Here is a 57671-nt window from a genome sequence, read left to right on the forward strand (position 1 = left end):
GAATGCCCGACAGCTGCAGTCGCGATTGCGGCGACAGCAGCGCCGTCTCGTACACTGCGTGGGCCAGCGCGGCCAGGTCTTCCGCGGTGCTGAACACGGTGCCGCTGGCGGCGACGAAATCGACCGTTGGCGACATCTTCGGCTTGTGATCGGCGCCGCTGGCGTAAGCGAGCGCGCCGCCGGGCAAGGTCTCGAACGGCCGATCCGGCACGCCGGTCGCCTTGACCCCGGCCGGGCGCAGCACCTGTTCGTCGAGCACCAGGGCGAACGGTTTGCCGGTGACGCTTTCCAGCACCGCGGCGACAACCACCCAGTTGGTGGGCGAATAATCGAACCGGCTGCCTGGCGCGAACGCAGGCGCACCGCTGGCAAAGCGCAGCGTCGCCTCCAGTTTCGTCAGCTTCAAGACGGCGATCGAGGGATCCTTGCGAAATTCCTGCACAACGCCGTTGGGAATGCCGCTGGTGTTCGACAACAGGTGGCGCAAGGTAACGGTGCCGGCGGCCGGCGCCGGCATCTGCGGCAGGTAGGCGCCGACCGGCGTATCGATGGACAGCTTGGCCTGGTCGACCAGCCGCAGTACTGCCACCGAAGTGAGCCACTTGGTGATCGAACCGATCTGGAAACGGGTGGCGGCGAGGTTGGGTGTGGCTTTGTCGAAATCGGCAAACCCGTAGGCGCGCATTTGCGGCGCCGCGCCGGGGGCGCGCACCAGCACCACGCCGTTAAAGTCGGCGCCAAGGGCGTCCTTGACGGCGTTGTCCAACGTGGCGGCCGATTGGGCGAAAACGAAGGGCGCCGACAGCGCAAGCAGTGGCAGCGACAGCGAAAAACGGAGGACGAGGCGGCGCATGGAAGACCTGTTCGGTTTTGGCGATGCCAGATCATAGCCGGAGTTCTAAGGCGCGCCAACCATATTTGCGCGAACGGGAATCACCGCCGGCATCGAGGGCTCCCACCAACAAGCACGGCTAGGCTTCGGCCGAGCGATCGCGGATCTCGAGTACGGCCGGCAGCTGCTCGAGGAACAGGTCGACCAGCCGGCCTTCGAAGTGTGCAGCACGTGGATACTTGGCACCCCGCCGAACCCGGTGGTCGCCTATTTGCGCTGCACCAGCGCCGCGCCGGTGTACTTCATCAGCAGCCCCTTGGGGCCGACCGCCCAGCCGGCGCTGGCCGACGCGAAGCCGACCGTGTTGATCGGGATGCGGTCAAGTACCGTCCAGGTCCGGCCGCCATCGAGCGAGTAGCCCGAGCCGGCCAGGCCGGCGGCGACGAAACTGGCCGGCGCGCCCGGCACCGGCATCACCACCGACATGTAGCCGGCCGGCAGGATCGTCGCCGCGGCCCAGCTGGCGCCGCCGTCGTCGGTGCGCGCGCCATTGACGGCGGCCAGCGCAGGCTCCTTGTAGTCGCCGCCGGCGGCCATGCCGACCCGCGGGTTGGCAAAGCCGACCGAAAAGGCGCCGCGCGCGGCGGCGCCGGCCGGAATCGGCAAGGTACTTGCCCGCCAGCTGGCGCCGCGGTCGGCCGAGTGAAACACGCGCGAGGACTGCGCCCCGCCGGTGACGATCCAGGCGTCGCGCGATCCGGCCACCGACAGGCACGTGCCGCTGGCGGCAAACGCGCCCTCCTTGTCGAGCGCCTCGAGTCCCTTGCCATCGCCCAGGCGGCAGCTGGCGCCGCCGTCGGCGGTGACGTACACCTGGAATTTGCCGTTGACCGGGTCGCCGAACACGATGCCGTTGTCGGCATCCCAGAAGGCCATCGCATCCCAGAAGCCTTCGGCGAACTGGTTGGTCGCCAGCAGTCGCCACGACGCGCCGCCGTCATCGGTGCGGTAAATGCGCGACAGCGCGCCCGGGCCCGCGCTCATCACCAGCGCCGACCTGGCGTCGATGGCGTGGATATCGCGAAAGTCGAGCTGCTCGGCGCCCGCCACTTGCAGCACCTGCCAACGCGCGCCGTCGATGGTTCGCAATACGGTGCCCTTGGCGCCGCTGGCCCACACAACGGTGTCGCTCACAACGGACAGGCCACGCAGTTCGGCGGTGGCGCCGCTCGCTTCGGCGCGCCAGGCAGTCGACGCTTGCGCTTCGGCGGCGGCGGCAAAACCGTATGGGGAGAGCATGACGGCGAGGACGACGGAAACGCGGGCAAGCGAGGTGCGCATGGCAGACTTTTCGACAGGTTCAGGATTGTCAGATGATACACGGCGCGGCCGGCGCGGCGCTACCGGATAGCGTGGGATATTCTGGGGCGCGAGACCAGCCAATTTAGTCGAACTTGATGTGATTGACAAGCACGTCGGTGGTGCGACGATGCGGGTCGACGCGCCGCTCGTATTTCGGTATCGACTGCGAGTTGCTGTGCTCGACCAGTGCGAGCGCCGTGCGCAGTGCCTCGGCCATCGCGTCCGCCGCGGCAGCGATAGTTTCCGCAGGCGAGCCGCGGCGGCTTGCCTCTGCGCCGCGCATTCCCCCTTCCGCAAGCTGCGCTTCGACGCGCACTCTGATGTCGGCTTGTGCCCTGCGCCGCAATAAGCCGGCCGGCAGGAACTGCTTCTCACCAGGCAGCCGCAGCGACAGGTCGCGCCACGCGTTGCGGCCCTCACCCGCGACGGCCAACGTGAACTGGCGCGGCGATACCTGCCGCCCCTGGTAGAAAATCGCAGCACCGGTCACACGGGCGCGATGCACCGCATCATGCGAGTACATGCGAAGTTCGGTACCGTCAGGCAGAAACAACTCCTTCCATTGATACCCGTCCGGAGCGCAGTTCGCGTCGGCGCGTACTCTCGTTCTTGCTTTGGTTCTTGCTTTGGTTTTTGCGTTGGCGTTGGCGTTGGCGTCGGCGTCGGCGTTAGCGACGGTCCTGGTAGTTACTTCGTCTACCGCGCGTACATCGGCCGCAACCGATTGGGCATCCCCGTTGACCGCTTCTCGGTACGTAGCCCTCGTCCGCGCTGTCGACTGGGATTGGGACTGGGACTGAAGCAACGCGCCCGCAGCCATCATGTCACGGACATTCTCAGCTTGCAGCCAGGCCCCGATAGCCACTGTCGCTGCGTCGGAGACTGAAAGCGCGCTGCCGCTGTCTCGCAAATAGTCTTGCAGGGCGGTGAGGGTGTCCGGGGTCACCGAAAGAAGGCATACGGCATCCATACTCTTTTCCTCTGCGCGTTTTGTCTAATTCTGTCGAATCCTAAAATTAGACAGTGCATTTACGGCAGCGTTCAGAAACAGACAGAATTCGACAAAATTCGACAAGATGCGCACGTCGAATTCGACAGCTTGCCGTATGGGCTCTGTCGGGTAACCCTCCCTCGCCCATCCCGGCCTTTCTCGCGCGCAGCGGCCTGATGCGCATCATCGGCGGATCAGGGCGTCGTTTGCCAGCCGCCGCCGAGCGACTGGATCAGCGCTACCGCCGTTGCCTGGCGATCGGCCTGCACCTGCACCAGCGCCCGCCGTGCCGACAGCGCCGTCGCCTGTGCCTGGACGACTTCGGTGTAGCTCACCTGCCCGGCCTTGTAGCGGTTGAGGATCTGCTCTTCGACCTGGTTGGCCGCATCCGACGCCTGGCGCCGCAAGACGGTCTGCTGGGCCAGCACGCGGGTGGCGGCCAGCTGGTCTTCGACGTCGCCGAAGGCATCGAGCACGGTCTGGCGATAGCGCGCGGTCGCCAGCTGCTGGCCCGCTTCGGCACTTGCCACGCCGGCGCGGGTGGCGCCGGCGTTGAAGACGGTCTGGGCGGCCGACAAGCCGAACGACCAGACCAGGTTCGACACGCTGAACAAGTCGGCCACGCGGCTGCCGCCGGTGGCGCCGGAGCCGGTCAGGCCGATGTTCGGATAGTAGGCGGCGCGGGCGATGCCGATCTCCTCGTTGGCGGCGGCGACGCGGCGCTCGGCGGCGGCGATGTCGGGGCGGCGCTGCAGCAGTGCCGACGGCACGCCGGCCGGAATATCGGGCACGTTGACCTGCCATGGCGCGGCGGCGAGCGTGAAGTCGGCCGGCGCCTTGCCGAGCAAGATGGCGATGGCATGTTCGAGTTGCGCGCGCTGGCGCGCCAGCGACAGGTCGTCGCTCTGCGCGTTGGCAAGCTGGGTCTGCGCCTGCAGCACGTCCGACTTGGCGGCGATGCCGGCGTTGAAGCGGTTCTGCGTAATCTGCAGCACCCGCTTGTAGCCGTCGATGGTCTGCGCCAGCAGCTCGCGCTGGGCGTCGGTCTGGCGCAGCGCGAAGTAGTTGGCCGCCAGTTCGCCCTGCGCCGACAGGCGCGCCGCCGCCAGGTCCGCCGCGCTGGCCTGCGCGTTGGCGTTGGCGCCATTGACGCCGGCGCGCAGGCGGCCCCAGATGTCCGGCTCCCAGCTGCCACCGATGCCGAGCCGGTAATCCTGGCCGGACAAGGCGGCGCCGCGCCCGCCCGACTTGTCGCCGCTGACGTTGAGCGACACGGTGGGAAACAGCGAGGAGCGCTGCTGCTGCACCAGCGCGCGCGCCTGGGCGTACGAGGCGACTGCGGCGGCGACGTTCTGGTTCGATACTTCGACGCTGCTGGCCAATTCGCCCAGCAGCGGGTCGCCGAACAAGGTCCACCACGGGCCGCGCTCGAGCGTGTCGGCTGGTGTCGCCAGCATCCACGGGCCGGCTTCCTTGAACGCCACCGGCTGCGGCGTGTCCGGCACCCGGTAGGCCGGGCCGACCGCGCAGCCGCCCAACATGGCGATGGCGAGCAGGCAGGCGGCCGCGCCGGCGGTTCGGCGCGGCGACGGCAAGAGCGCATAAACGATAGGCATGGTCATATTGTTGTTCTCATCAAGTGGATGGCGCAACGGCGTCGCCCGGCAGGCGCCCGAGGGTGCGCTCCGCGGGGCTGCGCCGGCGCAGTTTGTCGAGCAGGATGTAGACCACCGGGGTGGTCAGCAAGGTCAGCAGCTGGCTGGCGATCAGGCCGCCTATGATGGCGATGCCGAGCGGGCGGCGCAGCTCGGAGCCTTCGCCAAAGCCGATCGCCAGCGGCAAGGCGCCGAGCGCGGCGGCCAGGGTCGTCATCAGGATCGGCCGGAAGCGCAGCAGGCACGCTTCGCGCACCGCCTCGAGCGGCGTCAAGCCGCGCGAGCGCTCCGCCTCGAGCGCGAAGTCGATGATCAGGATGGCATTCTTCTTGACGATGCCGATCAACAGGAACACACCGATCAGCGCGATGATCGAAAACTCCATCTTAAACAGCAGCAGCGCCAACACCGCGCCGACGCCGGCCGACGGCAAGGTCGACAGCACCGTGATCGGGTGCACCAGGCTCTCGTACAGGATGCCGAGCACGAGGTAGATGACGACGATGGCGGCGGCGATCAGCAAGGGCTGCTGCTGGCTCGACTCCTGCGCCGCGCGCGCCGCGCCCTGGAAGCTGCCGCGCACGTTGGTCGGCATGCCGATGTCCGCTTCTGCCTGGCGCAGCGCCGCCTGGCCGTCGGCCAGGTTGCTGCCTTCGGCCAGGTTGTACGACACGGTGGTGGCCAGTTCGCCGTCCTGGTGGTTGACGGAGGTAGGCGTCGAACTCTCGGCGAAGCTGGCGATCGCCGACAGCGGCACCATCGGCGTCGCCGCGCCAGACAGCGCCTGGCCGCTGGCCGGATCGCGCGCGGCGGTCAGATTGGCCGGCGGCGCCGGCGCCCCGGTCGATGCGGCAGTCGCCTTCGACGGCACGTACACGTCGCGCAGCGCTTCGGGCGTCTGCGCGTACTGCTTGCCAACGCCCATGATCACCTTGTACTGATTGAGCTCATCGTAGATGGTGGCCACCTGGCGCTGGCCGAAGCCGTTATACAGCGCGTTGTTGACGTCGCGCGTGCTGATGCCGAGCCGCGCGGCCGAATCCTTGTCGACATTGACGAACATCTCGACGCCGTTTTCGGCCTGGTCGGTGTCGACGTCGACCAGGGCCGGCTGGCGCTTCATGGCGTCGGCCAGCTTGCCGGCCCACAGCTTGAGGTCATCGCTGCTGTCGCTCTTGAGCGTGTACTGGTAGGTCGAGTTCGACGAGCGCCCGCCGATCCGCAAGTCCTGCACCGGGTTCAGAAACAGCGACACGCCGGTCACCCGCGCCAGCTGCGGGCGCAGGCGGGCGATGACGGCCTGGCCGCCGTCGCCTTCGGCCCGTTCCGACACCGGTTTCAGATTAATGAACATGAAGCCGCCGCCGGCGCGCCCGCCGCCGGTAAAGCCGACCACGGTGGCCACCGCCGGGTCGCGCCGGATGATGTTGACCAGCTGGCGCAGCTTGCCCTGCATCGCCTGGAACGAGATCGACTGGTCGGCGCGGATGCCGCCGTTGATCTGGCCAGTGTCCTGCCGCGGGAAGAAGCCCTTCGGCGCGGCCGAGAACAGGTAGACGTTCAGGCCCACCGTGAACAACAGAATCAGCATCACCAGCAGCTTGCTGCCGAGCGCCCAGTCGAGCGAGTGCTCGTACATCTTGTGCACCTTGTCGAAGCCTTTCTCGGCCCACTGCGCCAGCTTGCCAGGGCTGCGTTCGAGCCCGCCCGGCTTGAGCAGCCAGGCGCACATCATCGGCGTGGTGGTCAGCGAAATGACCAGCGAAATCATCACCGCCGCCGACAGCGTGACGGCAAACTCGCGAAACAGCCGACCGACCTGGCCGCCCATGAACAGCAGCGGGATGAACACCGCCACCAGTGACACGCTGATCGACAGCACGGTGAAGCCGACTTCGCGCGCGCCCAGCAGCGCCGCCTGCATGCGGTCCATGCCCTGCTCGATGTGGCGGCTGGTATTTTCCAGCACCACGATGGCGTCGTCGACGACGAAGCCGGCGGCCACCGTGAGCGCCATCAAGGACAGGTTGTTGAGTGAAAAGCCGAGCAGGTACATGACGCCGAAGGTGCCCAGCAGGGACACCACGGTGGCCACCGCCGGGATGATGGTGGCGCGCACGCTGCGCAAGAAGACGCTGACGACGAGCACCACCAGCACGATCGAAATGAGCAGCGTCACTTCGATCTCGTGCAGTGAGGCGCGGATCGAGTTGGTGCTATCGGAGGCGACTTCGAGTTTCACGTCCTGCGGCAGCTGCGCCTGCAAGGTCGGCAGCAGCGCGCGCACGCCGTCGACCGTCTCGATGACGTTGGCGCCCGGCTGGCGGGTGACCAGCACGACGACTGCCGGTTCGCCGTTGAACAGGCCCAGCGTGTTGACGTTCTCGACGCCGTCGCTCACTTCGGCGACGTCCTGCAAGCGGATGGCGGCGCCGTCGCGCCAGGCCACCACCAGGGTGCGGTAGTCGCCGGCGCTGCGACCGCCGGAGGCGGTGGCGGCCTGCGAATAGATCTGCAAGCGCATGCCGTTGCCTTCGATCGCCCCTTTCGGGCGGCTGGCGTTGGCCGCCTGAATGGCGGCGCGCACGTCCTCGGTCGAGACGCCGTATTTGTTCAGCGCGTACGGCAGCAGGTCGACCCGCACGGCCGGCAGCGAGCCGCCGCCGATCTCGACATCGCCGACGCCTTTTACTTGCGCCAGCTTTTGCTGCACCACGTTCGACACCGACTCGTAGACCTGGCCGGGCGAGCGCGTTTTCGACGTCAATGCCAGGATGATCACCGGTGCATCCGACGGGTTGGCCTTGCGGTAGGTCGGGTTGCTGCGCAAGGTCGACGGCAGGTCGGCGCGCGAGGCGTTGATAGCCGCCTGCACTTCGCGCGCGGCCGAATCGATCTTGCGGTTCAAATCGAACTGCAGGCTGACGCGGGTCGAGCCGTTGCCGCTGTTGGAGGTCATCTCGTTGACGCCGGCGATGACGCCGAGGCGCCGCTCGAGCGGGGTGGCGACGCTGCTGGCCATGGTGTCCGGACTGGCGCCGGGCAGCTGCGCCGACACCGAGATGGTCGGAAAATCGACCTGCGGCAGCGGCGACACCGGCAGCACGAAGAAGGCGCCGATGCCGGCCAGCGCGATGCCCAGGGTTAGCAGCACGGTGGCGATCGGGCGCCGGACGAAGGGCTCCGACAGGTTCATGCGCGCGCCTCTTCAGGGGCCGGCGCCGGCGCCCTGGCCTCTTTCGGCCGGAAGCGCTGAGCCAGGCGGTCGAAGCCGAGGTAGATCACCGGCGTGGTGAACAAGGTGAGCAGCTGGCTGACGATCAGGCCGCCGAAGATGGACAGGCCCAGCGGGCGGCGCAGTTCGGCGCCCTCGCCCCAGCCGAGCATCAGCGGCACCGCGGCGAACAGCGCCGCCAGCGTCGTCATCAGGATCGGCCGGAAGCGCAGCAGCGCGGCCTGGTGGATCGCCTCGCGCGGGCTCTTGCCGTCGCGCTCGGCCTCGATGGCAAAGTCGATCATCATGATGGCGTTCTTCTTGACGATGCCGATCAGGAGGATGATGCCGATGATGCCGATCACGCCGAGGTCCTGGCCGCTGATCATCAGCGCCAGCAGCGCGCCGACGCCGGCCGACGGCAAGGTCGACAGGATCGTCAGCGGGTGGACGTAGCTCTCGTAGAGCACGCCGAGCACGATGTAGACGCAGATCACCGCCGCCAGGATCAGCCACAGCTGGTTCGACAGCGACGCCTGGTAGGCGCCGGCGGCGCCGAGGAAGGTCATGCTGACGGCGGCCGGCAGCTTGATCTCGGCGGCGGCGGCGCGGATCGAATCGACCGCGGTGCCAAGCGAGACGCCGGCGGCGGTGTCGAAGCCGATGGTGGTGGCCGGGTACTGCGCCACGTGGGTGATCTGCAGCGGCGCCGGCTGCTCGGTGATGGTGGCCACCGCCCCCAGCGGGGTCGACTTGCCCGAGCCGGTGCGCAGCGGCAGGCGCCTGAGCGCCTCGATCGACATCGCCGCGTCGCGGTTGGCCTCGAGGATGACGCGGTACTGGTTCGTTTCGGTGAAGATGGTCGAGACGATGCGCTGGCCGAAGGCGCTGTAGAGCGCGTCGTCGATCGAGGCGGCCGTGATCGACAGGCGCGAGGCGCTGTCGCGGTCGATGCTGACAAACGCGGCCACGCCGGTGGCGCCGGCATCGGTGACGACGTTGCGCACCTTGGCGTCGGTCTGCAGGCGCGCCACCAGCTTGCCGGCCCACTCGGTCACGGTGGCGTTGTCGGCGCCCTCGATCGAGACGCGGTACTGGGTGGGACCTGTCTCGGCGTCGATCGTCAGGTCCTGGGTCGGCTGCAGGTAGATCGTCACGCCGGCGATGCGCGCGACATTCTCGCGCAGGCGGCCCATGATGGTTTCCTGGTCGTCGTCGCGGTCCGGTTTCAGGTTGATAAGCATGCGCCCGGTGTTGAGCATGGCGTTGTTGGCGCCGTCGACGCCGACGTTCGACGACAGCGACAGCACCGCCGGGTCATCGAGCACCACCTTGGCGGCGGCCTGCTGCAGCTGCGCCATCGCGTCGTACGAGATGGCCTGGCGCGCTTCGACGCGCGCCTGCAGCTGGCCGGTGTCCTGGGTCGGGAACAGCCCTTTCGGGATCCACATGTACAGCAGCACCGTCAGCACCAGCGTCGCCAGCGCGACAATCAGCGTCAGCCCCTGGCGCGCCAGCACCCAGGTCAGGGCGCCGTCATAGCGGTCGATCACGCGGTCCAGGTATGCCTGCGACTTCTGCGCGAACCGGTTGGGCTTTTCCTCGGCCCGGCTGCGCAGCCAGCGCGCCGACATCATCGGCACCAGGGTCAGCGACACCACGCCGGAGATCAGGATCGTGATCGACAGGGTGACGGCGAATTCGCGGAACAGGCGGCCGACGACGTCGCCCATGAACAGCAGCGGGATCAGCACGGCGATCAGGGAGACGGTCAGCGAGATGATGGTAAAGCCGATCTGCGCGGCGCCCTTGATGGCGGCGGCCATCGGCTCCTCGCCCTCTTCGATGTAGCGGGCGATGTTCTCGATCATGACGATGGCGTCGTCGACGACGAAGCCGGTGGCGATCGTCAGCGCCATCAGTGACAGGTTGTTCAGGCTGTAGCCGAGCAGGTACATCGCGCCGAAGGTGCCGATCAGCGAAATCGGCACGGCCAGACTGGCGATGACGGTGGCGCGCACGCTGTGCAGGAAAGCGAAGATCACCAGCACCACCAGCAGCACGGCGAGCAGCAGTTCGAATTCGACGTGGGTGACGGAGGCGCGGATGCCGGTGGTGCGGTCGGTCAGCACGTCGAGCTTGATCGCGGCCGGCATGCCCGATTGCAGCTCGGGCAGGCGCTGCTTGATGGCGTCAACGGTGGCGATGACGTTGGCGCCGGGCTGGCGCTGCACGTTCAGGATGATCGCCGGTTTCAGGCCCGACCAGGCGCCGAGCCGGACGTTTTCGGCGCTGTCGACCACCTGCGCGACGTTCGACAGGCGCACCGGCGCGCCGTTCTTGTAGGCGACGATCAGGTTCTGGTAGTCCTTCACTGCCAGCAGCTGGTCGTTGGCGTTGATGGTGTAGGAGCGGGTCGGGCCGTCGAAGCTGCCCTTGGCGCTGTTGGCGTTGGCGGCGGTGATGGCGCTCCTGAGCGTGTCGAGGCCAAGGCCGTAGGACGCGAGCGCCTCGGTGTCGGCCTGGATCCGCACCGCCGGGCGCTGGCCGCCCGACAAGGTGACCAGGCCGACGCCGCTGACCTGGCTGATTTTTAACGCCAGGCGCGTGTTGACCAGGTTCTGCACCTCGGTCAGCGGCAAGCTGTCGGAGGTGATCGCCAGCGTCAGCACGGGCGCGTCGGCCGGGTTGACCTTGGCGTAGACGGGCGGCGCCGGCAGGTCGGTCGGCAGCAGCGAGCCGCCGGCGTTGATCGCCGCCTGCACTTCCTGCTCGGCGACGTCGAGCGTCTGGCCGAGGCCGAACTGCAAGGTCACCACCGAGACGCCGGCGGCGCTGGTCGAACTCATGCGCGTCAGGCCGGACATCTGGCCGAACTGGCGCTCGAGCGGCGCGGTGACGGTGCGCGCCATCACTTCCGGGCTGGCGCCCGGGTACAGCGTCTGCACCTGGATGGTGGGGAAATCGACTTGCGGCAGCGCCGACAGCGGCAGGAACTTGAAGCCGACCAGGCCGGCCAGCACGATCGCCACCATCAGCAGCGCGGTGGCGACCGGCCGCTGGATGAACGGGCCCGACGGATTCATGACATCACCTCGCCTGTGCCGCCAGCGCTCGCGCCGTCGGTTTTGCCGGCAGCGATTGTCATTGCGCCGCTCCTTCCGGCTGGCGGCGACGGCGCTCGCCGGCCGGCGGCGCCGTGGCATCGGCCGGCGCACCGGCAGCCGGTGCAACCGGCGCTGCGCCTTCGCTCTGCGCTGCACCGGCTGCAGGCGCACCGGCGCGGCCAGCGCGGCGCCCTGCCGCGCCGACTGCAGGCTTGTCGCCCGGCAGCGTGACCTTGGCGCCATCCTTCAGGCGGTCCGCGCCCTCGGTGATGACCTGCTCGCCGACCTGCAAACCGGTGACGACCTGCACCTTGTCGACGGTGGCCTGGCCGCGCGTGACCGGCCGCAGCGCCACGGTCCGGTCGGCGGCGTTGAGGACGTAGACGAATTCGCCCGTCGAGCCGTGGCGCAGCGCCGTCACCGGCACCATCACCGCATCCTTGATATTGCGAATCTCGAGGCGCAGGTTGACGAACTGGCTCGGGAACAGCGCCTGGTTGGCGTTGGCGAAGCGCGCCTTGGCGCGCACCGTGCCGGTCTGCACGTCGACCTGGTTGTCGAGGGCGGCGAACTTGCCGGTGGCCAGGCTGGCGGTGCGGGTGCGGTCGAACGCCACCGCCGGCAGCGCGGCCCCTTCGTTCACGCGCCCCTGCAGGTCAGGCACCTGGTCCTGCGGCACGGCGAATTCGACGTCGATTGGCGAGAGCTGGGTGATGACGGCGATGCCGTTGGCGTCGCCGCTGCCAACCAGGTTGCCCATGTCGACGACGCGCAGGCCGACCCGCCCGCCGATCGGCGCCTTGACCTGGGTGTAGCTCAGATTGAGCTTGGCCACGCCCTCGGCGGCGCGGTCGGTCATCACGGTGCCCTCTAACTGCTTGACCAATGCGGCCTGGGTGTCAACTTCCTGGCGGGCGATCGAATCCTGGGTCAGCAAGGTGCGAAAGCGCGCCAGCGTGACCTTCGCGCTGTCGAGCTGCGCCTCGTTGCGCTGGCGGTTGCCCGACGCCTGCAGCAGCGCCATCTCGAACGCGCGCGGGTCGATGATGGCGAGCACCTGGCCGGCCTTGACCAGCTGGCCCTCGCTGAACAGGATCTTTTGCAGCACCCCCGATACCTGCGGCCGGACGGTGGCGGTGGCCGCCGCAGTGACGGTGCCGAGCGCGTCGAGTACCACCGGGATGTCGGCCTTTTCGGCCGTTGCCACGCCCACCGTGGTGGCCGGCGCGCCGCGCCCGCCGCCGCCGCCACCGCCAGGACCGCCGCCGGCGCGCTGTCCCTGCGCCGCGCCGGCCGGTGCATCCGGATGGGTCAGGTGCCAGGCCAGGTAGCCCAGGCCGGCCATGGCGAGCACCGCGATGACGCCACCGACGATCTTGTTGCGCCAGCTACGCGGCGGCGGGAGGGTCTTTTCGGTGATGAGCGGGGGCCGGTCCATGAGTTTCCTTGGTCAAAAACATAACAATTTGCTGTCAAACTGTAGCATGGGGAGTCCGGGCAGTATGTTTCGAACCGTGCATATGCGGCGACAAAGGTGACACCAATGGGCAGAGGGAAATAATACAAAAGACGAAAAAAAGCGGCGCCTACTAGGGAGGGCGCCGCTTTCGCCGGCCAGGGCTGAACGCTACATGACGTTACAAACCTGCTACAACTCTGTTGGCAGCACCTGCCGGGTGACGGCACATTTACGGCATCGTGCACATGCAGTGCGTAACGGCGCTGAACGGCTTGCGGCCGTCGGCCATCTCGGACAGCCAGCTCAGTTCGCGCGTCACTTCGGTGACGGCGGCCGCCGGCAGGCCCGATGGCATCAGCCCGAGCTTGACCTGGAACGTCATCGCCTGCGCCGCCGACACGCCCATCAAGCCGAGGAAGCGCTCGATGCGCGAGGTGTCGCGCTCGATGTAGGTGACCCGGTAGTCCGCCGGCAGCTTGGCGCGCGCCGCGGCCGACGCCAGCGCGTCGTTGTAGCTGCCGAGGCGGTCGACCAGGCCGTGCGCCTTGGCCTGGGCGCCGGTCCACACGCGGCCCTGGCCGACGGCGTCGATGGCGGCCGGCGTGGTCTTGCGCGCAGCCGCCGCCTTGGTGGTGAACTCGCTGTAGATATGGTTGATGCTGCTCTGGACCAGCTGGCCGAAGCGTGGATCGAGCGGGCGCAGCGGATTGTAGGCGTCGGCCAGCCACGTGGTGGTGGTGCCGGCGGTGTGGATGCCCAGCTTGTCGACGACTTTTTCGGCGGTCGGCAAAATGGCGAACACGCCGATCGAGCCGGTGATGGTGGACGGATCGGCGATCACCTCGTCGGCCGCCAGCGCAATCCAGTAGCCGCCGGAAGCGGCGACGTTGCCCATCGAGACGACCACCGGCTTGCCGGCGGCGCGCGTCAGTTCCAGTTCGCGCCGGATCAGCTCCGAGCCGAACGCGCTGCCGCCTGGCGAATCGACGCGCAGCACCACCGCCTTGACGGCGTCGTCCTCGCGCGCGCGGCGGATCAGGTTCGACGTCGACAGACCGCCGATGGCGCCCGGCGCCGCGATGCCGTCGGTGATGTCGCCCGACGCCACCACCACGGCGACGGCGTCGCCGAAGGCCTTCGGCCGGTTGCGCGCCAGGTAGTCGTCGAAGCTGACCTGGCGGAACGACTTGCCCTCGAGGTCAGGGGCACCGCGCTTGATCATCATGGCGCGCAGTTCGTCGCGCGTTTTCAGGCCGTCGACCCACTTGGCGCCCAGCGCCAGCTTGGCGGTGTCGCCGCCGGCCGCTTCCATCAGGCGCGGCAAGTCGTCGATGGCGGCGGTGACGGCGCCGGCGGCCAGCTTGCGGTTCTTCTCGACGTCGGCCGTGTAGGCGCCCCACAGCGCGCCATACAGCGTCGCCTCGGCTTCGCGCGCGGCGTCGGACGGGCCGTTGCCGATGTACGGCTCGGCAAAGCTCTTGTAGGTGCCGACCTTCATCAGGTTGACCGTCACGCCGATCTTGTCGAGCGCGTCGCGGTAGTAATTGCGGTAGCGGCCAAAGCCCTTGAGCTCGACCATGCCCATCGGGTGCAGGTAGACCTCGCTGGCGTGCGAGGCGAGCAGGTACTGGCGCTGGTCGTAGCCGCCGCCCCACGCGATGACGGGCTTGCCGGCCGCCTTGACGCGATCGACCGCGTGGCCGACATCGTTGAGCATGGCCATGCCGGCGCCGTCCATCTCTTCGAGCAGCAGCACCACGCTGCCGATGCTGGCGTCCTTGGCGGCGGCGTCGAGCACCGTCAGCACGTCGCGCAACTGGACGGTGCGCTTGACGTCGCCGCGCACGCTGGCCATCACCGAATCGCGCAGGCCGCCGGCGCTTTGCTCGACGAGCATGCCCTTCAGGTCGACCACCAGCGCCGTCTTCGGCCCGAGCGGCTTGACGCCGCCGCCGAACATGCCCCACAGGATGACAATGATGAAGGCCAAAAACAGCAGGTTGAACAGGGTGCGGCGGGTGGCGTCGAGCGCGCGCCAGAACGCGCCAAAACCGCGGCGCAGCGAGGACAGGGGTTTGAAGGACATCGGCACTCCGGCGGAAAAAGTTGTTGGGACCTAGCGCACACTGTAAGCGAAAACGGCAAACGCTGGTCGGATTGTCATGCGGTGGCGGCGACTACGTCGAGTTTTTGCGGCTGGGAAATTGCCCATAATCCGGCAAACACCAATATGCCATTGACCATCAGCAATTCAAGGCCCAGGCGATAACTTCCCAACAGGTGCGCCTGATTTAGCTCAAGCACGGCGCAGATCAGCGGCGCGCCGATGGTTACCACCGGCACCAGGCGGTCGGTCAGGGCGCGGCTGGTCAGGATGCCGAAGGCGAACAGGCCCAGCAAGGGACCATACGTGTAGGCGGCGATCTTCAGGATGACGCCGATCATGCTGGCGTTGTCGATCATCTTAAATACCAGCACCAGCGCCAGGAACAGCGCGGCAAAACCGAGGTGGACGCGCTGGCGCAGCTTGACCTGCTGCGCTTCGGACAGGTCGGCGCGGCGCTGGATGCCGAGGATGTCGATGCAGAAGGTCGACGTCAGCGCGGTGATGGCGCCGTCGGCGCTGGGGAACAGCGCCGACACCAGCGCGATCAGGAAGATGATCTGCACCGACGGCGGCAGATGGCCGGTGACGATGGCCGGAAACAGCTTGTCGCCGGTGGCGGTGACGCCGGCGATCGGCGCATACAGGTGCAGCAACCCGCCGAGGAACAGGAACAGCGACAGCACGATGACCAGGATCACGGTCAGGCTCAGCAGGTTCTTCTGGGAGTCGGCCAGCGTCTTGACGGAGATCGTCTTCTGCATCATTTCCTGGTCCATGCCGGTCATGGTCAGCACGATGAAGGCGCCGGCGATGATCTGCTTGAGGTAGAAGTTGGGGCTGTCGACGGCGGTGGTGAAGACGGTCGACAGGCCGCGCGCGTCCATCTGCGCCAGGCTCTCGGCCACTGACAGGTCGAGCCGGTTGAGCAAAAATACGACGCAGGCGACCAGGCCGATCAGCATGCAGGTCGTTTGCAAGGTGTCGGTCCAGACGATGGTCTTGACGCCGCCCTGGTAGGTGTAGACCAGGATCATGCCGAGAATCACCAGGGTGGTCAGCCAGAACGGGATGCCGAGGCTGTCGAGAATGATGACTTGCAAGATGTTGACCACCAGGTACAGCCGCGCGGTGGCCCCGAGCAGGCGCGACAGGATGAAGAAACCGGCGCCGCTCTGGTAGGCGCGGCGGCCGAGGCGCACGTCGAGGTAGTGGTAGATCGATGTCAGTTTCAGGCGGTAGTACAGCGGCAGCAGGATGTAGGCGACGGCGATGTAGCCGAACACGTAGCCGATCAGGATCTGGGCGTAGCCGAAGCCGTCGTGGCCGACCGCGCCCGGCACGCTGATGAAGGTGGCGCCGGACAAGGTGGTGCCGACCATGCCGAAGGCGACCAGCATCCAGTTGCTGCTCTTGTTGCCGATGAAGAAGCTGTCGTTGGTGGCGTTGCGCGAGGTGGCCCAGGCGACGCCGAGCAGCAGCAGGAAATAGGCGATCAGGATGGCGAAGAGCAAGGCTGGCGACATGGGGGTCCGGGGGAGTGACGGTTCAGGTCGGCAGCATACACCGAACCCTTGCCGAGGGCTACGGCCCTGTCCTCACGGCCATGCGGAAGTCGTGTGGATGCGGCTCAGATGTCTTCGCCGCGGACGCGCTCGAACGGGCCGATGCAGGCGTCGGTCGATTCGGACGCACACATCAGGAAGATTTCGCCGGACGGGTGGAACAACACGAAATTGGTCACCTTGGCGCCCACCTTCATGATCTCGCCGGAACAGTCCTGTTTGCCGTTGTCCTTGACGATCTTGTCTTCGAGCTTGTAGAAACCCTTCGCGCTCGGCGTGGCCGGGATGATGAACTCGCTCTCGGACACCTCGCGCGCGCTGGTGACAAGCGTGGTGCCGTCACTGCGGAAGCGGTACGTTTCGGCGCAGCGGCCGCCGGCGACGAGCAACTGCCAGACGCCGATGATTGGATGGTTGGCGGCCGGCGGCGCGGCGCCCGCTCCGTGGCCAAGCAGCAGCAACAGTGACCAACCCAGCCCAGGAAGCAAACGCATGGCGTACTCCTTCATCAGATCTGCAGGTCCGGAAGCTGTTAGACAGCGGCGCGTACCTGCAGTTTGCACTGATTTTGGAACGCGCGTCGCGTTCTGCTGAGCGGCAATCGTCAGCCGTTGTCGGGCGCCGCTTTCGGCTTGGCTGGACGGCGGCTGCGGGCGGCCGGCTTGCGCGCGGCATTCGGCGCCGGTTCGGCGTCCTCGACGTCGACCGCCACCGGTTGCGGCGGAGCAATGATGTCGGCGAGCTTCTTGGGCGGATTCTTGGCCGGCGTCTTGGCCGGCGTCTTTCGGGCGGCGCGCGGCTTGCTGCGCTTTTCCGCTGCTGGCGGAGGGAACGGCGACTCGTCGTTCCATTCAGCGCTGTTGCCATCGGCTTCCACCTCAGCAATGACCGGCGTCGGCTCATCCCACCAAGGCGTCTCGGCTGGCGCTGCCGGCTCGCCCTGCTCCTCGGCCTGCTCCTCGGCCTGCTGCTCGGCCTGCTGCTCCACCACCGGCGCGCGGAAATCGGTGCGTCCGCCGCGGCCACGGCCGCGGCGCGGCTCCTGCGGCACCACGATCTCGGCGGCCGGCGCCGCCTGGGCGTCGTCCGCCGTCGGCACTTCTGCTTCCTGCGCCTCGTCGTCCATCTCGGGCGCTGCTGCCGCCGGCGCGCGGAAGTCGGTGCGACCGCCACGGCCACGGCCGCGGCGAGGTTCCTGCTCCTGGCGGGCCGGCGTTTCTTCGTCGGCCGCTGCGTCGTCGCCGTCGCCGTCGTAGGTGATGGCGGCGGCGGCGTTGGCCATCTGCTCGACCTGGGCGCTCAGTGAAGAGGCGGCCGGGCGCTCGCTGCGGTAGACGTAGGCGCCGGACTTTTCATCGCGGCCGAATTCGAGCAGCCCGCGCGCCTGCGCTTCTTCGAGCAGGTTGCCGAAGGTGCGAAAGCCAAAGTAGGTCTCGTTGAAATCGGGACGGCGGCGTTTCAGCGTGTCCTTCAGCAGCGACGCCCAGATCTTGCCGCTGTCGCCGCGCTCGGAGACGAGCGCGTCGAACATCTCGACGACCATCTCGATGGCCTTGGCCTTGCGCTCCTCGAGTTCTTCCTTGCGCTTGTTGTTCTCGTCCGGTGCGCGCTTCGACTGCGATGCCGCCTGCGCGGTTGGCTGCGCCTTGCGCTCGTCGCGCTTGGCGGCGGCGCGCTTTACTTCGCGCACCAGATCATCGTAGAAAATGAATTCATCGCAGTTCGCCACCAGCAGGTCCGAAGTCGACTGTTTGACGCCGACGCCGATCACCTGCTTGTTATTTTCGCGCAGCTTCGACACGAGGGGCGAAAAGTCCGAGTCGCCCGAGATGATGACGAAGGTATTGACGTGCGACTTGGTGTAGCACAGATCGAGGGCGTCGACGACCAGGCGGATGTCGGCCGAGTTCTTGCCGGACTGGCGCACGTGCGGGATTTCGATCAGCTCGAAGTTCGCTTCATGCATGGTGGCCTTGAACCCCTTGTAGCGGTCCCAGTCGCAATAGGCCTTCTTGACCACGATGCTGCCCTTCAGGAGCAGGCGCTCGAGCACGGGCTTGATGTCGAATTTTTCGTAGTTTGCGTCACGGACGCCGAGTGCGACGTTTTCGAAATCGCAGAACACCGCCATGCTGATGTTATCGGGAGTAGAAGCCATAAATGTGTTTTTCTGAGGAAGGTGAGACTGACAATCCGCAGATTATACGCAACAACATTCATTTGTCGCTGACATGCGCAAGTCGCCCCACGCGCCCACCGAGAAAGGAGGAGTCATTTGTATTTCGTGACCCGCTACAGCCGCTCGAGCGTCGCCTCGTCGGGCACACCGTCGAAGAACTTGTTGATGCAGTCCTGGAACACCGCCTCGTCCGGCGCGATCTCGGCGAACAGCGTCATCGACGAATGAAATTTCAGGTCGTCGGGGGCGCCGAAGATGTCGCCGATCTCCCTGTCGTCGATGGCGGCGACCAGCGCGCTGCACTCGCGCAGGCGCGCGCCGAGCACAGGGTGGGCCAGGTACGCGGCGGCCTCGTCGGCCGAGGCGATGGCGAACTTGTGCGCCTTGTCACTGGCGCCGAGGCCGGCGATCTGCGGAAAGATGAACCACATCCAGTGGCCCGTCTTGCGGCCCGCCTTCAGTTCGGCGACGACTTCCTTGTAGACGGGTGCTTGCGCCTCGACGAAGCGCTCGAGGTTGAATTCGGTATCCATGCTGCCCTCCTTTACGTGGAATTTTAGCGCGCCCGCATGCTAGAGTGGCGCGCATGAAACCCGAACACCTGCAATTGCTGCTGACGCACGACATGCCATATGGAAAATACAAAGGGCGCAAGCTGGCGGCGCTGCCTGGCCACTACCTTGGCTGGTTCGCGCGCGAAGGTTTTCCGCGCGGCCAACTGGGCGAATTGCTGGCGCTGATGTACGAGCTCGACCACAACGACCTGCGTAGCCTGCTCGACCCGCTGCGCCGTTAGCAATATTGCTGGGGTCAGGTCTGACATTCGGACAAAATGCTGGGGTCAGGTCTGACATTCGGACAAAATGCTGGGGTCAGGTCTGACATTCGGACATTTTGCGACGGATTATTGCCGCATGAGGCCCAGTCAGTGAGCGTTTCTTGCAGCTAAGACAGTGAATTGCGGAGGACATCGCCTAGAAATGCCCGAATGTCAGACCTGACCCCAGCCAAATGTCCGAATGTCAGACCTGACCCCGGCAAGATGTCCGATTGTCAGACCTGACCCCAGCGATTGTTAGGCGGTGGCGGTGGCGCGGCCGACCATCAGGCGCTCGCCGTCGCGCAGCATGCGGGCAAATTCGACTGCCGTCACCGCCGGACTGAACAAGTAGCCCTGCAGCTGGTCGCAGCCAAGGTCGCGCAGGAACGCCATCTGCTCGGGCGTCTCGACACCCTCGGCAACAATCTCCTGGCGCAGCTGCTGCGCCATCGTGACGATCGCGCGCGCGATGGCGCAGTCGTTCTCTTCGTCGGGCAAGCCGATGACGAACGAACGGTCGATCTTGAGCGTACTGATCGGAAATTTTTTCAGGTAGGCCAGGCTCGAATAACCGGTGCCGAAGTCGTCCAGCGCCAGCGCCAGGCCCATTGCCACCAGCTCGTTCATGATGGCGATGACGTTGTCGGCGCCGCCCACCAACAGGCTCTCGGTGATCTCGAGCATGATCTGCTGGGGCAGCACGCCATGGCGGTCCAGCACGGCCAGAATGCGCGACGGCAGGCGCCGGTCAAACTGGCGCGCCGACAGGTTCACCGCCACCGGCGGCATCGCCAGGCCGGCATCCTTCCACGCGCGGATCTGGCGGCACGCTTCTTCCAGCACCCAGCCGCCGATCTCGAAGATCAGGCCGGTTTCTTCGGCCAGCGGGATGAATTCGGCCGGCGACACCATGCCGCGCTCTGGATGGCGCCAGCGCACCAGCGCTTCGCAGCCGACGATGCGCCCGCTGCGCAGGCTCACCTTCGGCTGGTAGTGCAGCTCGAGCTGGTTGTCCGCCAGCGCAGCGCGCAGCTCGGTTTCGAGGCGCAGGTGGTCCTTCGCGCGCTGGTCCATCTCTTCGCTGTAGAACAGGAAGCGGTCGTCCGAGCCCGGCTCCACCTTGGCCATCGCCACTTCGGCAAAGCGCATCAGCGAGGCAGTGTCGGTGCTGTCTTCGAGGTACACGCCGATGCCGATGTGGGCGCCGACGCGCAGGCTGTGCGCGCCGACCACGATCGGCTGCGCCAGCGTGGCCAGCAGCTTCTGGGCGACGATGCCGGCGTGTTCGCGCTTTTCGATGCGCGGCAGCGCGACGGCGAACTTGCTGCCGTCAATGCGGGCGAGGATGTCGGCGTCGCGCAAGGCGAGACGGAACACGCGGCCGATCTCCGACAGCAGCTGGCTGGCGATGTCGTGGCCGAGCGTGTCGCTGACGGCGCCGATGCGGTCCACTTCAATGACCAGCAGCGCGCCGTATTCGTTGTCGCGCCGCGCTTCGCTGAGCATCTGGTCGACCAGGTGGTTGAACAGGCTGCGGTTCGGCAGCCCGGTCAGGCTGTCGTAGTTGGCCATGCGCTGCATGCGCGCTTCGGCGTCCTTGTGGACGGTAATGTCGGAAAATAGCGAGAACGTGTGGGTGATCTCGCCGCCGGCATCGCGCACCACGCTGATCGTCACCGATTGCGGGAACAATTCGCCGTTCTTGCGCTTGCCGACGATCTCGCCGCGCCACGGGCCGTGCCCCTGCATCGCGGCGCGCACCTTGGTTTGCAGCTCGGCGTCGTGCACGCCGGAGCGCAGCAGGTCGGGCGTCTGGCCGATCGACTCGGCCTGGGTGTAGCCGGTAATGCGGGTGAAAGCGCCGTTGATCGAGACGATGCGCTCGCGCGCGTCGGTGATCAGCACGCCCTGGTCGCTGTCCTCGATGATGCGCGCGTGCAGATGCACCTTGTCCTGCTCGCTGAGCGGCTGGGCCAGCGGCGCCATCTGCACGCGCATGCCGGCCGCTTCGCCGCCGTCGTCGAAGATCATCGACAGCGACATCGCCACCCGGATCACGTCGCCGCTCTTCTTGCGGCGGCTCACTTCGACGAGCGCGCCGCCCTGCTCCATGCAGAGCAAGGCCAGGTCCGGATCGTCGCCGCTGTCGGACTCGAGAAACAGCGCGTGGCGGCCGAGCGCTTCCTCGCACGTGTAGCCAAACAGTTCCTCGGCGGCGCTGTTCCAGCCGGTCAGGTAGCCGGCCAGGTCGAGTGCCAGCTCCGCGGCGCCGGCCCTGGCGACGGCCGGCGCCACGTCCGCCGCTTTCTGGGCGATGGCCAGCACCGCTTCCAGTTCGGCCAGGGTGGCCGCCAGCGCCGTGCCCTGCAAGGAGCGCGCAGCACGCGCCAGTGCCACGCAGCGGTCGAGCGCCGATTCAGCCATTCGACGGGCCCTGGCTCTCGCGCAGCGCGCCTTGCATCCAGCTGGCCGCGTCGACGATCGCCTGGTTGAATTCTTCGTGCGGAATCTGCAGCGCTTCGAGCTGGGCGGCGACGCCATCGAGGTCGCCCCGTTCGGCCGTCTCGAACAGCATCAGCAAGGCGCCAAGCTCGCCCTCGCGGCGCAGCAGCGCCACGTGCACCGCTTCGCCCAGCGCCAGCGGCGCCAGCACGTCGGTCAGCGGCATGCCGAACAACACGCCGAGCAGCGAGAACATGCCGGTCATGAAGCCCTGCTCCTGGGTGTTCTTGTCGAGCCCTCTCGACTTGGCCAGCAGCTCGAGCGCGCGCGAACGCATCGCCACGCGCGCGAGCAGCATCGCCGAGCGCTCGTCGTTCTGGCGCGCCGCGAACAGCATCAAGTTGAGCCAGCGGCGCAGCTGCTGGCGTCCGAGGATCAGCAGCGCCTGCGAAAAGCTGGTGATGCGCCGGCCAGTGCCCATGCCGAGCGAATTGACCAGCCTTAGCAGGTTGTACGACAGAGTCGGGTCGCGCCGCAGCAGCGCTTCGATTTCGTGAGTGTCGGCGTCGGCGGCGACCAGCTGCACCATCTGCAGCGCGTGCGCGCGCGAGGCCGCCTGTGCACCGGTGGGCTTGGCCGGCGGCGCCATGCACCAGTTGCCCTCGACCCACTGGGCGGCGGGCGGCTGGAAGTCGCTGGCAAGGCGGTCGTCGGCGCGGCACAAGGCGCCGGCCGGCATCTCGCGCCAGCCGGCCTGCTGCCAGGCGGCGGCGAGCTGCGCGTCGACGAGCGGGCGGTAAAAGCACGCCAGGCTGCCGGCCATGCCGCGCAACGGCTCGCCCTCAGCCTGCACCATTACGGACGCGAGCTGGCCGGCGCCCACTTCGATCAGCAGGCCCGATGGCTTACCGTTTCGCTCTGCCAGTACATGGAGAAACAGCAACGCCGCGGAGGTCGAAGAAGTCATTATTTGCTTGCCAAATCAGTACAGTCGAAAGCTATGTTACCTCGAAAGTATTGGTTTAAGCCAACATTCTGACTGCTTTGTGCACATCTTGTCAGTTCGATACGATTGTTTCCGCGCTCGCCGCGCCCGGTAACGATTGGCACAGCGTGGCGAACAGGCCGGCGCGTTGCATGCGCTCGCGCCACCAGCGCAGCGCGGCGCCGTCGTCGCCGCTGCGCCAGGCGACGTAAAACGTTTCGGCCGCGCGCGCCTCCTCGACCGGCTTTTCGACCAGCAGCCCGCTGGCGATGGCCGCGCGCGCGCACGGCTCGGGCAGAAAGCCGAAACCGAGGCCGGCCAGCTGGAACTGGTACTTTAGTTGCATGGTCGGCACCGTCAGCGCATCCTGGCCGAGCAGCAGGCCGACAGTGCGCGGCGCCATGTTGCGCGCCGAGTCGGCCACGACGATGGCGCGCTGGTCCTGCAGGTCGGCGCGCCCGAGCGGCCGCTCCCACCCCGCCAGCGGGTGCGCCGGCGCCACCGCGAACACGAAACGCATCTGGCCGATCGGGCGCACCACATAGCCGCCGCCTGCCGGTCCTTCGCCGGCCACGCCGACCAGCAGGTCGACCCGGCGGTCGAGCAGCGCTTCCCACGGGCCCGACAGCGTCTCCTGCACCAGGCGCAGGCGTGTGCGCGGCGCCGCCTGGTAGAACGCGGCGATGTCGCCTGAGAGCGCCAGCGGCGAAAACATCGAATCCATGCAGATCGCCAGTTCGGTCTCCCAGCCGGAGGCCACTCGCTTGACGCGCTGCTCCAGGTCGAGCGCGGCCTTGAGCAGGTAGCGCCCTTCCTTGAGCAGTTCGCGCCCGGCGGCGCTCAGGACGATGCGCGGCCCGTTGCGCTCGAACACGCGCAGCCCGAGATCGTCTTCGAGCTTGCCGACGGTGTAGGAAATGGTCGACGGCACCTTGTGCAGTTCCTGCGCCGCCTTGGCGAACGAACCGCGGCGGTCGATGGCGTCGACGATCTGCAGGGCATCCAAGCTCAATTTAAGCATTCGATATTTTCGATCATAGAGTGCGATATTTTCCGTTTTTCAAATCACCAACAGGGGAATATACTGGCTTTATCGGTGCAGCAGATACATCGAAATTATCGCACACTCACCATATCGAAACGGAGTCCATCATGTTAGAAGTTCGTAAAAGCCATCACCGCGGCGACGCCAACCACGGCTGGCTGCAATCGAAGCACACGTTCTCGTTTGGCGACTATCGCGATCCGCAGCACACCGGCTTCGGGCCGCTGCTGGTCATCAATGAAGACCGGGTGGCGCCAGGCCAGGGGTTCGGCACCCACGGCCACCGCGACATGGAAATCATTTCGTACGTGCTCGATGGCGCGCTCGAACACAAGGACAGCATCGGCACCGGGTCGGTGCTGCATTACGGCGACGTCCAGCGCATGAGTGCCGGCAATGGCGTGCGCCACAGCGAGTTCAACGGTTCGAAAACCGAGCCGGTGCATTTCCTGCAGATCTGGATCCAGCCGAACGTCACCGGCATCGCTCCCGGCTACGAGGAGAAGCACTTCGCGCCGGAAACGAAGCACGGCCAGCTGCGCCTGGTGGCCTCGAGCGACGGACGCGACGGCTCGGTGCTGATCCACCAGGATGCGGCGATCTATGCCGCCATCCCCGGCCCGGGCGACGTGCTCGAGCATGCCTTGAGCACCGGCCGCACCGGCTACGTGCACGTGATCCGCGGCCAGGTGAGCGTCAACGGCGTCTCGCTCGATTCCGGCGACGCGCTGAAGATCAGCGGTGAGAACCTGATCCGCCTGGAAGAGGCGCTCGGCGCCGAAGTGCTGGTGTTCGACCTGCCGTACTAATTGTTGACATGGAGTCAGACCCAGGCCCTGACTCCGGTTTTCGGCCGCGGCGCCCCGCCCCTCCCCCAACGGGTGAGGCCGATTTCCGCTACACTTGCGGCTACAGCAATTGATCGAGAAACTGCCATGCCCGTCACACCGTACGAAGACCTGTTGGACTACGCCACCTCGTGCGTGCTGCCGACGCCGTGGGCGCAGTTCACGCTGCATGCCTTCATCGAACACGCGACCGGCAAGGAGCACCTGGCGATGACGCTGGGCGACATCGGCGACGGCGAGCCGGTGCTGGCGCGCGTGCATTCCGAATGCCTGACCGGCGACGTGCTGTTCTCGCAGCGCTGCGACTGCGGCGCCCAGCTCGAAGGCGCGCTGCAAAAGATCGCCGCCGAGGGACGCGGCATTTTGCTGTACCTGCGCCAGGAAGGACGCGGCATCGGCCTGGTCAACAAGATCCGCGCCTACCGCCTGCAGGAAGCCGGCGCCGACACGGTCGAAGCGAACCTGGCGCTCGGCTTTCACGCCGACGCCCGCAACTACGAGCTGTGCCAGCCGATGTTCGCCCAGTTCGGCATCAAGAGCGTGCGCCTGATGACCAACAACCCGCGCAAGATCGACGCCATGGAGAAGATGGGCGTGTCGGTGGCCGAGCGCGTGCCGCTGCTGGTGAACCGCAACGCGTTCAACAACAGCTACCTGAACACCAAGCAGGCCAAGCTCGGCCACATGATGACGCCGCTGCACGAAGTGGTCGCCGAAGACGGCGAGTTGTAGTCCGACGCCGCGCCGGACGCCGCGACAGGTGCCGATCCTCGCCAAATAAGTTATGCTGGCGGCAAGAGTATCAACCGCATCGCGTTATGAAGGATTGCATGAAATTCATCCAGGCCGCCGCCCTGTTCTGCTGCATCAGCGTTGGCGCCAGCGCCGCGCCCGCTGCCCAGCCGCGTGGGCCGATCGCGCCGAATGCGCCGACGCTGACGCCGCCGTTACCGCCGTCGACCCTGCCGCCGGCCGCCACGCCGCCGGCGCCGCTGCCGGGCGAAGTCGATAACAACGCGGCGCTGCCGCCGCCGTCGTCGGCGGCGCAAAAGGTGTATTCCGCCGCCAAGGCCGACCTGCTGCAGATCCGCATGTTGCTGCGCAATGGCCGCAGCCAGTCGACAGTCGGCTCCGGCTTCATGGTCGGCACCAGCAACCTGGTGCTGACGAACTACCACGTGGTGTCGCAGATGGCGCTCGACCCGGACGTGTATGCCGGCGAATACGTCGACACCGACGGCAGGCGCGGCCCGGTCGAACTGCTGGCCGTCGACGTGCTGCACGACCTGGCGGTGGTGCGCATCAATCGCAACGGCACCGGCTTTTTCAACGTGCCCGACAAACTGGCCAGGCTGACCCAGGGCCAGTACCTGTACTCGCTGGGCAATCCGCTCGACCTCGGCTTCGCCATTTCGGAAGGCTCGTACAACGGCGTCATCACGCGCAGCTTTTACGACCAGCTGATGTTTACCGGCCCGATCAACTCGGGCATGAGCGGCGGGCCGAGCGTGACGGTGTCGGGCGACGTCGCCGGCGTCAACGTGTCGAAACGGCGCGACGGTGAACTGGTCAGCTTCCTGGTGCCGGTGCGCTACGCGCAGGAACTGCTGAAGAAGGTGGCCGCGCAGGCGGCGCCGCCGAAAGACTTCAATCCCTTGATCGGCCAGCAGCTGCTGGCGCACCAGAAGGCGATGATCGACCGCCTGCTCGATTCGCCGCTGTCGGTGAAGATGATGGGCCCTTACCTGGTGCCGGTGCGCGAATCGGAGCAGGTGCGTTGCTGGGGGCGCTCGAACGTGAAGGCCGAAGCGTCGTTCACCGCCGACACCATCAGCTGCTCGATGGAGTCGGCGATCTACGTGTCGGACACGCAGCAGACCGGCCACATGGCGATGGCGCACCAGTACGTGCGCTCGGCAAGCCTGGACAAGCTGCGCTTCTCGGTCCTGGCCAGCACCCTGTTCAAGGTCGACAACCTGGGCTCAAGCAAGGACACACGCCTGACCGGGCCGTCGTGCACCGAACAATTTATCACCACCAAGACGGTGCCGCTGCGCGCCGTGACCTGCGTGCGCGCCTACCGCAAGTTCGCGGGACTGTACAACTTCACCTTGATGACGGCCACCACGGACGACCCGAAAGCGATCTTGCAAAGCCGCGTCGACGTCTCCGGCGTGTCGTATGAAAACGGCATGCGCACCACCCGCGCCTTCCTCGAAGCGCTCGGCCGCGGAAGCCGCCTGTGAGCGCGCCCTACTTCGTCGAGACGCTGGCGCGCAACGGCGACGTGCTGCACCGGCACAAGGTCGATGCGCTGCCGATCCGCCTCGGGCGCGGCTACGACAACGACTTCATCGTCGACGACGCCCACTGCGCAGCGCGCCACGCGATCGTCGAGGCCGACGAGGATGGCCAGCTGGTGATGCGCGACCTCGGCTCGAAAAACGGCATGGTCCATCGCGGCAAGCGCACTTCGCGCCTGGTGGTCGGCGGCGACACCGTGGTGCGGCTCGGCCACACCACCTTGCGGGTGCGCCCGGCCGACTTTCCCGTGGCGCCCGAGCAGCTCGATCGCACGCGCCACTCGTGGGAAGGCGGCATGCCCGGCCTGGTCGGCCTGTTCCTGATCGGCGTGGTGTCGGTGTTGACCGTGTGGCTGAACGACACGCAGACGTTCCAGCTGATCCGCTACCTGCAGGCGCTCGCCTACGGCATTGGCGCCAGCGTGGTCTGGAGCGGCGCGTGGGCGTTCGCCAACCGCCTGTTCGGCCGCCACGCGCGGCTCGGGCGCCACCTGTTCATCATCGGCTGCGGGCTGGCCGCCATCACCATCTTCAAGCTCGTCTCGAGCGCGCTGGCGTATGCGTTCTCGTTCGAGGTGCTGACCCGCTACGGCTCGCACGTGGCGATCATGCTGGCGGCGGGCATGCTGTACTTTCACCTGTCGACGGTCAAGCCGAACACGTCGCACCAGTTTGCCATCGTCTGCGTGGTGCTGGCCCTGCTCGGCTCCGGCCTGACCCTGATCAGCAACGAGCAGCGCAGCGGGCGCCTCGGCGATGAGCTGTACATGTCGGTGCTGATGCCGCCGGCGATGCGGATGGCGAAGGACCATAGCGTCGACGAGTTCATGGGCAACGTCAGCGCGATGAAGGCCAAGCTAGACGCCGAGCGTATCAAGAAGGTCAAGGACCAGGCCGCGGCCGACGACGACTAGGCCGGCGTGACGCCCAACCGCACCCACCTGACCTACGCCTTTGCCTGGATCCTGTTCTGGACGCTGATGGCATCGGTGAGCGTGCAGGATTATTACCGCGACCACCAGGGCAAGGCCGTGTGGCAGCCGCTCCTGTGGGAAGGCTCGTCGATGGCGGTGGCCACCTTGCTGCTGCTGGTGCAGCGCCATTTCACCGCGCGCCACCGCCACCTGCTGGCCAGCCCGTGGCGCTGGTTCGGCCTGAACGCCTTGTGGCTGCCGCTGTACTGGATCTGCTTCACGCCGCTCGTGTTCGGCATGCGGCATGCGGTGTATGCGCTCGCCGGCCTCGAATACAGCCACCGCGCGTGGCCGGAGCTGTTTTTCTACGAGTCGCTGAAGATCTCCATTCTCGTCACCGTGTTTACCGTGATCCGCTTCGGCATCCTGTCGTACCAGGAGCTGACCGAAGCGAAGCTGCGCGCGCAGCAGGCCAATGCGCTGCTGCGCCAGGCGCAGTTGCAGCGGCTGACGCAGCAGATGCAGCCGCACTTCCTGTTCAACGCGCTCAATACCGTCTCTTCGCTGATGCACACCGACGTCGCGCGCGCCGACGCCACCCTGATCCGCCTGGCCGACGTGCTGCGTGCCACGCTCGACGTCAGCGAACTGCATGAAGCGCCGCTGGCGACCGAACTGCGGCTGGTGCGCGGCTACGCCCAGGTGATGCAGGAGCGCTACAGCGATCGGGTCGACATCGCCTGGTGCATCGACGACGGCGCGCTCGACTGCATGGTGCCGTTGATGAGCATCCAGCCGCTGCTGGAAAATATCTTCAAGCATACCGTCGAGCGGCGGCGCGATTTGACGCGCATCGTGGTGACGGTCGCGCGCGAGGAAGGCCGGCTGCAGGTCACGCTCGACGACGACAGCGGCGCGCTGGCCGTCGGCGGCGCGCCCGGCATCGGCCTGAAGAACCTGCGCGAGCGCCTGGCGGTGCTGTACGGCGAGCGCGCCAGCGTGGCACTCGTCGCGCTGGCGCCGGCCGGCGTGCGGGCGCGGATGGAGCTGCCGTGCGCGTGCTGATCGTCGACGACGAGCGCCCGGCGCGCGACAAGCTGCGCCGCATGCTCGAGCAGGAAGGCGGCATCGAGGCGATCGACGAGGCGCGCGACGGCGTCGACGCGCTCGAGCGCATCGCCCAATTCCGCCCGGACGCGCTGTTTTTGGACATCCAGATGCCGGAAGTGAGCGGGCTCGAACTGGCAGCGTCGCTGCCGCCGCCGGCGCCGCCGATCGTATTCGTCACCGCCTACGACCAGTACGCGATTGCGGCGTTCGACGCCAGCGCGATCGACTACCTGCTCAAGCCGTACGACCAGGCGCGATTGCAGCGCGCGCTGCAGCGCCTGCGCGAGCGGCTGCGGGCGCCGGCGGCCGATGGCATGCCGGCGTCGCTGGGCGCGATCCATCCGCTGCGCCAGCTGCTGGTGAGCGAGCGCGGGGTCACGCGCGTGGTGCGCGTCGAGCAGATCGGCTGGATCGAGACGGCCGATAACTACGTGGTGCTGCACTGCGCCGCCGAGCAGCCGCTGATGCGCCAGACCCTGGCCGGCCTGCTCGACCAGCTTGGCGCCGGCTTCGCGCGCTGCCACCGGCGCGCCGGCGTGCAGCTGGCATGGATCGAGCGTGTCGTCGCGCTCGACAAGGGCGACTGCGAGCTGGTGCTGCGCGGCGGCGCGCGGGTGCCGTGCAGCCGGCAGTACCGGGCGGCGTTGATGGAGCAGCTGGCGGCCCACTCACATCGCCGTCATTCCTGACCGAAGAAACGATGTCCGCCCCGCCGGCATCCCGCTTCGCCCCATTTTGCTGGCGCCCGCCGCTACCGCCCGGCTACTGTGACACTCGTCGTCCACTACCGAGAACGCGTCATGTCGCCTGCTTCTGCTAACAATAACGCCCGCCTGTATTTCCTCGACTGGGTGCGCATCGCCGCCTTCTTCGTGCTGATTTTTTACCACGTCGGCATGTACTACGTGACTTGGGGCTGGCACGTCAAGAGCGAGTTCGCCAGCGACACGGCCGAGTCGTACATGATGCTGTCGTCGCCCTGGCGGCTCGGCCTGCTGTTCCTGATTGCGGGCGTGGCCTCGCGCTGCATGCTGGCCGCCACCAGGCCTGGCGCCTTCCTGCGCCAGCGCAGCTGGCGGCTGCTGCTGCCACTGGTGTTCGGGATGCTGGTGATCGTGCCGCCGCAGCCGTACTTCGAGGTCATCGAGAAGTACGCCTACCAGGGCAGCTATGCGGATTTCATGCAGCTTTACCTGCAGCGCTACCGCGGCTTCGTCAGCGGCGCCGGCCAGCACCTGATCCTGCCGACCTGGAACCACCTGTGGTTCGTCGCCTACCTGTGGGTCTACACGATGCTGATTGGCGCGGTGACGATGGTGGCGGGACGCCACCTGGATGCGCTCTCGCAACGCGCGGCGCAGTTGCTGGTCGGCTGGAAGACGCTGGTGCTGCCGGCGGCGGTGCTGGCCCTGGCAAGGATCGTGCTGCAAGCGCACTACCCGCAGACCCATGACCTGGTCCACGACTGGTACAACCACGCGGTGTATCTGTTCCTGTTCCTGGCAGGCGCCCTGCTGGCCCGCCAGGGTGCATTCTGGGCCCAGCTCGACGACCTGCGCTGGACCGCTCTGGCGATCGCGCTGGCTTGCTGGGCGCTGCTGAAGATCTGCTTTTCGCTGCCCGACGGCCTGGTGTCGGCGGCCCAGTGGGAATGGCTGAACCCGCTTCATCGCGCCGGCTGGGGGCTGTGCCAGTGGAGTGCGATCGTCGCCGTGTGCGGCTTCGCGCACCGCCACCTTCAGTTCGACAGCGTCGCACGGCGCTACCTCGGCCAGGCCGTGTTCCCGGTGTATATCGTGCACCAGACGCTGATCGTGTCGATGGCGCACGCGCTCAAGCCGCTGCGGCTGGCGCCCGGCATCGAGGCGATCTTGCTGGCAGTGCTGACCTTGACGGCAAGCTTCGCCGTGTTCGAAGTGGTGCGCCGCTATGCACCGCTGCGCCCGCTGTTCGGGCTCGGCGCGGCGGCGCGCCCGGTCGCGCCGGCTCTGGCGAGGATGCCCGCGCACGCTTGAAACGGGCAGCGATCCGGTGTCAGGTCTGACATTCGGACATTTCGCGTTTGAAATGTCCGAATGTCAGACCTGACACCAGTTTTTTGGCGGCGCAAAAAAGCCGCATTCGAGATATCGGATGCGGCTTTCTTGTTTCGACGCCCAAGCGGTCAGCTCAGGCGCGTGCCGACGCGGCGATTACGCGCCCTTGCCGGTAGAGCCTGGGCTGGTGCCCTTGCCGGCCTGAGTCTGGGACGAAGCGGACTGATCGGAGCTGCCGCCCATCTGGCTGCCGCTCTGGCTGCCGCTCTGCATGCTGGCCGCGCCGCCGTTGCCGCGGCTGCTGGCGCCGGTCTGGAATGGATCGCTGAACTTGCGCATGGTTTCCTGCTGGGTGCGGATGCCGCGCTCGGTCTCTTCCGATGCCGCTTTCTGCACTTCCTGGGCCAGCGCCTGGGCAGTGCGCGACGTTTCCTGGACGTGCTGCTCGGTCACGCGTGCCAGTTCGACCTGGGCATCGGCCGCCACGCGGGAAATGTGCTGCTGGTAGGCACGCAGCTTTTCGGCGGCAGGCTGGGCACGACCGCTGGCAGCGCTCAGCGCTTCGGTCGGACGCTGGGTGGTCATCACTTGCTGGCCTGCAATGGTGGTCTCTTCCAGCAGGGTCTGGGCCAGCTGGATATTTAGGTCGCACATCTGTTGGAACGAATTGAACATTGACTTGGTAACGTCGTTCATGAACGACACTTGCGCATCCATGTGGGTACGGACGGCCGGGGTAACTGATTGAGCGAATGGATACATTAGTGAACCTCTAAGAAGGAATTGGTGATTTGATAGCAATCCTGCGCACGGGGCTGGCTAACCCGGCATCATGTGCGCAGTCGCGGCGGCTACTCGGTGAAAACAGACTCGCTCCCCATTGGAAGCGCCGGTTCTCAGCACGAGGTACAAGGCTAGGGCACCTTGCCTTTGCGAGTTTGATTTGTATCAACTGAACAAGCCTTGCGGTCGACCGAATCGCCCCAAGCGGCCTCAGCTTGCAAACGAAATGGTGCAGCTTGTGTTGCGACGCACCAAAAAAGCTGCTTTTCGTGCCGTTTAGTGCTGACCGGCCAGCGCCTCGCCCCTTGGACCGGCGAATGTGCATGGCGCAAAACTTGCATGCTTGGCAGCATCCACACTTGTGCCAGGATCATTGCATGCTGCTTCGAAATGATGTGCTGGAATACGGCGTGCCCGCCCGCGCCATTCGCATCCTGTGGATCGATCCGCGCCAATCGGTGGCCTACACGATCGCCATCAACACCGGATCGGCACAACCGCAGATGGCGCTGGTGGCGGAACTGGTCGACGATGTGCTGGCGGGCCGCGCCAGGCTGCTGCTGGTCGATCCCTACGCCGCGCGCGCACCGGACGGACCGCTGCCGGCCAAGTACCTCGAGGTGCGCGCGCGCGGATGGCAGGTAGTGACCGCGCTGGCCAGCCAGGAGCCGGCCATTTATCAGGCGCGGCAGCGCGGCAAGCTGGTGCAGCAGTACAGCGCCCTGCATGGCACCTCGCATCCGACCATTTACCGCTACCTGCGGCGCTACTGGGAACGCGGGCAGACCGCCGACGCTTTGCTGCCCGACTACGGCAACTCGGGCGCCAAGGGAAAGACGCGTGGCGCCAGCGTCGACATCAAGCGCGGCCGGCCGCGCAAGGTGGATGCCCACGCCGGCTTGAACGCAGATGCGCAAATCCGCCAGACGTTTCGCGCCGCGGTGGCGCGCTACGCCGTCACGCACGCCCAGTTCTCGCGGCGCGCCGCCTACCGCCAGATGATCGAGGATTTCTTCAGCGGTCAAGATGCCGGCCTGCTGCCCACCTTTGGTCAATTCAATTACTGGACCGAAAAGGACCAGGCCGCAGCGCCGCCGTAAGCGCGGAGCGGCGGCGCCGTTCCAGTGCAGTGCGCTCGCGCCCATCATGGTGCGGCGCATCAAAAAACTCCACTTATCACCCCGTTTCGGCGCTGCCGGGCCGCCGCGCGCGTCCGTGCGCCGCGCACGCGCTCGCCGCGCGCATGCAAACAAAGTGTGTTCGTAAAAAATAAAGTGCATCGCTGCCGCCGGCAATAAAACGTCGTCAGCGAACACGGCGGCGCAGGCCTCAAACCGCGATCGCACTTTGTTTTTCAGTCACCCGACGGCGCCGGCGTTGCAGCCGAACCGACTTTGTTTTTCATGCTCGATTTGTCAATTATTGGCACACGGCTTGCTTAGAGCAATGCTGTAGCACAGCAGTAATTTCTCTAGCAAACATCAACGAGGTGGCCGATGAATGGTGTGCACAAAGCCGTAACGCGGCGCGATTTTTTATACAATGCAGCAGCGGTGGGCGGTTCGGCGCTGATGTTCAACACCATGAGCGCGTGGGGCATGGGGATAGCCTCCACCGCCGCGGCGCCGCCGGCGCTGAGCGGCAGCGGCAAGGGCAAGAAAGTGGTGATTCTCGGCGCCGGTCTGGCCGGCATGACCGCCGCTTATGAACTTGGCAAGCTCGGCTACCAGTGCCAGGTGCTCGAAGCGCGCGGTTTTGCCGGCGGGCGCTGCCAGACGGCGCGCAAGGGCTTCCGGCTGCACGAACTTGGCGGCGACGCGCAAACCTGCGTCTTCGACGACGGCCAGTACATCAACCACGGCCCCTGGCGCATCCCGCTGCATCATCAGTCAACCTTGCACTACACGCGCCTGTTCAACGTGCCGCTCGAAGTGATGGTCAACGACAACGACCATTCCTTCGTCTATCTCGAGAACGGCGGGCCGCTGGCGAACAAGCGGCTGCGCCCGGCGCAGCTGAAGGCCGACATGCGCGGCCACGTGGCCGAACTGCTGGCCAAATCGGTCAAGACCAACCAGCTCGACCAGGCCTTGAGCGCGGACGACAAGACGCTGCTGCTCGACTACCTGGCCCATGAAGGCCAGCTTGCCGGCGCCGACCTGCGCTACCAGGGCCGCAGCGGGCGCGGCTACAGCGTCAACCCCGGCGCCGGCCTGACCACCGGCACGCCGTCCGATCCGCTCGGCTTCCGGGACCTGCTGGCGTCGAAGGTCGGCAAGGTCTACAGCGCGGTGCAGGACTACCCGATGCAAAACACGATGTTCCAGCCGGTCGGCGGCATGGACGCGATCGCGCGCGCCTTCGAAAAGCGCGTCGGCCGCCAGATCCGCTATCGGGCCGACGTGCAGACCATTCGCCACGGCGAGAACAAGGTCACGGTCAGCTTCAAGGATACCGGCAGCGGCAAGCTCTCCAGCATCGACGCCGACTACTGCCTGTGCACGTTGCCGCTGTCGGTGCTGCGCAATATCGACACCGATTTTTCGCCCGCCCTGAAAGCTGCCGTCAAGTCGGTCGCCTACGCGCCGGTGGGCAAGATCGGCCTGCAGATGAAGCGCCGTTTCTGGGAGGAAGACGACCATCTGTACGGCGGCCACGTGCTGACGGACATGAAGGCGATCAACCAGATTTCGCTGCCGTCGACCGGCTGGCAGAGCAAGAAGGGCGTGCTGCTCGGCTACTACCACTACATGACCGATGCCATCGAGATCAGCGCGCTGGCGCCGGCCGAACGGGCCGAGTTCGCGCTCGCGGCTGGCCAGAACATCTTTCCGGCCTACCGCGCCTCGTTCGACAGCGCGTTCTCGGTGGCATGGCACCGGGTGCAATACAACCTGGGCGGCTGGGCCGAGTGGACCGACGAGAACCGCAAGAGCGCCTACCCGCTGCTGCTCGAAGGCGAAGGACGGGTCCTGCTGGCAGGCGAACACCTGAGCTACCTGACCGGCTGGCAGGCCGGCGCCATCGAATCGGCCTGGCAACAAATCGAAAAACTGCACGCCAAGGCCAGCGCATGATCGCCGCGCGACTGATCGCGTCGATGACGCTGCTACTCGCTGCGGCGGCGCCGGTGTCCGCCCAGGCGCCGGACGGCAAGATGCTGTTCGCCAAAAACTGCGCCGCCTGCCACCTTGCCAACGGGCGCGGCATCGCCGGCGCGTTCCCGGCGCTCGCGGCCAATGACTTCGTCAAGGGTTCCGCGGTCGACGTCGCGACGGTGCTGCTCAAGGGCCGCGGCGGCATGCCCGACTTCAGCGGCAGCCTCGGCGATGGCGACATCGCACTGGTGCTGAGCTATGTGCGCAGCAGCTGGGGCAACCAGGCCGCGCCGCTGCAAGAAGACGAGGTCGCCGCGGTGCGCGCGGCGTTGCAGCTGCCAAAGGCGTCCGGCGGCGTGCGCGGCAACAAACACTGATTCCATTTTATCCACTCCTGAAAGGTCCGACATGAATTTCCCACTTGCCCGGCAACTGATTGCCCTGTCGTGTCTGCTGCCGGCGCTGGCCGGCGCCCAGGCCATCGTGCGCCACAAGATTCCCGGCTCCGACTTCCCGATCGCGCAAGCGGTCAGCATCGCGCCCGGCACCACCATTCACTTCATCAGCGGCCAGGTGCCGCCGCTGGCCGACAAGGCCGCCGACCCAAACTCGATCGCCGCCTTCGGCGACACCAAGACCCAGACGGTAAACGTGCTCAAGAAGATCCGCGACATCCTGCAGGGCATGGGGCTGGAGATGGGCGACGTGGTGAAGATGCAGGTGTTCCTGGTGGGCGACCCGGCCAAAGGCGGCCGGGGCGACGTGTCCGGTTTCATGGAAGGCTACACGCAGTTTTTCGGCGGAGCGCAACCGAACCTGCCGGCGCGCGCGGTGTTCCAGGTCGCCGCCCTCAGCAACCCTGGCTGGCTGATTGAAATCGAGGTGGTGGCGGCCAAAAAATAAGCGCGCCAGCACGCCGTCCCGCACCGCCCGTTCACCATTTTTTCACTTCGAAGGAAACTGCATGCACAAGGCCATCCTCACCCCGATCGCGACCGCCGTCCTGCTCTACACCGGCGCCAGCTTTGCCCAGCCGGCCGAGGACAAAGCAGTCGAGCCCGCAGTCGTTGCCGCGGAAGCGGCCGCCGGCGGCGTCGTCATCGTCACCGGCACCCGCGCCACCGGCATGAAGGCCGAGAACAGCGCCTCGCCGATCCAGGTGCTCGACGCCTCGGCGCTGGCGCGCACCGGCCAGCCGGACCTGATGCAGGCGCTGGCGCAAAACCTGCCGTCGTTTAACGCCCAGGCGTTCGGCAGCGACATGGCCAACATGACGCTGTCGGCGCGATTGCGCGGACTGAGCCCGAACAACACGCTGGTGCTGGTCAACGGCAAGCGCCGCCACGGCACTTCCAACCTGGCCGTGCTGGGCGGGGCGTTCCAGGGTGGCGCCGCGGCCGACCTGAATTACATTCCGGTGGCCGCGATCGACCATATCGAAGTGCTGCAGGATGGCGCCGCGGCCCAGTACGGCACCGACGCGATCGCCGGCGTCATCAACATCATCCTCAAGTCGAATTACCGCGGCGGCCACGCCAGCGTGACCGGCGGCGGCTACAAGGACGGCGGCGGACGCACCGGCGACGTCAGCGCCAACATTGGCGTGGCGCCCTTTCCGACCGCCTACCTGAGCCTGACGGCCGAATCGAAATACCACGGCTTCACCAATCGCGGCGGCATCGACCCGCGCGTCATCGACCCGGCCACGCTGGCCGCGCAGCCGACCTTGACGGCAGCGCCCGGCTATCCCTACCTGAACAAGATTTCGGGCGATGCGCAGTACCGCCAGCACGTGCTGGCGGCGAACTTCGGCTTCGAGCTCGGCAGCGACGCCGAGTTCTACAGCTTTGGCACGTACGGCAAGAAAAAGGCGCGCGCATTTGAAAACTACCGCATGCCGAACCGCTTGCCGCAGATCTATCCGAACGGCTTCAGCCCGCTCGAAACCTTCGACGAAGAGGACTACGCCTTCACCGCCGGCGCCAAGGGCAAGCTGGCGAACGGCTGGCGCTGGGACCTGGCCAGCACGTTCGGCAAGGATGTCAGCAAGCTCGGCGTTGCTACCTCGGCCAACATCTCGCTGTACACCGATACCGGCGTCACGCCGCAGACGTTCGCCGCCGGCCAGTTCAAGGCCAGCCAGTGGACCACCAACTTCGACGTCAGCCGCGACTTCGAGCTTGGCCTGGCGACGCCGATCGTGCTGGCCATGGGCCTGGAACACCGGCGCGACAGCTACGAGATCGTCGCCGGCGACGCCGCCTCGCGCTACAAGGAAGGCTCGCAATCGTTCCCCGGCTTCTCGCTGACCGACGCCGGCAAGCACGACCGCAGCAACGACGCGGCCTACATCAACGTCAGCGGCCAGCCGGTCAAGGATCTGACGGTGGATCTCGCGGCGCGCTTCGAGCATTTCAGCGACTTCGGCAACGCCCGCGTCGGCAAGCTCACCATGCGCTACGATTTCACGCCCGCGGTGGCGCTGCGCGGCACGTTCAGCAACGGCTTTCGGGCGCCGACCCTGGCCGAACAGTTCTATTCGGCCACCAACGTGTCGCCGCGCAGCGCGTTTGTCCAGCTGGCGCCGAATTCGGCCGGCGCCAAGCTGGTCGGCATCGACGGCCTCAAGCCGGAGGCGTCGACCAACATCAGCGCCGGCATCGTGCTCAATCCGTCGACCAGCGTCACCGTCACGCTCGACGCCTACCAGATCAGCATTCGCGACCGCATCGTCGGCAGCGGTTCGCTGTACGGCTCGGGCGGCTCGGTCAATTCGCCGGCGGTGATCGCGGCAATCCGGGCCAACGGCAACGTGCTCGATCCGACGGTGGTGCAGACCGGCATCAACATCTTCTCGAATGCGGTCAACACGCAAAGCCGCGGCGTCGAGTTCGTCGCCACCCTGGCCAGCAGTTACGGCGCCTGGGGCAAGGTCGACTGGTCGGCCGCGGCCAACTACAACAAGGTCGAGGTCACCAGGATCAACCAGGCGCCACTGCAGTTGCGTCCGCAAACGCTGCTCGACGCCACCGCCATCTCCGACATCGAGACGGCATCGCCGAAGATGCGGGTGAACCTTGGCGCGCTGTGGCGCATGGGCGACTGGACGGTGAACCTGCGCGAGGCCTACTACCGCAAGTCGTCCGAGATGGGCTCGTCCGACGGCGCGCTGTACTACCAGACGACCATCAAGGGGCGCGCGCTGACGGACCTGGAAGTCAGTTACAAGGCCAGCACGGCGTTGACCTTGTCGATCGGCGCCAACAACCTGTTCAACAAATATCCGGACATGGTCAACGCCAATTTGCTCGCCGAGCAGCGCGCCAACCTGGATAACTCGGCCGTCACGGTGTACCCGTCGTTTTCGCCGTTCGGTATCAACGGCGGCTACTACTACGTGCGCGCCGGCCTCAAGTTTTAAGTGCCCCCTTGCCGCCCGGGCCTGCTGGCACCGGCGGCAATTCTGCCCCACAATCCTTGCAAAACCTCGCCTTCGGCTCGTGGCCCTTGGTATGGCAGGCGTCGCACGCGCGCTTCGACGATTGGCGCGCCGCGCCGCGCAGGTTGAAGCGCTGGGCGGCCATCTCGGCGGTGACGATGCCGGTGGGCACGGCCAGGATGCCCCAGCCGAGCAGCATCATGAACGACGCGATCAGCTTGCCCAGTCCGGTCTGCGGCGTGATGTCGCCGTAGCCGACGGTGGTCATGGTGACGATGGCCCAATACATCGCCATCGGAATGCTGGTGTAGCCGTGTTGCGGTCCCTCGACGACATACATGACAGTGCCGAGGATCAGCACCGCCATCAGCACCACCGACAGGAATACCAGGATCTTGCGCCCGCTTGCCACCAGCGCGGCGCCGAGCATGGTGTACTCGTTGATGTACAAGGTCAGCTTGAAGATGCGGAACACCCGCAGCAGGCGCAGGATGCGGATGTCGAGCAGCGCCGCCGCCTCCGGCACGAACAGCGAGAAATAGGTGGGCAGCACCGACACCAGGTCGATGATGCCGAAAAAGCTGGTGGCGTAGCGGATCGGATGGCGCACGCACAGCAGGCGCGCGATGTATTCGGCGGTAAACAGCAAGGTGATGCCCCACTCGAGGGCGTTCATTCTCAGGTTGTGGCGGGCATTGATCGCCGGCACGCTGTCGAGCACGACAACGGTGATGCTGACCACGATCGCGCACACCAGCGCGATGTCGAACGTGCGGCCGGACTTGGTGTCGGCTTCGAAGATGATGTTGTACAGACGGCGGCGCCAGCCGGCCGGCGGCTTGCCGTACATTTCACCGGCCTTCTTCTCGGGAAGCGGGGTGGTCGGCTGAGTAGTCACCGTGTCTCCGGTTTTTATGCAAACCGCAATGATAGCCCGGACCGGCCCGGTTATGCATTTCAACCGTGCCATAGTGCATCCTGTCGCATGGCGCGGGCGCCCATGCCGCCGCCGGGTTAACGTTGCAACATCATAACTAATGGCCACCGCGATGCCCTCTCCTGTCATCGAATTACGCGGCGTGCGCAAGGCGTTCGGCGCGCACAGCGTCATCAACGGCCTCGACCTGTCGGTGCCGGCGCACAGCATTTTTGCCTTTCTCGGCAATAACGGCGGGGGCAAATCGACAGCGATCCGCCTGATCACCGGGCTGCTGCGCGCCGACGCCGGCGACGTCGAGGTGCTCGGCATGGATGTGCGCAGCGAGCGGCGCGCCATCCTGGCCCAGGTCGGCGCCATTGTCGATGCCGCCTGCTTCTACCCGAATCTGACGGCCGCCGAATTCCTGCGCATCGGCTGCACCATCAAGGCGCTGCCGCGCAGCGAGATCGGCCGGGTGCTCGACATGGTGTCGCTCGGCGCCGCGCGCGACCGCCTGGTCGGCCGCTTTTCGCTGGGCATGAAGCAGCGGCTGGCGATCGCCCACGCGCTGCTCGGCTCGCCCAAGCTGCTGATCCTCGACGAGCCGTCCAACGGCCTCGACCCGGAAGGCATCCGCGACATCCGCGAGCTGCTGGCGGCGCTGCCGCGGCAAGGCGACTGCACCGTGTTCGTCTCCAGCCACAATCTCGACGAGGTCGAGAAGATTGCCAGCCACGTTGGCGTGCTCAAGGGCGGCGCGCTGCTGTTCCAGGGACCGCTGGCCGAACTGCAATCGCGCCACGCCGGCGCCCTGCTGGTCGATGTGCGCGACGCCGCGCGCGCCGGCCTGGTTCTGGCCGAGGCCGGCTACCGCGCCGAAGCGGGCGCCGGCGTCAACCAGCTGACCGTGCATGGCGTCGAACTGCAGGGCGCCGACAAGGTCAACGCGCTGCTGGTAACGTCCGGCGTCGGCCTGGTCCAATCGGTATTCCGAACGCCCTCACTGGAACAGTGGTTCCTGGAGGAGCATCATGTTTAAGCTGCTGTCGATGGAATTGCTGAAGGTGAAGCGCTCGCAGGCGGTGTGGATGATGTTTGCCATTCCGCTGGTGGTGCTGCTGCTCAACGCGCTGATGATGCTGAAGAAATTTTCGATCGGCGCGCTCGGTGAGACGCACTGGGCGCGCCTGTGGACGGGCAACACGATGCTGTGGTGTTATTTCATGATGCCGCTGTATATCGCGCTGATCACCAGCCTGCTCAATGGACTCGAACACAAGAACCAGACCTGGCGCCTGATGCTGACCCTGCCGGTGTCGCAACGGCAGCTTTATGTGGCGAAGGCGGTGCTGGCATGGCTGTTCGTGGCGGGCGCGAATGCAATCCTGGTTGGCTCGGTCGCGCTGACGATCGCGCTGCTCGGCGTGGCCGGCGCATCGCAGCAAGGCGCGTTCGTGTTCCCGATGCTGGCGTTCTGGGGCAAGGTGTCGCTGGCCTGCATTCCGGTGCTGATCATCCAGCACGCGGTCAGCTGGCGCGTGCGCAACCTGGTGCTGCCGCTGGCCGTCGGCGTGATGGCGACGATGGGCATCACGCAGATCGGCAGCTCCGAGCACTGGATCTGGTATCCGTGGAGTTACGCGCTGATGGCGGCCAATGGCAGCGATCCGGCGATGCAGTCGCAGGCGCTGATGCTTGCGGGCGTCGTTGGCGCCGGTTTGTTCGCCCTCACCGTTTACGTGCTTGGCGGTCGCGAAACAGAAACTTGAACCAGATCGCCTGATGCAGCAATCATCTGCACGACTCTCAACCGACGTCAAACTATGCGAAGTTCGGTTCGGGAGTTGCAGGCGAGTGAGCGTAGACACTTGCATATAATGTCCCACTTCGCCTGTAACGTTTCCTGCACGCGCCAGCCGAGCAACGGAGGACTTTATGTATAAACAGACCTTCACGCCTAGTAATGTCGAATCCGTTATCGCGCGGATGTCGCGCAACAATAATCACAGAGTGACGCAAAGTGCGTCAACCATGGTGAGTGCCAAAATTATCCGCGAGGCCGGGTTTTCGCGCGAAAAAATGAATGGGGCTTATCGTCTCGCCCAGATCGCTGTCGGCTTACAAAATTAGCTTCCATCTGTGCCGTACAACACCGTCTATTAGAAATTAACTGCCGACACCAACGATCTGGTTGGCGTGTTCGCATATATCATTTACAAGCGGCAAAAAGTTGACTTCTACAAATCGTTTACCGGGCGAATTCGTCATTGGCGCTTTTGTGTTCGGATACAAGTTCGGAGAACTTCAGCAAGGCGCCGAAAAGAAAGCCGGCCTCAACGTGACCCCGACTTTGCAGCTAGCTACTGTTCCGGCGCCGGCGAGGCCCGCTGCACAAGTCTCCGACTCTAAATGAAGTCGCGCTGTCCTGAACTTGCGCAGCTACGCGCGCCCTGTTAATCGGCGTGACGCTCGACCCAGGTGGCGAATGCATCGACGAATCCCTGCAGGAACTTCTTGGTCGATTCGTTGTTGAGGGTGTCGCCATCGAACTGGTTGCCGACGTTGCCGACGTACGCTTCCGGCTGCTGCATGGCCGGCATGTTGAGAAATACCAGCGACTGGCGCAGGTGGTGGTTGGCGCCGAAGGCCGCGATAGCGCCTGGCGACACGCTGACCACGCCGCACGGCTTGCCGCTCCAGGCGCTCTGGCCGTACGGGCGCGAGCCGACGTCGATGGCGTTTTTCAGCACACCCGGCACCGAGCGGTTGTACTCGGGGGTGACCCACAGCACGCCGTCGTATTTCTTGATGGTGCTGCGGAACTCGGTGTAGACCGGCGGCGGGTTGTCGTCGTCGTCCTGGTTGTACAGCGGCAGATTGCCGATCTCGATGATTTCCATTTCCAGCTGCGACGGCGCCAGCAGCATCATCGTCTTGGCGACCTTGCGGCTGAACGATTCCTTGCGAAGGCTGCCAACGATAACTGCGATCTTGCGAGTGGCCATGACGTGTGTCCTTTCGGGAGCGATGAGCGGGCGGGATGCTGATATCTTTGCATCTTTTGCCACATCGGCGCGCACGCGTGTCCGGCGGCCCAGCGAGCAGGACAATTTATCAGCAAACAATACCGGGATAGGTTAGAGTCTTCCTGGCCGCCATGGCCTTCACGGTATTCTGGAATTCACAATGACAACATATCTGCCCGCCTTGATCTGGATGCTTTCTTCCTTCGTTTGCCTCTACATTGCCAAACGCCGCCACCTGAAACAAACGGCGCTCAAGTCAATGGCGGTTGCCGTGGCCGGCCCGTTCGCGTTCCCGTTCGTGCTGGCGGCGAAGCCACGGCAGTTCAACCAGGCCTAGGCGCTCCGCCGGCCGCAGCGCCGGCAACCGCATCGGCCTGCCAGCCGCCGCCGAGCGCCTTGTACAGCGACACCGTCGCCTGCAGACGCTTGAGCTTCAACAGCCCCAGGTCGTTCTGCACATCCGACAGCGCACGCTGGGTGTCGAGCACCGTCATCAAATCCTCGGCGCCGACGCGGTAGCGGATCTCGGCCAGATCGAACGCCAGCTTCGCCTCTTCCAGTTCGACAGTCTTGAGCTTGCGCTGTTCATCGAGGCTGTGGATCTGTCCGAGCACGATGCCCACTTCGGCCAGCGCGCCAAGCACCGCGGCGCGATACACCTGCACCAGTTCCTGCTTGCGCGCGATGGCGATGTCGCGCTCGCGCTTGAGGCGGCCGGCGTCGAAGATCGGCGTCATCAACGAAGCGCTGACGTTGGCTACCAGGTTTGGCGCATTCAGCAGCGACAGCAAGGCGCTACTCTGCGCGCCAAGAGCGCCGGTCAGGCGGATATTCGGAAACAGCGCCGCGCGGGCGACGTCGACGTTGGCGTCGGCTTCGGCCAAGCTGGCTTCGGCGCGGCGAATGTCGGGCCGGCGCGCCAGCAGTTCGGACGGCAGGCCAGGCGTCACATGCGGCAGCGAGATGGTATCGAGGCCGTGATCGGCGACCTTGAATGTCTGCGGCGCGCGGCCCAGCAAGATCGCCAGCGCCGACTGCGCCTCGCGCTGCTGCTGCAGCAACTCGGGAATGGCGGCCTGCTGCCCCGCCACCACCGATCGCTGGCGCGCCAGGTCCAGTGGCGAGGCGGCGCCGGCGCTGCGCTGCGCCTGCACCAGCTTGAGTACGTGTTCGGCGTTGGCGACATGCGCGCGCGCGCTGGCCAGGCGGTCGTGCAGCGACAGCACCTGCAGGTAAGTCGAGACGATGGCGCTGGTGACGGTAAGCTCGATGGTCTGGCGGTCGTCGCGGTTGCCTTCGAGCGAAGCGGCGGCGGCGGCCACGCTGGCCTTGTTCTTGCCCCAGAAGTCGACCTCGTAGGCGATGTGCAACTGGCCGCTGGCCGACGTGCTGGTGCTGCCGCTGCCTAACGGCAGCGAACGGTCCGAGCCGCTGTAGAAATCCACCGTCGGCAGCAAGGCCACGCCGGCGATGCGCGCCTGCCCTTCGGCCTGGCGCAAGCGCGCCAGCGCGGCGGCCAGTTCGAGGTTGCCGGCCTGCCCGCTTTCGACCATGCCGGACAGTTCGGCGCTGCCAAAGCTGCTCCACCAGTCGCGGTCGGGCCAGGCGCGCGCCTGCGCCGTTTCGCCGGCGCTCCAGCCGGCCGGCAGCGCCACTTTCGGCGGCATTGACCCGACGCGCGCCGCCGGCGCGCAGCCGGCCAGCACGGCGCATGCCGCGGCGATCAGGCCGACCGCGCGCATCGTCAAGGCGCCGCCGCGATCGACTTCGATGGCAGCGCGGCAGGCGGCGCCGGCACCGGTCCGACCAGCACCTGGTCGCCCTCGGCCAAGCCGGAGAGCACCTGCACTTCGCGCGCATTACGCATGCCGATCTTGAGCTTGCGGCTGCTGAAGCGCTGCTTGCCATCGACCAGATTGACGCTGTAGGCGCCGGCGGCGTCCGGCGCGCCCAGCGCCTTGACCGGCAGCAGCAGCGTGTTCTGCGCCTGCGCAACGACGAACTGCACCTGCGTGCTCATGCCGCTCATCAGGTCGTGGTTGGTGTTGTTCACTTCGAACAGCACGATGTAGAACGTCTGCTTGCCGTGTTCGGCGCTGCCTTCGGCCGGCACCGGCAGCACCTGGCGCAGTTTGCCGCTCCAGTGGCGGCCCGGATAGCCGGGCGTGGTGAACGTCGCCTGCATGCCCACGCGCAGGCGCGTGACATCGTTTTCGGCCACGCGCGCGGCCACCGTCAGCTTCGACAGGTCGGCAATGCGCATCAGCGGCGCCGCCGGCTGGCTGGTGCTGACCATCTGGCCGACGCGCGCGTTGAGGCTGACGACGGTGCCGGCAATCGGTGCGAGCACCTGCGTTTGCTGGCGGTTCTCTTCTTCTATCTTGAGGGTCGCTTCGAGCTGGTGGATCTGGGCGTCGATCGCGTCGACCCGCGCCCTGGCCGACGACAGCGCCATGCGGCTCGATTCGAATGCATCCTCGCGCGTGGCGTTCTGCGCCTTGAGCTGGGTCTGGCGCTTGAACTGCAGTTCGGCGAAATCGAGCTGGGCGCGCTGGTCGGCCAGTTCGGCGCGCATGCGCGCCATCTGGGCGCGGTTGTTCTCGACCTTGGCCGGCTGCAGCGTCGGGCTGATCTCCACCAGCAGGCTGTTGGCCTTGACCATATCGCCGACGGCCACCGTGACGTCCTTGACCTGGCCGGCGACCTGCGCGTAGGCGTCGGCGTACTGGAACAGCTGCAATTTGCCGGCCGCGCCGATGGTGTCCTGGATGTCGCCGCGCTGCACCGTGACGGTATCGAGTTTGACCGAGGCGACGGGCGCGACGACGACTGCGGCGGGCGCGCGCGCCGGCACCGGCTGCTGCAGCACTTGCGCCAGCACGACGCTGCCGCTGAGGATAATCACCAGCGACAGCGCGACGGACGCGCCACGTCGGCGCAGCGGATGATCGGCAGACAGCGCCTTGGCTTGTTTTGTACGCATTGTTACCACATCGAAAATAAACACCACAGTATACCCATTTAGAGCTCGTATCGTACTAAGACTGCGTACTGTGATGATGCTTAATGTTGTCACATGATCCAACTCTGATGACAATGTCAGGAAGCATGAAACCTGGAATTTGACTAATTGCACCGACCGTTCACTAACGGACGGGCCCACTGTCGATACAGCCCGGCACCTCGACCCAATCTTCAAAAAGAGCGAAATTTACCGTGTCTTTTTTCCAGTTTCAAACTCATGGAAAGGCTCTAGCATCTTTCGTATGTGTTCAATATTCTCAAGCCATTTTTTCAATTCTCTCGGCGGCTGAATCTTTCGCTCAATCTCTTCGGCGGTTTCAATTATCCTCTTTGCGCTATCGATCGCTTCTAATTCACCTTTCAGTTTACTTAAACCATCAACGGAATTTGAGTGTCGCATCGCATCCGCAACCGATTTTGTTGGGGAAGCTAACATCTTCATTTTCTCAACAGCGTCAATAATTTCTCGAACTTCGCTTACCGCCGAATACGGGCGCGTATGGGACGACGTAACATTCCAGTTCATACCCTCCGACGACCCAGATCTAAGATGCCGGTCGCGAACGGTGTTGGTCGATATAAACCGAGGATTATTGTCAGTATTAAAAAACACTCCGCTCTTCGTCTGACGCGTCGCCCCTCGCTCCCTGTTCAGATTAGCGGACTGTACAAAAGCGACTTCCAAACCAAAAAAATTACCAATTTGATTAAGACTTTCAATCGTGGGATTGCCAATTCCCTGTTCGATCTCTTTAATAACCTTCGCGCTTACGCCCCGATGCTTCGCAAACTCAGATTGTGTGAGCCCGGAAATCTTGCGCATTCGCTTGACGGCATGTTGCAGGCTAACCTCGCCGCGATCAATTTCGGCATATAGTGTCGCCCGTTGATCGCGCGCCATATCTTTGTCGATCGGCTTTCTACGCTTGTCCATGCTCACACCTCCAATTCCATCAACTGCCGAGTTTGAACTGCGATAGGCATTTGCAAGTATTCAATAACATCTCGATCTACGCCTGCAGCTTCCATATGGGCGTTTAGCTCCAAAAGTGCTGCTCCAAAGTCCCTCAAGGCTTTGACAATAGCGATAGATTCGTCACTCTCAAAATTAAGACATTGAATCACGTCAGCCCACTGTGTTAACTCACGCCCGGTTTCAGGATGATACCAACGTGCGGCTCGACTTATACCTTCAGGGTCCATATACATGGGCGCAAAGTCGAAAAGAGGGGTGAGTTGAATTGCACCTTCAACGATCTGCACTGCTGTATTTCTCGCATGATTATCAGTATTTCGCATCGCAATGTTTAACACATCACGCTTCAAAAACTCGATGGTTTCGGCCGTTTTATTCGCGACCACGTGTCTCAGCGCACTTAACAGATCGAATTGAGTTGGGCGCGCATCGAACCCGACAACACCCGCGATCGAAGCTGCACTTTCCTGATGGAGCCGCGATACTTTTCCAAACTGCACTATACGATCGAATCTGGGCACAAACAGCATATCGTCATGGTGCGCTACTGTGCCGTACGTACGGATACCCAACGCTTTCGCAACCCGCATATAGGCCGCCTCGTTACGCAATAACTTCCTGTCGGCCTCTGCTTTTCCTCGCGGGAGCTTTACAATAAAGTGCTCAGCAGCGCTTTCATCGGGGACTGCTCCATCCGCATGCCATAAGCCCCTGATGTCTTTAGTTAGCAGATATTTCGGAGCAGCGCCTTGCACTCCAGTAGTCCCAGCTGCGAGCATGCCATGGACCAGCATTCGCTCAATGAACGTCTCACTCTTTTCAAGAATATCTTCAAGTGTGAAACCCTGGTCCATACCTTGTGGATCATGCCGATCAATATGTTGAAAGAAGTACTCCGTTGCTTCTCTCACGCGGATTCTGCCAATTGGGTTAAAAGCGCCAGCGCAGATGAGTGGAAAGTCAGCGCTGGGACCATCTGCAATCTTAAGCTGAGAAAGCAAGTACTTTCGACCATTACCTTGTGGAATAAGGTCGTACAAAAACGCAGGCCATTCGTCAAGGACGTGCCGCACAGCGTCAACTGGATATGCGAGCGAAACTGGCTGACTCTTTGCATCAAACGCATAATCGAGATCGTATTCGAACACTGCTGAGCCAATCGCAGGATTCTTGCCTAGCGTTTGAACAGTTATGGCAGCACAATCTACCCAAGTGTTATCCAAAAATATTTGTATGTGGCATTCCATAATATTCCGCGAGTTGGGTGTAGCTCTTTAGCAGTTCTCGTAACCAGCGACAAACAAACCCATGACGATTTGATGAGGTGAAGCCCAAGAAGTTCGAAGAATTCGTCCCTTATAAGGGGTCAAATAGTGGATTTTGTGAGGATACCATACATGTGGATTCGACCGTGAACGCTCGGCATTGCTGATCGAGAGCTGCGAACACCACTAAGCGGTAGCGAACCGATTTCAGCCAGACTCCACTGCTTAGGGGACCTGAACCGTGAACTTACCTCGACAGTCTGGCAAGAAAGGACTCTGAGTAGGGGCCGTTCTGTTGAATCTCAATTGAGGGGGTGGTTCTGCTTGCATACCGACAACGCCGAAAACGCGCCTTTAGTTTGAGCTTAATTGGGGCGACAGAACTGAAAGATTCGCTCAAGGGCCACTGCTTGAACCTTTCCCTTTCAAATCCTTCCGCGGCGGAACGCGGCCAGGAATTTTTTAGCGGCCGCGTTAGTCAGCACCACAACCGGATCGCCATGGTAGGCATACAAGAACTGTGGCCCGCCGAGGCGGTCGGTCAGCTTGGCCGACAGCAGGAATTTGGTCCCGGCCGGATACACGGCCGGATCGCACAAACGGCGCGAGCACTGCACCGGCAAGGACGGCGCGAACGCCTGCCCCGCCATCGGCCGGATCCGCAATGCGCCGCTGCGCGGATCGATCACGGATTCGACCGCCACCTCGCGGTATGCCCAGGTGTCGCGCGCCATCGCCTTATGCCTTCGCCGCCGCGGGCGGCGTGCGCACCACGTGGTCTTCGCGGATCGGCAGATTGATCAGCGCAGCGCCGATCGCCAGCACGATGTCGGCGTACCACATCCACGTGTAGTCGCCGAAGCTGACGAACGACAGCCCGCCCAGCCAGGCGCCGAGGAAGCCGCCGACCTGGTGCGACAGCAAGGTCAGGCCGAACAGTGTCGACAGGTAGCGCATGCCGAACAGCTTGCCGACCAGGCCGGCCGTCGGCGGCACCGTCGCCAGCCACGTGAAGCCGAGCGCCGCGGCGAACACGTAGAAAGTCATCGGCGTTTTCGGCGCCAGCAGGTAGATCACGATGATCACCGCGCGGCTGGCGTACATCAAAGCCAGCAGGGACTTCATGCGATAGCGGGTCGACAGGAAGCCCGCAGTCAGGCTGCCGGCGATGTTGAAAAGGCCGATCAGGCCAAGCGCGGTGGCCGACACGCCGGCCGACAAGCCGCACAGTGCCACTTCGCCCGGCAGGTGGGTGACCAGGAAGGCGATGTGGAAGCCGCAGGTGAAAAAGCCGGCGTGAAGGAACAGGTAGCTGGGGTCGCGCAGCGCGATCTTGATCTGCTTGCCAAGGCCCATGCCGGGCGCTTCGACCGGCTTGACGGCGGGTGCGCCGGCCACTTTCTTGATGCCGGCGCCGCGCCGCAGCGGCCACGCCAGCGGGATCGTCAGCAAGGTGGTGACGGCCATCGTCATCATCGCGGCGATCCAGCCGGCGCTGCTGATGATGGCTTGCATGAGCGGGGCGAACACGAACTGGCCGAACGAGCCGCCGGCGTTGATGAAGCCGGCCGCGAACGGGCGGCGCGCCGCCGGCAGGCGCTGCGCGGTGGCGCCGATCAGGATCGAGAAGCTGCCGGCACCGGCGCCGGCGGCGCTGAGAAAGCCCATCGTGAACAGCAGGCCCCATTGCGAGGTGACGAACGGCGTCAGCGCCAGGCCGGCGGCGAGCATCAGCGCGCCGAGGACGATGACCTTGGCCGAGCCATACTTGTCGGCGACGGCGCCAAATATCGGCTGCGCCGCGCCCCACATGAACTGGCCGACCGCCAGCGCGAAACTGATCGAGGCGATGCCCAGGCCCGTCGAGGTGTTAATCGGCGACATGAACAGGCCGGTGGTCAGGCGCGCGCCCATCGTGATCATCAGGATCGCCGACGCAGCGAGGATCAGCAGCCAAGCGGCGCGTGGCGTCATTTCAGTCTGGGTGGGCATGCTGCAGATCCTCGATCAGTGGGGTCAGTTGGATTAGGGTGGCGTCGAGCTGCGCGTGCAGGCTGCGCACGGCGTCGTGGCCGAGCAGGTCTTCGAGCGCGCTCTGGGCGGCGCGCCAGGCGACGAACGCCTCCTCGACCTTGGCGCGGCCGGAGGGCGTGATCGTGACGATGCGCTGGCGGCTGTCGGCGCCGGCTTCGAGCGTGACCCACTGCGCCTCGATCAGCGGCTTGAGATTGCGCGTGAGCGTGGTGCGCTCGGTGCCGAGCCGGTCGGCCAGTTCGGCCACCGGCAGCGCTTCGCGCGCGGCATTGGTGAGCAAGGAATACTGGGTCGTCTTCAGGCCGACGGTGGCCAGGTGCTGGTCGTAGATGCGCGACATGCTGCGCGTGAGCTTGCGCAGCTTGAAGCAGGTGCAGCCTAGGAGCTTGTCGGTGGGATCGGGCATATGGGTGCAGTTACACTATTGTTTCAATAATTATAGTGTAGATGCACGCATATGGAAGGGAATTATTTTGCCGGCGTTCGGGTGACCCGAACAAATGGGGTCCCCGCGCACACGCGGGGACCCCATTTGTTCGCAACGCCAGCGCAGTATGATTACGCCGCCGGCGCCTTGATCAGCATGCAGATCGCCTCGGCCGCCATGCCCTCCTCGCGCCCCAGGTAGCCGAGCTTTTCGTTGGTCTTGGCCTTGATGTTGACCTGTTGCGGCGACACGCCGATGTCCTCGGCGATGCGCGAGATCATCTGGGCGATGTGCGGCGCCATCTTCGGCGCCTGGGCGATGATGGTGGCGTCGATGTTGCCGATGGTGTAGCCGGTGGCGACGACGCGGTGCGCCACTTCGCGCAGCAAGGTGCGCGAATCGGCACCGGCGAACATCGGGTCGGTATCGGGGAAATGCTTGCCGATGTCGCCCAGCGCCGCCGCGCCCAGCATCGAGTCGATGATGGCGTGCAGCAGCACGTCGGCGTCCGAATGGCCGAACAGGCCCAGCCGGTGCGGGATGGTGACGCCGCCGATAATCAGTTTGCGGCCCTCGACGAGGGCGTGGCAGTCATAGCCCGTTCCGATGCGGAACGGTGGTGCGGGGTTGTAGGATGCAAGTGCCATGTCGGTTCACAGTAAATAGGTTAAGGCGCAGCCAGGTACATCTCGGCGATCGGGATGTCCCGCGGCAGCGTCACTTTCAAATTACGAGGATGTCCCTCCACCAGCAGCGGTGCGTGGCCGAGGGCCTCGATCGCACTGGCGTCGTCGGTAACGGCGGCCGCGTCGGTAGCGGCCGCCAGCGCCTCGCGCAACAGGCCGAGGCGGAACATTTGCGGCGTCTGGGCCAGCCACAGGGCGTCGCGCGAAATGGTGGAAAGGGCGCCGGCGGCGGCGCGCTTGACGGTGTCGACCACCGGCAGCGCCAACAGGCCGCCGACCGGATGGACGCCAACTTCTAAAATGAGTTTGTCGATCAGGACGGCGTTCAGGCCAGGGCGCGCGGCGTCGTGCACCAGCACCCAGTCGCTGTCGCGCACCGGTTCGGCCATCGCGGCCATTGCGGCCAGGGCGTTGCGGATCGATTCCATGCGGGTGGCGCCGCCGCAGCGCAGCACCGTCACGCCGTGGCCGGGGGCGACCGCGTCGATCTGCGGATCGCCTGCGCTGACGACGACGAAGGTGTGGCTGATGCGCTCGCTGGAGAGGAAGGCGTCGAGCGTGTGGCGCAGCATCGGCTTGCCGCCGAGGTGCAGGTATTGCTTCGGTCCGTCCGCTGCCATCCGGGCGCCAACGCCGGCGGCGGGGATCAGTGCAAAGTAACGAGGTGCTTGGCTGTGCATGCTTATCTTTTGTTTCGTTTCGGCGGACCGACAAGTAACTGTACCTCACCTGCGCAAACTTTGCTCAAGCGGGCGTACTCCTGCGGCGAGTCAATGGCGGCCTGTAAACGTTCTACTTTCGCCATCTCATTTTTAATGTACGGCATCCAGCCGCCGTCCATTTCCTGTTCCAGCAATCGCTTCGCCTGGCCAGCCGGCGCGTAGATTGGTTGCCCTGCGAAACGCGTTTTCAACGCCGCGCGCACTAACCTATCCACTTTCGGCAAATGCTCCAAGTAGGCTTTGAGGTGGCGCATTTCATGCGCAAGAATTTGCTGATATGCGCAAGTTCCCGGCAAGAATTCCCGGCCGACATATATGACGATGGGCTGGTAGGCCAGCGTGACGGCGATTTTCGGCGCAACGCACTCCGACCTGGTTGCGGGGTCGGTCAGGATGGCGCCGTCGAGCGCAAACGAAATGCGCGACTCGGTGCGCGTGAGGCCGAGCACAAAGCTGGCGCCGCTGCCCTCCTGCTTCATGCGCGTGAGCGCGCGAAACGGCACCGAGTTGTCGATGCTGTAGCCATTGTCGCGGCTGGTGAGCGTAACGACGGCCGCGCCGATGGTATCTTCGCAACGCGCCTGGAACGGCGTGCGCGCGCTCCAGGCGGAAGACGACCAGCACAGTGCCGCGACCAGCAACAGCCGTTTCATGGCGGCGTTCAGCCGGGCGACCAGCGCCCGTCGAGGATTTTTTCGAGCCAGAACGTGCCGATCACCGTCTTGACGTCGGTGACTTCGCCGCTCTTCACTTTTTCGAGCATCTCCGGCACACTGGCGCGGAACGTTTCGAGGAACTCGCCGTCATCGAGCTGCGCTTCGCCGGCGGTGAGGTTGCGCGCCAGGTACAGGTCGAGGTGCTCGTCCGAGTAGGCGATGGCGTTGTGGATGGTGCAAAGGAAATGCCAGTCGGTCGCAGTATAGCCGGTCTCTTCCTGCAGCTCGCGCTTGGCGCATGCCAGCGGATCTTCGCCCGGGTCGATCTTGCCGGCCGGGTACTCGATGAAGACGCGGTCGAGCGGGTAGCGGAACTGGCGCTCGAGCAGCACGCTGCCGTCTTCGAACAGCGGCAGGATGACGACCGCGCCGGGATGGCGGATGAACTCGCGGTGGGTCTCGGCGCCGTCGGGCAGCGCAATGCGGTCGCGCGTGACTTTCAGGAAGCCGCCGTCATACGCCAGTTTGCCGTCGAGACGGGTTTCCTTCAGATGGGTATCCATGCTGCCTCCTGTACCTGCGCCAACTGGAAAGGATCAGTGGTGGCGCTTGCGCAAGTAGCGCACCACGAAGCCGGGAAACGCCAAGGTGATAAACAGCGGCACGGTCAGCATGTAGAACTCTTTCGACTGCTCGAACACGCTGCCGATGCGCCCTTCCAGCAAACGCGCCAGCAAACCGACAACAAAATACAGCACCACCAGTTCCAGCAGGCGCACCCACAGCGGCTTGTCGCGGCCCAGCGGAATGACACCGAACACCGACTCATTGAAAAATGGCAGGTTGGCGAGCACCAATGCAACGGCAATCACCAGCCAGCTTGCTAACGATACATCCATCCTTAGCCGCCCAGTGTCTTGCTCATCGCGTTCATGCAGGCGCCGAGCAGCGCGCCCGGCACCAGGCCGAGGGCGACGATGGCGATGCCGTTGACCGACAGCGCTACGCGCATGTCGAGCGGCACGGCGATCAAGGAAGCGTCGACCGGCTCGTCGAACCACATCGTCTTGACCACGCGCAGGTAGTAGAACGCGCCGATCAGCGAGAACATGACCGCCACGACTGCCAGCCAGACCTGGCCGGATGTGACGACTGCCTGCAGCACCGACCACTTGGCCATGAAGCCCATCATCGGCGGCACGCCGGCCAGCGAAAACATCAAGATCGTCATGACGATGGCGAACCACGGGCTGCGCTTGCCTAGGCCCTTGAAGTCGGTCAGTTCTTCCGCTTCGAAACCGGCGCGCGCCAGCATCATGATCAGGCCGAAGCTGCCCAGGGTGGTCAGCACGTAGGTGATCGAGTAGTACATGCCGGCGCTGTAGGCCGACACGGCATTGCCTGAATCGGCGCCGACCACGCCGGCCGCGAGGCCGAGCAGCACGAAGCCCATCTGGGCGATGGTCGAATACGCCAGCATGCGCTTCAGGTTGGTCTGGGCGATCGCCGTCAGGTTGCCGACCGCCAGCGAGGCGACGGCGAGCACCATCAGCATCTGCTGCCAGTCAATCGCCATCGGCAGCAAGCCTTCCACCAGCAGGCGGATGCAGATGGCGAACGCGGCCAGCTTTGGCGCGCCGCCCAACAGCAGCGTGACCGCCGTCGGCGCACCCTGGTAGACGTCCGGCACCCACATGTGGAACGGCACGGCGCCCAGCTTGAAGCCGAGGCCGGCGACCATGAAGACGATGCCGAACACCATGATGGTCTTGTTGACGGTGCCGGAAGCGGCGACGCGGGCGATTTCGGTGATGTCGAGCGAACCGGTGGCGCCGTACAGCATCGAGATGCCATACAGCAGGAAGCCGGACGACAGCGCGCCGAGGATGAAGTACTTCATCGCCGCTTCAGTCGACACGGCGTGGTCGCGGCGCAGCGCCACCAGCGCGTACAGCGCCAGCGACATCAGTTCGAGGCCGAGGTAGATGACCAGCATGTTGTTACCGGAGATCATGACCATCTGGCCGAGCAGCGAGAACAGCGCCAGCACGTAGAATTCGCCGCCAAGGTTCCCGGACAGCATGCCGCGCTCGGTGGCGTACTGGCGCGAGTAGATCAAGGTGATACCGGTGGCCAGGTAGGCGAACAGCTTGAGCAGGTTCGACATCGGGTCCGACACGAACATGTTGGAGAACGTGTAGACGGTGGCGCCGGCGTTGTAGTCGGCCCAAGTCAGCACGCCGCAGCCGGCCAGCGCCGCCAGCGACAGGTAGTAGGCCATCGAACGCTTCGACAGGAACATGTCGATCAACAGGATCGCGGATGCCGCGACCATCAGGAAGATTTCGGCGTAGACCGGAATCAGGTTGGGGTTGGTCATTTGATTCATTTTTCGATCTTATGGCAGTTTGCTGACGGCGACATGCTGGAGCAGGTCGGCCACCGAGGTTTGCATCGTATCGGTGAACGGCGCCGGATACAGGCCCATCCAGATGACGGCGATGGCCAGCACGGCGAACATGAAGAACTCGCGCTTGTTAATGTCGGTCAGTTCGGCGACATGCTTGTTGCCGACCGCGCCGAACACGACGCGCTTGACCATCCACAGCGAATAGGCGGCGCCGAAGATCAGCGCGGTGGCGGCCAACAGGCCAATCCAGAAATTGAACTGGACGGCGCCGAGGATGACCATGAACTCGCCGACGAAACCGGACGTCGCAGGCAGGCCGCAGTTGGCCATCGAGAACAGTACGAAGAAGGCGGCGAACTTCGGCATGCGGTTGATCACCCCTCCGTAGTCGGCGATCTCGCGCGAGTGCATGCGGTCGTACAGCACGCCGATGCACAGGAACATCGCGCCGGAGATGAAGCCGTGCGAAATCATCTGCACGATACCGCCCTGCATGCCCATCGGGTTGAAGATGAAAAAGCCGAGGGTGACGAAACCCATGTGCGCGATCGACGAGTAGGCGACCAGTTTTTTCATGTCCTTCTGCACCAGCGCAACGAGGCCGATGTAGATTACCGCGATCAGGGACAGCGTGATCATGAAGCCGGCCAGGTAGTGGCTGGCGTCAGGGGCGATCGGCAGCGAGAACCGCAGGAAGCCGTAGGCGCCGAGTTTGAGCATGATGGCAGCCAGCACCACCGAGCCGCCGGTCGGCGCTTCGACGTGGGCGTCCGGCAGCCAGGTGTGGACCGGCCACATCGGCACCTTGACGGCAAACGCCATCAGGAACGCCAGGAAGATCAGCACTTGTTCCTTCATCGTCAGCGGCAGCTTGTGCCACGTCGGAATGTCGAAGCTGCCGCCGGCCTTGTTGTACAGGTAGACGATGGCGATCAACGTCAGCAGCGAGCCGAAGAAGGTGTACAGGAAGAACTTGAACGCCGCATACACCCGGTTGGCGCCGCCGAACACGCCGATGATGATGAACATCGGGATCAAGGTCGCTTCGAAGAAGAAGTAGAACAGCAGGCCGTCGAGCGCGCAGAACACGCCGACCATCAGGCCGGACAGGATCAGGAACGAACCCATGTACTGGGCGACGCGCGTCTCGATGACCTGCCAGGCCGAGATGACGACGATGACGGTGATGAACGCCGTCAGCGGCACGAACCACAGCGACAGGCCGTCGATGCCGAGCGCATACATGATGTTGAAGCGGCCGATCCACGGCGTGCTTTCGACGAACTGGAAACCGTGCGCGGCATTGTCAAACAGCTGCACCAGCGGAATGGTCGGCAGGAAGCTGACGATGGCGGCGACCAAGGTGAACCAGCGGGTCAGGCCCGGCTTGTCGTCGCGGCCGATGGCCAGCACCACGCAGCCGAGGATGATCGGGAGCCAGATCGCCAGGCTCAGGTACGGAGGGAAAGTAGACTGCATCATTTTTCGTTGTCTTTGCGGATCTGATTAAGCGTGCCAGAACGGGAAGAAATACAGCAGCGTACCGAGCACGCCAAGGATCATCACGAACGCATAGTGGTAGATGTAGCCGGTCTGGGCGGTTCGGACGACGGACGAGAACCAGCCCACCATCTTCGCGCTGCCGTTGACGACCAGGCCGTCGATGAGGCCCTTGTCGCCGACATTCCACAGGCCGTTGCCGAGCATGCGCGCGCCGCCCGAGAACACCACATCGTTGAACTTGTCCATGTAGTACTTGTTGTCGAGCAGCGTGTGGACCGCGCGGAACCTGGCGTAGAACCAGGCCGGCACCCGCGGGTTGACCAGGTAGCAGTAGTAGGCCAGCGCGACGCCGGCAAACGCCATCCAGAACGGCATCGTCTGCAGGCCATGGATCGCCATCGCGGCGGCGCCGTGGAATTCGTCGCGCAGCACTTCCATCGCGCGGTGGTTCTCGCCGACGAAGATGACGTTCTTGAAGAAGTCGCCGTGCAGCATCGGGCCGATCGTCAGGTAGCCGATCAGCACCGACGGGATCGCCAGCGCGACGAGCGGGAACCAGACCACGAATGGGGACTCGTGCGGCTTTTCGCCGGGAGCTAAGCCATGGTGGCCGTGCGCGTCTTCTTCCTCTTCGTGGTGCGCATCGGAGTCGTGGGCATGTTTATCGTCATGGCCATGGTCATGGTGCTGCGGCTGGCCGAAGCGTTCCTTGCCGTGGAAGACGAGGAAGTACATGCGGAACGAGTAGAAGGCGGTAACGAACACGCCGATGACCAGCGCCCAGTAGGCCACCGGTGCGAAGCCGAGATTGCTGGCGTGCACCGCTTCGATGATCGAGTCCTTCGAATAGAAACCGGAGAACAACGGCGTGCCGATCAGCGCGAGCGAACCGAGCAGCGACGTGATCCAGGTGATCGGCATGTACTTGCGCAGGCCGCCCATGTTGCGGATGTCCTGGTCGTGGTGCATGCCGATGATGACCGAGCCGGCGCCGAGGAACAGCAGCGCCTTGAAGAACGCGTGCGTCATCAGGTGGAACACGGCGACCGAGTACGCCGACGCGCCGAGCGCGACGGTCATGTAGCCGAGCTGCGACAGGGTCGAGTAAGCGACGACGCGCTTGATGTCGTTCTGGATGATGCCCAAAAAGCCCATGAACAGCGCGGTGATGGTGCCGATGACCATGACGAAGGTCAGCGCCATGTCGGACAGTTCGAACAGCGGCGACATGCGCGCGACCATGAAAATGCCGGCGGTAACCATCGTCGCGGCGTGGATCAGTGCGGAAATCGGCGTCGGGCCTTCCATCGAGTCAGGCAGCCAGACGTGCAGCGGGAACTGGGCCGACTTACCCATCGCGCCGATGAACAGGCAGATGCAGGCAACGGTGAGCAGCATCCAGTCCGAACCGGGCAAGGTCAACAGGGCCAGCGCATCGCGCTTGGCGAACACTTCCTGGTAGTTCATGGTGCCGGCGTAGGCGAGCAGCAGGCCGATGCCGAGGATGAAGCCGAAGTCGCCGACGCGGTTGACCAGGAAGGCCTTCATGTTGGCGAAGATCGCCGTCGGGCGGGTGTACCAGAAACCGATCAACAGGTACGACACCAGACCGACCGCTTCCCAGCCGAAGAACAGCTGCAGGAAGTTGTTGGCCATGACCAGCATCAGCATCGAGAACGTAAACAGCGAGATGTACGAGAAGAAGCGGTTGTAGCCTTCGTCATCCTTCATG

General features: G+C 65.0%; 50 protein-coding genes (2 of these 50 cut by a window edge). 17 read left to right on the top strand and 33 right to left on the bottom strand.

Going from position 1 to position 57671, the window contains the following annotated elements; genetic code table 11:
* The 12 genes from CR105_RS14375 to CR105_RS14430 all read right to left on the bottom strand — a co-directional run.
* Nucleotides 1-853: the 5' portion of a serine hydrolase domain-containing protein gene (locus CR105_RS14375; protein ID WP_099789173.1), read on the bottom strand. Its footprint begins 224 nt before the window's first position; only the first 853 of its 1077 coding nucleotides appear in the window; its start codon is at nucleotides 851-853; the stop codon falls past the left edge of the window.
* 246 nt (nucleotides 854-1099) lie between these two features.
* Nucleotides 1100-2173: a WD40/YVTN/BNR-like repeat-containing protein gene (locus CR105_RS14380; protein WP_099789175.1), complete on the bottom strand. Its 1074-nt coding sequence runs from the start codon at nucleotides 2171-2173 to the stop codon at nucleotides 1100-1102.
* A gap of 103 nt (nucleotides 2174-2276) precedes the next feature.
* Nucleotides 2277-3164, bottom strand: coding sequence for a hypothetical protein (locus CR105_RS14385; RefSeq protein ID WP_099789177.1), 888 nt, complete (start codon nucleotides 3162-3164; stop codon nucleotides 2277-2279).
* Nucleotides 3165-3379: 215 nt separating this feature from the next.
* Nucleotides 3380-4807, bottom strand: coding sequence for an efflux transporter outer membrane subunit (locus CR105_RS14390; RefSeq protein WP_370660685.1), 1428 nt, complete (start codon nucleotides 4805-4807; stop codon nucleotides 3380-3382).
* A 13-nt stretch (nucleotides 4808-4820) separates the two neighbouring features.
* The gene (locus CR105_RS14395; protein ID WP_099789179.1) at nucleotides 4821-8036 is read right to left on the bottom strand and encodes an efflux RND transporter permease subunit; all 3216 of its coding nucleotides are present in this window, start codon (nucleotides 8034-8036) and stop codon (nucleotides 4821-4823) included.
* Nucleotides 8033-11140, bottom strand: a complete 3108-nt coding sequence (locus CR105_RS14400; RefSeq protein WP_099789181.1) for an efflux RND transporter permease subunit — start codon at nucleotides 11138-11140, stop codon at nucleotides 8033-8035. The genes CR105_RS14395 and CR105_RS14400 overlap by 4 nt, the downstream gene beginning before the upstream one ends.
* Before the next feature lie 58 nt (nucleotides 11141-11198).
* The gene (locus CR105_RS14405; protein ID WP_099789183.1) at nucleotides 11199-12599 is read right to left on the bottom strand and encodes an efflux RND transporter periplasmic adaptor subunit; all 1401 of its coding nucleotides are present in this window, start codon (nucleotides 12597-12599) and stop codon (nucleotides 11199-11201) included.
* 250 nt (nucleotides 12600-12849) lie between these two features.
* Complete coding sequence (gene sppA / locus CR105_RS14410; RefSeq protein WP_099789185.1) at nucleotides 12850-14706, bottom strand: signal peptide peptidase SppA; 1857 nt, start codon at nucleotides 14704-14706, stop codon at nucleotides 12850-12852.
* Between the two features lie 74 nt (nucleotides 14707-14780).
* Nucleotides 14781-16250 carry a sodium:solute symporter gene (locus tag CR105_RS14415; RefSeq protein WP_099789187.1) on the bottom strand — a complete coding sequence of 490 codons (1470 nt, stop codon included), beginning with the start codon at nucleotides 16248-16250 and terminating at the stop codon, nucleotides 14781-14783.
* Between the two features lie 104 nt (nucleotides 16251-16354).
* Nucleotides 16355-16783, bottom strand: a complete 429-nt coding sequence (locus CR105_RS14420; protein WP_180288199.1) for a hypothetical protein — start codon at nucleotides 16781-16783, stop codon at nucleotides 16355-16357.
* 110 nt (nucleotides 16784-16893) lie between these two features.
* Complete coding sequence (locus CR105_RS14425; protein ID WP_099789189.1) at nucleotides 16894-18447, bottom strand: NYN domain-containing protein; 1554 nt, start codon at nucleotides 18445-18447, stop codon at nucleotides 16894-16896.
* 134 nt (nucleotides 18448-18581) lie between these two features.
* Nucleotides 18582-19001 carry a DUF1810 domain-containing protein gene (locus CR105_RS14430; protein ID WP_099789191.1) on the bottom strand — a complete coding sequence of 140 codons (420 nt, stop codon included), beginning with the start codon at nucleotides 18999-19001 and terminating at the stop codon, nucleotides 18582-18584.
* Between the two features lie 53 nt (nucleotides 19002-19054).
* On the opposite strand from CR105_RS14430, the gene CR105_RS14435 reads away from it, so the two are divergent.
* Complete coding sequence (locus CR105_RS14435) at nucleotides 19055-19264, top strand: DUF3820 family protein (RefSeq protein ID WP_099789193.1); 210 nt, start codon at nucleotides 19055-19057, stop codon at nucleotides 19262-19264.
* A 279-nt stretch (nucleotides 19265-19543) separates the two neighbouring features.
* Here the strand turns inward: CR105_RS14435 and CR105_RS14440 are convergent, their stop codons facing one another.
* From CR105_RS14440 to CR105_RS14450, 3 genes are all read right to left on the bottom strand, one after another.
* Nucleotides 19544-21712 (bottom strand): putative bifunctional diguanylate cyclase/phosphodiesterase, encoded by a 2169-nt coding sequence (locus CR105_RS14440; RefSeq protein ID WP_099789195.1) that lies wholly within the window; start codon nucleotides 21710-21712, stop codon nucleotides 19544-19546.
* Nucleotides 21705-22697: an EAL and HDOD domain-containing protein gene (locus CR105_RS14445; protein ID WP_099789197.1), complete on the bottom strand. Its 993-nt coding sequence runs from the start codon at nucleotides 22695-22697 to the stop codon at nucleotides 21705-21707. Before CR105_RS14445 ends, CR105_RS14440 begins: the two co-directional genes overlap by 8 nt.
* 91 nt (nucleotides 22698-22788) lie before the next feature.
* Entirely contained in the window at nucleotides 22789-23736 is a 948-nt protein-coding gene (locus tag CR105_RS14450) for a LysR family transcriptional regulator (RefSeq protein WP_099789199.1), read from the bottom strand.
* A 131-nt stretch (nucleotides 23737-23867) separates the two neighbouring features.
* Here CR105_RS14450 and CR105_RS14455 point away from each other — a divergent pair, with 131 nt between their 5' ends.
* From CR105_RS14455 to CR105_RS14485, 7 genes are all read left to right on the top strand, one after another.
* On the top strand, nucleotides 23868-24569 hold the full coding sequence (locus CR105_RS14455; protein WP_099789201.1) for a pirin family protein: 702 nt from the start codon (nucleotides 23868-23870) through the stop codon (nucleotides 24567-24569).
* A 126-nt stretch (nucleotides 24570-24695) separates the two neighbouring features.
* Entirely contained in the window at nucleotides 24696-25340 is a 645-nt protein-coding gene (gene ribA / locus CR105_RS14460; protein WP_099789203.1) for a GTP cyclohydrolase II, read from the top strand.
* 98 nt (nucleotides 25341-25438) lie between these two features.
* Nucleotides 25439-26854, top strand: a complete 1416-nt coding sequence (locus tag CR105_RS14465; RefSeq protein WP_099789473.1) for a S1 family peptidase — start codon at nucleotides 25439-25441, stop codon at nucleotides 26852-26854.
* Entirely contained in the window at nucleotides 26851-27825 is a 975-nt protein-coding gene (locus CR105_RS14470) for an FHA domain-containing protein (RefSeq protein ID WP_099789205.1), read from the top strand. The genes CR105_RS14465 and CR105_RS14470 overlap by 4 nt, the downstream gene beginning before the upstream one ends.
* A 6-nt stretch (nucleotides 27826-27831) precedes the next feature.
* Nucleotides 27832-28890, top strand: coding sequence for a sensor histidine kinase (locus CR105_RS14475; RefSeq protein WP_099789207.1), 1059 nt, complete (start codon nucleotides 27832-27834; stop codon nucleotides 28888-28890).
* Nucleotides 28878-29624 (top strand): LytR/AlgR family response regulator transcription factor, encoded by a 747-nt coding sequence (locus tag CR105_RS14480; RefSeq protein WP_099789209.1) that lies wholly within the window; start codon nucleotides 28878-28880, stop codon nucleotides 29622-29624. The genes CR105_RS14475 and CR105_RS14480 overlap by 13 nt, the downstream gene beginning before the upstream one ends.
* Nucleotides 29625-29735: 111 nt before the next feature.
* Entirely contained in the window at nucleotides 29736-30950 is a 1215-nt protein-coding gene (locus tag CR105_RS14485; RefSeq protein ID WP_099789211.1) for an acyltransferase family protein, read from the top strand.
* Nucleotides 30951-31127: 177 nt separating this feature from the next.
* On the opposite strand, the gene CR105_RS14490 is transcribed toward CR105_RS14485, so the two are convergent.
* Complete coding sequence (locus CR105_RS14490) at nucleotides 31128-31733, bottom strand: phasin family protein (RefSeq protein WP_099789213.1); 606 nt, start codon at nucleotides 31731-31733, stop codon at nucleotides 31128-31130.
* A gap of 398 nt (nucleotides 31734-32131) precedes the next feature.
* Between CR105_RS14490 and CR105_RS14495 the strand changes: the two genes are divergently transcribed.
* From CR105_RS14495 to CR105_RS14515, 5 genes are all read left to right on the top strand, one after another.
* Nucleotides 32132-32854, top strand: coding sequence for a hypothetical protein (locus CR105_RS14495; RefSeq protein WP_099789215.1), 723 nt, complete (start codon nucleotides 32132-32134; stop codon nucleotides 32852-32854).
* A gap of 405 nt (nucleotides 32855-33259) precedes the next feature.
* Nucleotides 33260-34831: a flavin monoamine oxidase family protein gene (locus CR105_RS14500; protein ID WP_229413948.1), complete on the top strand. Its 1572-nt coding sequence runs from the start codon at nucleotides 33260-33262 to the stop codon at nucleotides 34829-34831.
* Nucleotides 34828-35229, top strand: coding sequence for a c-type cytochrome (locus CR105_RS14505; protein WP_099789217.1), 402 nt, complete (start codon nucleotides 34828-34830; stop codon nucleotides 35227-35229). Before CR105_RS14500 ends, CR105_RS14505 begins: the two co-directional genes overlap by 4 nt.
* A gap of 31 nt (nucleotides 35230-35260) precedes the next feature.
* Nucleotides 35261-35755, top strand: a complete 495-nt coding sequence (locus CR105_RS14510; RefSeq protein ID WP_099789219.1) for a RidA family protein — start codon at nucleotides 35261-35263, stop codon at nucleotides 35753-35755.
* A 61-nt stretch (nucleotides 35756-35816) separates the two neighbouring features.
* Nucleotides 35817-38273, top strand: a complete 2457-nt coding sequence (locus CR105_RS14515) for a TonB-dependent receptor plug domain-containing protein (RefSeq protein ID WP_099789221.1) — start codon at nucleotides 35817-35819, stop codon at nucleotides 38271-38273.
* Here the strand turns inward: CR105_RS14515 and CR105_RS14520 are convergent.
* Complete coding sequence (locus CR105_RS14520) at nucleotides 38263-39141, bottom strand: ion transporter (RefSeq protein WP_099789223.1); 879 nt, start codon at nucleotides 39139-39141, stop codon at nucleotides 38263-38265. The genes CR105_RS14515 and CR105_RS14520 overlap by 11 nt on opposite strands.
* A 199-nt stretch (nucleotides 39142-39340) precedes the next feature.
* On the opposite strand from CR105_RS14520, the gene CR105_RS14525 reads away from it, so the two are divergent.
* From CR105_RS14525 to CR105_RS27815, 3 genes are all read left to right on the top strand, one after another.
* Complete coding sequence (locus CR105_RS14525; protein ID WP_099789478.1) at nucleotides 39341-40249, top strand: ABC transporter ATP-binding protein; 909 nt, start codon at nucleotides 39341-39343, stop codon at nucleotides 40247-40249.
* The gene (locus CR105_RS14530; RefSeq protein WP_099789225.1) at nucleotides 40242-40979 is read left to right on the top strand and encodes an ABC transporter permease; all 738 of its coding nucleotides are present in this window, start codon (nucleotides 40242-40244) and stop codon (nucleotides 40977-40979) included. The genes CR105_RS14525 and CR105_RS14530 overlap by 8 nt, the downstream gene beginning before the upstream one ends.
* 166 nt (nucleotides 40980-41145) lie before the next feature.
* Nucleotides 41146-41340 (top strand): hypothetical protein, encoded by a 195-nt coding sequence (locus tag CR105_RS27815; protein ID WP_131021720.1) that lies wholly within the window; start codon nucleotides 41146-41148, stop codon nucleotides 41338-41340.
* 323 nt (nucleotides 41341-41663) lie between these two features.
* On the opposite strand, the gene CR105_RS14535 is transcribed toward CR105_RS27815, so the two are convergent.
* On the bottom strand, nucleotides 41664-42215 hold the full coding sequence (locus CR105_RS14535; protein WP_099789227.1) for an NADPH-dependent FMN reductase: 552 nt from the start codon (nucleotides 42213-42215) through the stop codon (nucleotides 41664-41666).
* Nucleotides 42216-42396: 181 nt separating this feature from the next.
* On the opposite strand from CR105_RS14535, the gene CR105_RS28350 reads away from it, so the two are divergent.
* Nucleotides 42397-42573 (top strand): hypothetical protein, encoded by a 177-nt coding sequence (locus CR105_RS28350; protein ID WP_180288200.1) that lies wholly within the window; start codon nucleotides 42397-42399, stop codon nucleotides 42571-42573.
* Here the strand turns inward: CR105_RS28350 and CR105_RS14540 are convergent.
* From CR105_RS14540 to nuoL, 15 genes are all read right to left on the bottom strand, one after another.
* Nucleotides 42560-43978, bottom strand: a complete 1419-nt coding sequence (locus tag CR105_RS14540; protein ID WP_099789229.1) for an efflux transporter outer membrane subunit — start codon at nucleotides 43976-43978, stop codon at nucleotides 42560-42562. The genes CR105_RS28350 and CR105_RS14540 overlap by 14 nt on opposite strands.
* 2 nt (nucleotides 43979-43980) lie before the next feature.
* A complete protein-coding gene (locus tag CR105_RS14545) occupies nucleotides 43981-45219 on the bottom strand; it encodes an efflux RND transporter periplasmic adaptor subunit (protein WP_099789481.1) in 1239 nt (412 codons plus the stop codon).
* 228 nt (nucleotides 45220-45447) lie between these two features.
* Nucleotides 45448-46194, bottom strand: coding sequence for a helix-turn-helix domain-containing protein (locus CR105_RS14550; RefSeq protein ID WP_099789231.1), 747 nt, complete (start codon nucleotides 46192-46194; stop codon nucleotides 45448-45450).
* A gap of 2 nt (nucleotides 46195-46196) precedes the next feature.
* The gene (locus CR105_RS14555; protein ID WP_099789233.1) at nucleotides 46197-47483 is read right to left on the bottom strand and encodes a type II toxin-antitoxin system HipA family toxin; all 1287 of its coding nucleotides are present in this window, start codon (nucleotides 47481-47483) and stop codon (nucleotides 46197-46199) included.
* 443 nt (nucleotides 47484-47926) lie between these two features.
* The gene (locus tag CR105_RS14560) at nucleotides 47927-48235 is read right to left on the bottom strand and encodes a hypothetical protein (protein WP_099789235.1); all 309 of its coding nucleotides are present in this window, start codon (nucleotides 48233-48235) and stop codon (nucleotides 47927-47929) included.
* A 4-nt stretch (nucleotides 48236-48239) separates the two neighbouring features.
* Nucleotides 48240-49493 (bottom strand): MFS transporter, encoded by a 1254-nt coding sequence (locus tag CR105_RS14565; protein WP_218968701.1) that lies wholly within the window; start codon nucleotides 49491-49493, stop codon nucleotides 48240-48242.
* The gene (locus CR105_RS14570) at nucleotides 49477-49941 is read right to left on the bottom strand and encodes a MarR family winged helix-turn-helix transcriptional regulator (protein WP_099789239.1); all 465 of its coding nucleotides are present in this window, start codon (nucleotides 49939-49941) and stop codon (nucleotides 49477-49479) included. Before CR105_RS14570 ends, CR105_RS14565 begins: the two co-directional genes overlap by 17 nt.
* Before the next feature lie 152 nt (nucleotides 49942-50093).
* Nucleotides 50094-50609 carry a 2-C-methyl-D-erythritol 2,4-cyclodiphosphate synthase gene (ispF, locus tag CR105_RS14575; protein ID WP_099789241.1) on the bottom strand — a complete coding sequence of 172 codons (516 nt, stop codon included), beginning with the start codon at nucleotides 50607-50609 and terminating at the stop codon, nucleotides 50094-50096.
* Nucleotides 50610-50629: 20 nt separating this feature from the next.
* Nucleotides 50630-51328, bottom strand: a complete 699-nt coding sequence (gene ispD, locus CR105_RS14580) for a 2-C-methyl-D-erythritol 4-phosphate cytidylyltransferase (protein WP_099789243.1) — start codon at nucleotides 51326-51328, stop codon at nucleotides 50630-50632.
* 2 nt (nucleotides 51329-51330) lie between these two features.
* Nucleotides 51331-52023 (bottom strand): hypothetical protein, encoded by a 693-nt coding sequence (locus CR105_RS14585; protein ID WP_099789245.1) that lies wholly within the window; start codon nucleotides 52021-52023, stop codon nucleotides 51331-51333.
* Nucleotides 52024-52031: 8 nt separating this feature from the next.
* Nucleotides 52032-52589 carry an NUDIX domain-containing protein gene (locus CR105_RS14590; protein ID WP_099789247.1) on the bottom strand — a complete coding sequence of 186 codons (558 nt, stop codon included), beginning with the start codon at nucleotides 52587-52589 and terminating at the stop codon, nucleotides 52032-52034.
* Between the two features lie 33 nt (nucleotides 52590-52622).
* On the bottom strand, nucleotides 52623-52925 hold the full coding sequence (locus tag CR105_RS14595) for a DUF2818 family protein (protein ID WP_099789249.1): 303 nt from the start codon (nucleotides 52923-52925) through the stop codon (nucleotides 52623-52625).
* Between the two features lie 2 nt (nucleotides 52926-52927).
* Nucleotides 52928-54406 (bottom strand): NADH-quinone oxidoreductase subunit NuoN, encoded by a 1479-nt coding sequence (gene nuoN / locus CR105_RS14600; RefSeq protein WP_099789251.1) that lies wholly within the window; start codon nucleotides 54404-54406, stop codon nucleotides 52928-52930.
* 18 nt (nucleotides 54407-54424) lie between these two features.
* Entirely contained in the window at nucleotides 54425-55918 is a 1494-nt protein-coding gene (locus CR105_RS14605; protein WP_099789253.1) for an NADH-quinone oxidoreductase subunit M, read from the bottom strand.
* A 24-nt stretch (nucleotides 55919-55942) separates the two neighbouring features.
* Nucleotides 55943-57671: the 3' portion of an NADH-quinone oxidoreductase subunit L gene (gene nuoL, locus CR105_RS14610; protein ID WP_099789254.1), read on the bottom strand. The gene runs 347 nt beyond the window's last position; only the last 1729 of its 2076 coding nucleotides appear in the window; the start codon falls outside the window, past its right edge — the gene reads right to left on this strand; the stop codon is at nucleotides 55943-55945.

The organism is Massilia eurypsychrophila, assembly GCF_002760655.1.
Classification (GTDB): domain Bacteria; phylum Pseudomonadota; class Gammaproteobacteria; order Burkholderiales; family Burkholderiaceae_D; genus JAFCUW01.

Bases quoted from the DNA above. Each gene is read 5' to 3' on its own strand.
- CR105_RS14440 (WP_099789195.1), bottom strand. From the start codon at position 21,712: ATGGCTGAATCGGCGCTCGACCGCTGCGTGGCACTGGCGCGTGCTGCG.
- CR105_RS14495 (WP_099789215.1), top strand. From the start codon at position 32,132: ATGCTGCTTCGAAATGATGTGCTGGAATACGGCGTGCCCGCCCGCGCC.
- CR105_RS14605 (WP_099789253.1), bottom strand. From the start codon at position 55,918: ATGATGCAGTCTACTTTCCCTCCGTACCTGAGCCTGGCGATCTGGCTC.
- CR105_RS14585 (WP_099789245.1), bottom strand. From the start codon at position 52,023: ATGAAACGGCTGTTGCTGGTCGCGGCACTGTGCTGGTCGTCTTCCGCC.
- CR105_RS14380 (WP_099789175.1), bottom strand. From the start codon at position 2,173: ATGCGCACCTCGCTTGCCCGCGTTTCCGTCGTCCTCGCCGTCATGCTC.
- CR105_RS14455 (WP_099789201.1), top strand. From the start codon at position 23,868: ATGTTAGAAGTTCGTAAAAGCCATCACCGCGGCGACGCCAACCACGGC.
- CR105_RS14400 (WP_099789181.1), bottom strand. From the start codon at position 11,140: ATGAATCCGTCGGGCCCGTTCATCCAGCGGCCGGTCGCCACCGCGCTG.
- CR105_RS14590 (WP_099789247.1), bottom strand. From the start codon at position 52,589: ATGGATACCCATCTGAAGGAAACCCGTCTCGACGGCAAACTGGCGTAT.
- CR105_RS14545 (WP_099789481.1), bottom strand. From the start codon at position 45,219: ATGCGTACAAAACAAGCCAAGGCGCTGTCTGCCGATCATCCGCTGCGC.
- CR105_RS14565 (WP_218968701.1), bottom strand. From the start codon at position 49,493: ATGCCCACCCAGACTGAAATGACGCCACGCGCCGCTTGGCTGCTGATC.
- CR105_RS14390 (WP_370660685.1), bottom strand. From the start codon at position 4,807: ATGACCATGCCTATCGTTTATGCGCTCTTGCCGTCGCCGCGCCGAACC.
- CR105_RS14430 (WP_099789191.1), bottom strand. From the start codon at position 19,001: ATGGATACCGAATTCAACCTCGAGCGCTTCGTCGAGGCGCAAGCACCC.
- CR105_RS14445 (WP_099789197.1), bottom strand. From the start codon at position 22,697: ATGACTTCTTCGACCTCCGCGGCGTTGCTGTTTCTCCATGTACTGGCA.
- CR105_RS14490 (WP_099789213.1), bottom strand. From the start codon at position 31,733: ATGTATCCATTCGCTCAATCAGTTACCCCGGCCGTCCGTACCCACATG.
- sppA (WP_099789185.1), bottom strand. From the start codon at position 14,706: ATGTCCTTCAAACCCCTGTCCTCGCTGCGCCGCGGTTTTGGCGCGTTC.
- nuoN (WP_099789251.1), bottom strand. From the start codon at position 54,406: ATGACCAACCCCAACCTGATTCCGGTCTACGCCGAAATCTTCCTGATG.
- CR105_RS14435 (WP_099789193.1), top strand. From the start codon at position 19,055: ATGAAACCCGAACACCTGCAATTGCTGCTGACGCACGACATGCCATAT.
- CR105_RS27815 (WP_131021720.1), top strand. From the start codon at position 41,146: ATGTATAAACAGACCTTCACGCCTAGTAATGTCGAATCCGTTATCGCG.
- ispD (WP_099789243.1), bottom strand. From the start codon at position 51,328: ATGCACAGCCAAGCACCTCGTTACTTTGCACTGATCCCCGCCGCCGGC.
- CR105_RS14415 (WP_099789187.1), bottom strand. From the start codon at position 16,250: ATGTCGCCAGCCTTGCTCTTCGCCATCCTGATCGCCTATTTCCTGCTG.
- CR105_RS14505 (WP_099789217.1), top strand. From the start codon at position 34,828: ATGATCGCCGCGCGACTGATCGCGTCGATGACGCTGCTACTCGCTGCG.
- CR105_RS14405 (WP_099789183.1), bottom strand. From the start codon at position 12,599: ATGGACCGGCCCCCGCTCATCACCGAAAAGACCCTCCCGCCGCCGCGT.
- CR105_RS14515 (WP_099789221.1), top strand. From the start codon at position 35,817: ATGCACAAGGCCATCCTCACCCCGATCGCGACCGCCGTCCTGCTCTAC.
- CR105_RS14570 (WP_099789239.1), bottom strand. From the start codon at position 49,941: ATGCCCGATCCCACCGACAAGCTCCTAGGCTGCACCTGCTTCAAGCTG.
- CR105_RS14385 (WP_099789177.1), bottom strand. From the start codon at position 3,164: ATGGATGCCGTATGCCTTCTTTCGGTGACCCCGGACACCCTCACCGCC.
- CR105_RS14525 (WP_099789478.1), top strand. From the start codon at position 39,341: ATGCCCTCTCCTGTCATCGAATTACGCGGCGTGCGCAAGGCGTTCGGC.
- CR105_RS28350 (WP_180288200.1), top strand. From the start codon at position 42,397: ATGACAACATATCTGCCCGCCTTGATCTGGATGCTTTCTTCCTTCGTT.
- CR105_RS14550 (WP_099789231.1), bottom strand. From the start codon at position 46,194: ATGGACAAGCGTAGAAAGCCGATCGACAAAGATATGGCGCGCGATCAA.
- CR105_RS14425 (WP_099789189.1), bottom strand. From the start codon at position 18,447: ATGGCTTCTACTCCCGATAACATCAGCATGGCGGTGTTCTGCGATTTC.
- CR105_RS14540 (WP_099789229.1), bottom strand. From the start codon at position 43,978: ATGCGCGCGGTCGGCCTGATCGCCGCGGCATGCGCCGTGCTGGCCGGC.
- ispF (WP_099789241.1), bottom strand. From the start codon at position 50,609: ATGGCACTTGCATCCTACAACCCCGCACCACCGTTCCGCATCGGAACG.
- CR105_RS14420 (WP_180288199.1), bottom strand. From the start codon at position 16,783: ATGCGTTTGCTTCCTGGGCTGGGTTGGTCACTGTTGCTGCTGCTTGGC.
- CR105_RS14510 (WP_099789219.1), top strand. From the start codon at position 35,261: ATGAATTTCCCACTTGCCCGGCAACTGATTGCCCTGTCGTGTCTGCTG.
- CR105_RS14535 (WP_099789227.1), bottom strand. From the start codon at position 42,215: ATGGCCACTCGCAAGATCGCAGTTATCGTTGGCAGCCTTCGCAAGGAA.
- CR105_RS14450 (WP_099789199.1), bottom strand. From the start codon at position 23,736: ATGCTTAAATTGAGCTTGGATGCCCTGCAGATCGTCGACGCCATCGAC.
- CR105_RS14520 (WP_099789223.1), bottom strand. From the start codon at position 39,141: ATGTACGGCAAGCCGCCGGCCGGCTGGCGCCGCCGTCTGTACAACATC.
- CR105_RS14465 (WP_099789473.1), top strand. From the start codon at position 25,439: ATGAAATTCATCCAGGCCGCCGCCCTGTTCTGCTGCATCAGCGTTGGC.
- CR105_RS14560 (WP_099789235.1), bottom strand. From the start codon at position 48,235: ATGGCGCGCGACACCTGGGCATACCGCGAGGTGGCGGTCGAATCCGTG.
- CR105_RS14555 (WP_099789233.1), bottom strand. From the start codon at position 47,483: ATGGAATGCCACATACAAATATTTTTGGATAACACTTGGGTAGATTGT.
- CR105_RS14530 (WP_099789225.1), top strand. From the start codon at position 40,242: ATGTTTAAGCTGCTGTCGATGGAATTGCTGAAGGTGAAGCGCTCGCAG.
- CR105_RS14595 (WP_099789249.1), bottom strand. From the start codon at position 52,925: ATGGATGTATCGTTAGCAAGCTGGCTGGTGATTGCCGTTGCATTGGTG.
- ribA (WP_099789203.1), top strand. From the start codon at position 24,696: ATGCCCGTCACACCGTACGAAGACCTGTTGGACTACGCCACCTCGTGC.
- CR105_RS14395 (WP_099789179.1), bottom strand. From the start codon at position 8,036: ATGAACCTGTCGGAGCCCTTCGTCCGGCGCCCGATCGCCACCGTGCTG.
- CR105_RS14485 (WP_099789211.1), top strand. From the start codon at position 29,736: ATGTCGCCTGCTTCTGCTAACAATAACGCCCGCCTGTATTTCCTCGAC.